Genomic DNA, 57,671 nt, shown 5'->3' with positions numbered 1-57,671 from the left:
TGCGCCAACGCGGTAGCGCTCAAGCATGACATTGGTTTGGAGCTGGGCCGGCGCATGCATGTTTCTTGCTACGGCATCCTCGGGTACGCACTGCTCACCTGTGCCACCTTCGGTGACGCTCTACGCCTGGCGATCCGGTATCCGGCGCTGTTGGGAACACTTTTCGAACTGAGCCTGGAAGACGATGGCGAGCGCGTCTGGTTCGTCGCTGCCGATTATCGCGAGAGCCCGGCGATGGCGGTGTTCAATGCCGAGTTCTGCCTGGTGTCGCTGAAGGTCATTTGCGATGACCTGCTCGGGCATCCACTGCCCTTGCTCGCCACGCGCTTCGAACACGCCGCGCCGGACTATCGCGACAGCTATGCCGAGCACTTCGACAGCCCGTTGCACTTCGCTGCGAAGGACAACGCCTTCGCCTTCGACCGTCACTGGCTCGATCAACCGCTGCCGCTGGCCGATGCCATCACCCATCAAGCCATGGCCGAGCGATGCCGCAAGCAGAACCTTGAGTTCACCGGGCGTCAGGCGTGGCTGGGGCGGATTCGGCAGCTGCTCAGCGCGCAATTGAACGCCGCGCCAGGGCTGGAGGGTTTGGCACAACAGATGAAGTGCTCGCCGCGCACCCTGCGCCGCCATCTCAAGGACATGGGCAGCAGCTATCAGGAACTGCTCGACGAACTGCGCTTCGAGCGAGCCAAGCAGATGTTGTGTGAGGATCAATTGCCGATCTATCGCATTGCCGAAACTCTTGGCTTCAGTGAAACTGCCAGCTTCCGCCATGCGTTTGTACGCTGGAGCGGCGTGGCGCCGAGTCAGTTCCGCCCACATTGACTGCTGACCTGCTCGCGAAAGCGCCAGATCAATCACATCCATGGTGCCTGACACGCCCTCTTCGCGAGCAGGCTCGCTGCCACAGGAGATTTGTCGGTTTATTCCCCGAACACTCGATAAGGGGCGAATTGCGGTCAGTATTTTTGGCCACATCCATCCCCTTTTGGCCTTTCCTGCCGTTTTCCGATTCGTCTTGTCCCGCAACACTGAGAGCAACCGAATCAGCCCTGCGGAGAACAACAAATGCTGACGATCTACTCGGACGATCACCACCTGCACCATGGCCGCTGCGAACTCATCGATGGCCAGCTCAAACCGTGCTTCGAGATGCCGTCGCGCGCCGACCATGTGCTGCAACGCGTGAAAAACCAGAACCTCGGCCCGGTCGAGGCACCGAAGGATTTCGGTCTGCAGCCGATCGCCCGTATCCACAGCCAAGACTATCTCGACTTTTTCAAAGGCGCGTGGGCGCGCTGGACTGAATTCAACACCGACGGCGACTTGCTGCCATACACTTGGCCGGCGCGCACCCTGCGGGCAATCAAACCGACCAGCCTGCACGGCCAGCTCGGCTATTACAGCTTCGACGGCGGTGCACCGATCACCGCCGGCACCTGGCAAGCGGCCTACAGCGCGGCGCAAGTTGCCCTGACCGCACAAGCGCACATCCAGCGTGGCGCGCGCAGTGCCTTCGCCCTGTGCCGTCCGCCGGGACACCACGCCGCCAGCGATTTGATGGGCGGTTATTGCTACCTCAACAATGCCGCCATCGCCGCCCAGGCGTTCCTCGATCAGGGCCACAAGAAGGTCGCGATCCTTGACGTCGACTATCACCACGGCAATGGCACCCAGTCGATTTTCTACGAGCGCAGCGACGTGCTGTTCACCTCGATCCACGGTCATCCGGAAGCGGAGTTCCCGTTCTTTCTCGGCTACGACGACGAGCGTGGCGAAGGCGCCGGTGAAGGTTTCAACTTCAATTATCCGCTGCCCGCCGGTTCCGGTTGGGACGTGTGGAGTGCAGCACTGGATCAGGCCTGCGACGAGATCGATCGCTACGGCGCCGACGTGATTGTCGTGTCGCTCGGCGTCGACACGTTCAAGGACGATCCGATCTCGCAGTTCAAACTCGACAGTCCGGATTATCTGGCGATGGGCAAGCGTATTGCCGCCCTCGGCAAACCGACGCTGTTCGTCATGGAAGGTGGCTACGCCGTGGAAGAAATCGGCATCAATGCGGTGAACGTGCTCGAAGGGTTCGAGCAATAAACCAACTCAATCCGGATCAACAAAACCCGACCCGCTCAGGCGGGTCTTTTTTTGCCTGCAATATTTATCTACCGCACGGGCCCTGCCGGCCGCCTCTACCTTGCCTGAAACCGCCGCCCTTTCCGCGCGCGTCTATCAGAGCAGGAGTTGCCCATGCCCGAAATCCCCTCACCCAGTGCCGTCGATGTCGTGACCCAACTGGTGACCGGCCCCTCGTTGCGAGAAGTCGCCTCGAAAGCGTTGCGACCGGCACTCAAGACGTTGTACCCGGACATCGATATCGATCCACGGCTGGCCATGGTGGTGAGACCGACCTGGGTCATTCAGGATAATGAGGTCGTCCCCGGACGCCACTTGATTGAATCGCTGACTGACACACTGGTGCGCCTGAGCTTCTCCGGCACTGCCGTGACGTACCTCGACGGCGAGCATTACCTGACCTTGCAACCCGATCAGCCCGCCGCCATCCAGTTGGCGGTGAAAATCAGCGCCGTCGGTAAACTGCTCAATGAACTGGCACCTTTGCTGTTCATTGCCTACAAGGAACAGCAAGTCGAGTATTGGGACGAATTCACCTACCCGGGACAACCGCGCTGGCAGCAATTGTCGCAAGCCTTGCGCAACCTCTGGAGCGTCGAGGCCAATCCCGACTGGAATACCAACCAGCGCGCCATGGTCGAGGCGGTTTACCGGCACCCGGACAAACACCAGCGCCTGCCAAACGGCAACTACCAGGTACGCGCCTGCCTGATCGATCTGGACCGCACCAACGGTGACGAACAAGAGCATCTGACGCTCCTCGATACGGCTGTGCTGATCGGTACCGACGGCAAAAGCACCTGGATCATGACGCACTCGGTGATTCAGGGTTTCGAGAGTTTCGAATCACTGGATGAACTCGGCAAAGCCTTGCCCCGTCGCTATTGGAAAGGAGCCTCCGGTGCCGGACTGAAATGGCGACTGTTCGAACCGCAGGGTAACTTCTTCGACTATCAGGCGTGTACCTTGATTGCGCTTGAGGCCGAAGCCCTCGGTGAAATCAGTTTCTTTCAGGATTCGAACGCCAACCCGCTCTACCCGCATGCCGGGACTGTCGGCGACCCTCGAGAACCGACACCACGCCTCAAACCTCATATCGAGCGCTTGCGTCCGATGCTGCCCGCCTGGCTCGACAGTGCCGCGCCTGCCGATCAAACCCGCTACAGCCGGCATCTGCTGGATCTGACCATGATCCAGCATACGAACAAGGGAACATCATTCCAGAGCGAAGTCATCAGCCTGCAAGCCTTTACCTGTGCGGCACTGAAACAACAGATGCTCAAGGATCATCCGAACGCCACCGAGGTGAAGATCGACGACATCGAAATCAGCATCACCAGCCTGGTGGTCTGGGGCACGTTCGTACTGCCGGGCAACACTCAGACCCAAACGCTGTCGCTGATTGAACTTGCCCTGCAGAACCTCGCGGGACGACCAAAGGGCAATAAAACCGTACGCTACAAGGATGACAGCGAGTTGCCTGACTGGATGACCGCGAGCTACCTGGAACAACTGGTGAGCACCGTTGATATCGGCCAGACCTACATCGCACACCTGCAAAACCTGTTGATCGACGACAGCGAGCAAGCGCTGAGGCTACAAGGCCTCTACACCAGCCAGTTGCCCATCGAACTGCCACTGTTGGCGTTGCAACACAAAATACAAGGCAAGGCCGGTATCACTGATCAGGGCTACCGCTATGTGGCTGCCGCACTGGCTGGCAGCGGCGATGAACGTCATGTTGATCGCGAGGAAATCGTCATTCGTCCGTTGGCGTTCATCGCCCATCGCAGCACTTCACGAGCAGACACCGTCAACAACATGTTCGTCATCGGCCCACGCGACGTCGACAAGGGCCCCTGCGTGCTTTACCGGCCGCTGTTCGAAATGGCGCTGATGCAGTTCCCCTCTCACGCCAACCTGCTGTACGAAATCCAGCATTCGCAACATCTGCGCGAGTCGGTACTGGCCTGGTTGCCGGACGATGTGCGCTTCAGCTACAGCCAGTTCGTCTTCACCGCCCGACTGCCTTCGGTCTGGACGATCCCGCAATCGCTGGTGAACCCCTTTACCGCCCTCGACATGTCCGGCCCCGTTACCCTGGCGACTGCGACGATTGAATACGATGTGCTGGCGACGCTGCACAACAGCAACGTCCAGGCGCTGATGACCCAGGCCGATCGCCAGTCGGTCTCCGATGCAGAAGCGCGCTGGGCCACGCTGAAACACGGCGGCTGGATGCTGTTCAACGCGGCATTGCCGTTCCTCGGGGACAGCGTCGGCACAGCGGCGTGGATCTGGCAGATCATGGACGACCTGCAAGAGATCAGCGACGGCGCCAATGAGCAATCCGGCAAGATCGCCTGGACAGCTATCACCGACATTCTTCTGGCATTGGGCATGGTGCTCGCCCATCGCGCAGCGGTCGGTGACAAGCCGCAAAACCAATCGGTCACTCTGGAGGAGCCCACCAAGGCCATCACCACTCCCCCCGTCATCAGCAAAGCATTACGGCTGCCGGATATCTCCGGCAGCGAACTGCCCGGCGCTCATGAAATATCGATCAACCCTTTTGCCGCACTGAAGCGATCGCCCGTCGCGCTGACCACGTTGCTCGACAGTTTTCAGATTGCCAAACCCAGGGGCATCGGCGATGCCGCCAGCGAGGGCACGCACAGACACCTGCATGCTCGCCAGAAACAATGGTTCGCACCCGTCGGCAAACGCTGGTTCGAAGTCACGCTCAATGAACACGTGGATGTTCAGATCATCGACTCACGCCAACCCACGCGGCGTCTCGGCCCCTTGCTGAGCCGTACCGCCAACGGTCAATGGGTGGTCGATCTGCGCTTGCGTTTGCGCGGCGGCGGACTCGATGCAGCGCTTGAGAAATCTCAGGACTTCAGTAAAAAAACCGCGAAACAGCTGAGCATCACCATCAAGGCTTTCGACAAGACGATGAAAGACAAAGGCACTCAGCGTGACGCCGACCACGAGGCGTTCACCAACGCGCCAACGCAAGACCGTGCGCAAGCGCGTCAGCGGTATCTGGAGACCCTCGACTCACAGCTCAAGGAATACGGTACAAGCATCGAACAGATCAAAGCGCTGAATAACAAGCAACCCATTCCCAACTACCGGGAAGCCATGATTGAGCGCCTGGAAATGCAGTTGTTTCTCGGGCAGGAATGGCTCCAACTGCATGCCACGGAGTTCCAGGCGAGCCTGAAGACGATGCAGACAATGCTTGCCGATGAAAGCCGTTTCGCCGTACAGGCGTTTGTTCAGACGTTCGAAACAATGACCGATCAGACCCAGGCCATCATTGAAAAAATAGAGTCGGCGCGGACCCGCTTTGACGAGCTGCTGCTGCTGGGAAGTGATGCGGTCAAGGTGCTTCACACCTATCGCGAGGTGCTGCCCAAATATGATCTGAATGACCTCAAACTGTTACAGATCAGTCTCGGCCAGGAGATCTGCATCAAGGCCGGTGACTCGACCACGAGCGCCAACGCCCATCAGGCCTTGTCCACGCTCATCGAAGACGCTGCGTTGAACATCCAGAGCGCGTTGAATCTGACCGTCGATGAAAGCCTCGACAACCTGCGTGAACGCAGGGATGCCTTGAGCAATGTTGCCGAACAATTTACCTCGATCGATCAACGCTTTGGCGATCTGCTGATCGACTACCCCGATCAGATCAACACCGAACGACTGCTGCATGTGCGCAGTCGGGTCAACGCGTTCAAGGCTCGCACAGATGTAAAACTGGCCGACTTGCTGCGCTACAGACACTTGCTGGAACCGGCAGCGGGTCCCTCCAGGCAAACCTCGGCACGCCAGATCTTCAAAACCAAATCCAGGCGCACGCTGGTCGGCGAGCGCAAACAAAGTCTCGAAGGCCAGGACACCGATCAAGTGGAAGTGCGCACCCCGCTGACGGGCGTCATCGCCACGTTTGAGCAAGAATCACCCGGTGTCTGGGTCGAGCAGCGCAAAGCCACAACGAAGCCGCCCAAGATCAGCCCTGATCTCAACAACAGCACCCTTGAAGGCCAGGCCCTGCTCGACGGTCTGGCCGCGTTCCATCGACGTATCGAAGCCCAACTCAAACGAGGACCACGGATTCCTGTCGAAATCGAGGAGCAATACCACAACCATGCCGCCGCTTTGCGAGAAGCCAACGCGGCAATCGACGAAGCACTGACCGGCAGCAATCTGACTGCTGACCTGAAAAAGCCGACCGAAGCGCTCGGCCACAGGCTTGACGCGGCCGCTCGAACCCTTGAAGAAAAAGGCACCAGCACCCGTATCAGGATGGTCAAGCAACAACTGCCGACCGCCGCCGGGATTCAGTGGTTGAAGGACAAGGGGGAAGTGACAATTTCACAAACCGTGACTCGGCATCGGCTCAAAGGTCAGGCCAGGGATTTTCTCGACGAATATGAAATTCGCGACGCCCACACCCACAAGGCGTTGTGTTACGCCCATTTCCATTACAGCAGCGCACAAGCGCCCGTCGCCCCGTTCCCCATTGGCCACATGAAAACCGTGGCGCAACGGCATATGAGGGGGGCCTATGAGCCGCGTTTTCTGAGTAATCAGGCGCTGATCGAAGTCCATCGCAGCGGTATTTCCGACAAGTCTGCGCGAGCGCTGTTTCTCACACCTGCCACACCTGTCGCAACCGAGTCAGCGCCGCTTTGATTGCCGGTTCAGGGACTGCAGCAAAACCCAGTACCAGCCCGGCACGCTGGTCCAGAAGCGTCGTGGAATCGGGCAGCCAGTAGCTGCTCAAGCCGTTGATCTCCACGTCGACGCGGGCGGCTTGCTCAATGAGTTGCTGCTCGCGCTCGATGCTGTCGACCGCCACGGTCAAGTGCAGTCCGGCCGAGACAGCGGGTAAGTCGCCCACGCCGGCAATGGCGCTCGGCCAGCCGTCGAGCAAGGTATTGCGACGGCTCAGGGCGGCGCGGCGCATGCGTCGGATATGTCGCTGAAAATGCCCGGCGGCCATGAATTCGGCCATTACCGCTTGAGTACTGACCTCGGAATGGCGGACATCGACGGCCCGGCGTTGCGAGAATGCATCGACCAGCGCCGGTGGCAGCACCAGATAACCAAGGCGCAATGCCGGAAACGCGACTTTTCCGAAGGTGCCGACATACAGCACTCGCCCCTGTCGATCGAGGGCCGCCAAAGGCGCCAGCGGCGCACCGGTGTAGCGGTATTCGCCATCGTAATCGTCCTCGACGATCCAGCCTTGGCTACGCTCGGCCCAGGCGAGCAGTTCGAGACGTCGCGCCAGGCTCATCACCACGCCAGTCGGGTACTGATGAGAGGGTGTCACATACGCCACCCGACAATTCTCGGTGGCCGACAACGCCGAGCAATCCATGCCCTCTTCGTCCACGGCAATACCGTGCAAACGAGCACCCGCCACGGCGAACGCATGACCGGCCGCGCGGTAGCCCGGATTTTCGATTGCCACAGCGTCGCCCGGCGCCACCAGCAACTGTGCACAAAGGCTAATGCCTTGCTGCGCGCCGCTGGTGATCACAATTTGCTCAGGTGAACACTGCATGCCGCGCGAACTGCGCAAATAGGCAGCGATCATTGCACGCAGACGCGCATCGCCGGACGGATCGCCGTAACACAGCTGCTCCAGATCCGGTTTACGCCAGAAAGCCGCGTTCAGCTTGGCCCACACCTCGAACGGGAACAGATCAAACGCCGGAACACCCACCCGAAATGCTCGTGGCGGACCACTCGGTGGCCGGGCCAAATGGTTCTTTTCGATGCGCGAAAAACTATCACTGTGGATAACTTTACTGGATGGAATCACAGGTAAATCCAGCCAATTTGTGGATAAGGCTGTGGGTAAGCCTGTTGAAAACCCTGTGGATACTTTTGTGGATAATTTTTTCGCAGGGCTCGCTACCGGCATCAATTGTGCGACGTAGGTGCCATCGCCTACCCGCCCTTCGATAAAGCCTTCGGCATACAGTTGATCGTAGGCGCGCACCACGCTGTTGCGGGAAATCCCCAACGCCGCCGCCAGATCGCGACTGGCCGGCAACCGCGTGCCGCTCGCCAGCCGTCCATCCAATACCCGCAGGCGCAACGCCTGATAGAGCTGACGACTCAAACCCTGGCGACGATCAAGCTCGATACCGGCGGGGTTGAATGGCATGGACATCGTTGGCGAATCGGACATGACAATGGACCTATGAAATTGGTCATCAATGGCTCTTACAACAGACCAATAGCCTGCCTACGATGCAGGCATTCGCCAAGGAAAATCTGTCCATGTACACGCCACGCGCCTTTGCCATCGAAGACCTGTCCCAACTGCACGAACTGATTCTCGCCACCCGCCTCGCCATTCTGGTGACTCACGGCGAAAACGGCCTGCAAGCCAGCCATGTGCCGGTGCTGCTGCATTGCGAACAAGGCGAGTACGGCACGCTCTACGGGCACCTGGCCCGCGCCAACCCGCAATGGAAAGACCTGCGCGACGGCGCGCAAGCCATGCTGATCTTCGCCGGCGCCGATGCCTACGTCAGCCCGGGCTTTTACCCGAGCAAGGCCGAGCACGGCAAAGTCGTGCCGACCTGGAACTACATCGCCGTGCACGCCTATGGCCACGCCGAAACCTTCAGCGATGGTGGGCGTTTGCTCGACATCGTCAGCACCCTCACCGACCGCCATGAAGCCGGCCGCGCACAACCGTGGTCAGTTGCCGATGCGCCGGCCGATTACATCGACGGCATGCTCAAGGCGATTGTCGGTTTCGCCATTCCCATCGACCGTCTCGAAGGCAAGCGCAAACTCAGCCAGAACCGCAGCGCCGAAGACATTGCCGGCGTGCGCGAAGGCCTCGCTGCCAGCCCGGAAATCAATGATCAAACCCTCGCCCGATTGATGCGCTAAGGAAATTCCCATGAGTCAGATCGACATTCGCCAGGTCAGCGCCGACGACCACGCTGTGTGGCTACCGCTGTGGCAGGCTTACTTGCGTTTCTACAACACTGAATTGCCGGAAGCGGTGACGCACAGCACCTGGCAGCGTTTCCTCGACCCGAGCGAACCGACCCACGCGGCATTGGCCTGGGCCGACGGCAAGGCGGTGGGCATGGTGCATTACATCTATCACCGCTCGAACTGGAGCATCGAAAACTCCTGCTACCTGCAGGATCTGCTGGTAGTGCCGGAAACCCGTGGCAGCGGTGTCGGCCGCCAATTGATCGAACACGTTTACGCCACGGCCAAGGCTGACGGTTGCGGCAAAGTGCACTGGCTGACCCACGAAACCAACGCCACCGCGATCCAGCTCTACGAGCGCATCGCCGAGCGCCCGGGCTTCATCCAGTTTCGCAAAGCCATTTAAGGAGACGCGTACATGACCGCATCACTCGCTGACTGGAAAGGCGTCCCCGCCCCCACCGCCACATTGCTTGAAGGCCGTTTCATTCGCCTGGAAAGACTCGACCCGGCGCGCCACGGCGACGAGCTGTTCGCCGCCCTCGAAGGCCCCGGCGCCGACCCGAAACTCTGGGATTACTTGCCCTACGGCCCGTTCCCGGAACGCAGCGTTTTCGACGCTTGGCTGAACAACCATGCGGCCGCCAGCGACCCGTATTTCTTCGCTGTCATAGACCGCGCGACCAATCAGGTGCAAGGCATCCTCAGCCTGATGTCGATTGTCCCGGCCCAGGGTCGCATCGAAATCGGCCACGTCACCTTCGGCGCGCCAATGCAGCGCTCGCCGAGAAGCACCGAAGCGGTGTACCTGCTGGCCAAACACTCCTTCGACCTCGGCTACCGCCGCCTGGAATGGAAATGCAACAACGGCAACGCCCGCTCCAAGTACGCTGCCGAGCGTTTGGGTTTCAGCTTCGAAGGCGTGTTCCGTCAGCACATGGTGGTCAAGGGCCAGAACCGCGACACTGCGTGGTACTCGATTCTGGATGGCGAGTGGCCGGCGATTGCGGCAGGATTCGAGCGGTGGCTGTCGGATGAAAATCAGACGCCCGACGGGCAGGTGAAAGGCTTGGTCGAATGCCGATCGTGATTACCTGAAAAGCAAAAGATCGCAGCCTGCGGCAGCTCCTACACGGGATTGACGTTCATCCTGTAGGAAATGCCGCAGGCTGCGATCTTTTGATCTATTTTCAGCCTAGCTTTTGCGCCAGCACCGCAATGTGTTCCGGTCCGATCCCGCAGCACCCGCCCAAATGGCTCGCACCGCGCTGCTGCCAGTCAATCGCCCAGTGCAAGTAACCCGGCGGATCCAGATCCTCGCGCAACGGGTCGAGCCCGTCATTGGCCGTGGCTTCTTTTGGCTGCGGCGGAAACGCATTGGCGTAAGCACCAATGTTTATCTTCACCCCCAGACGCTCGAAGGTTGCACGCGCCGCATCAATCGCGCCACCGATCACTTCCGGCTGACTGCAATTGAACAGCAACGTCTCGACGCCCAACTCAGCCGCCACCGCAGCCGCTTCGGCGACCGGCTCACCAGAGCGCAGGCGCGGCACTTCATCGGTGTCTTCGTCCTTCAAGGTGAACGACAACCAGAACGGTTTGCCATCCTTCGGCAACCCGGCGTGAATGGCTCGCGCCTCGATGATCGAACTCTGGGTTTCCGCCAGCCACAGATCAACGTGCGGTGCCAGGCCATTGACCAAGGGCGCCAGCAACTCGGTCACTCGGTCGGCGTTGAACAGATCCGGACGATAGGAGCCAAACAGCGGCGGCAATGAGCCAGCCACTCGCACGGATTTCCCGGAGGCCTGCACCGCACGTCGCGCCAGCTCACCGGCCAACGCGGCCAGCGCCTGCCCTTCAGCGGCGAAGCGCTCTTCGCCAATATGGAACGGCACCACGGCATAACTGTTGGTGGTAATCACATTGGCGCCACTGGCGATATAAGCGGCATGCACCCCCTCAACCGCTTGCGGCGCCTCGCTCAACGCCAGCGCCGACCACTCCGGCTGACGAAATGGCGCCCCGGCGCGCTGCAACTCACGGCCCATGCCGCCATCGAGAATAATCGTGCTGCCTGCGCCCATATGCTTTTCACTCATATGCTTATGAAAATAACTCACTATCAGAGTCGTTCTTATAACTATTTAATACGCACCATTCCGTTAAAAACAACCTCTTTTTTACCCAGGGATCGACTGTGAAATTTAAACCGCTACTGGCCCTGGGCCTGACGATTCTGGCCGCTTCCACTCAAGCCTTTGCTGGCGCCACGCTGGATCGTATCGAGCAGAAAAAAGAACTGGTCGGTGTGCTGATGGAAAGCTATCCACCGTTCTCGTTTCTCAATGACCAGAATCAACTTGATGGCTTCGACGTTGATGTCGCCAAAGCCGTGGCTGACAAGTTAGGCGTCAAGCTGCGACTGGAAACGCCGTCGTGGGACGTCATTGCCGCCGGCCGCTGGAGCGGGCGCTACGATATCTGCATCTGCTCGATGACGCCGAGCAAGGCCCGCGCCGAAGTGTTCGATTTCCCGGTGGAGTATTACGCCTCGCCCGCAGTGATCGTAGTCAACGCCAAGGATGAGCGGATTCACGATGCCAAGGATTTGAGTGGTAAAAAAGTCGGCCTCACCAGCGCGTCCAGTTACGAAAGCTATCTGAACAAGAACCTGGTTATCGAAGGTGCCGAAGACAAGCAGTTGCAGTACCCGTTCGAAGACGTGCAGATCGCGCCGTACGATACCGACAACGTCGCCTTCCAGGATTTGGGCCTGGGCGCCGGCGTGCGCTTGGATGCGATCCTCACCAACCTCGTCACCGCGCAGCCACGTCTGAACCAGGACAAACGCTTCAAACTGGCCGGCACGCCGCTGTATGCGGAGCCGAACTCGGTGGCCATCGAGAAGGGTGACGCGCAATGGGACGCCAAGGTGCGTGAAGTCTTCGCGCAACTGAAGCAGGACGGCACCCTGAGCAAGCTGTCGCAAAAATGGATCGGCGCTGATATCAGCCAATGACTTCTTTCCCGACACCGCCACAGCAACCGCAACCGGTGGCTGAATCACGCCTGCAACGGATGTTCGGGTTTCGTACGCGGCTGTACCTGACCTGGGCAACGCTGTTCTGCCTGTTCGCCGGGTTCTTCCTGAGCTTCGACCTGAAGTTCTCGATCATCCTCGACAAACTGCCCAATCTGGTCGGCCTGCACCTGGCGCCCAACGGTTTCTTGCAGGGTGCAGCGCTGACGCTTTTCCTCTGTGTGTGCTCGATTGTCGCCTCGTCCCTGCTGGGCTTCATCACGGCATTGGCACGCCTGTCGAAAAGCGCGGTGGCGTTCGGCATCGCCAGTTTTTACACCTCGTTCTTTCGCGGCACGCCACTGCTTATCCAGATCTTGCTGATCTATTTGGGCTTGCCGCAACTGGGCATCGTGCCCGGCGCCATCGTCGCGGGCATCATTGCCCTTTCACTGAACTACGGCGCCTATCTCAGCGAAATCTTTCGTGCCGGCATCCTCGGTGTCGACCACGGCCAACGCGAAGCATCGCTGGCACTGGGTATGCGCGAGACAGTGATTTTCTGGCGCATCACCCTGCCGCAAGCCATGCGCACGATCATCCCGCCCACCACCAACCAGTTCATCTCGATGCTCAAGGACTCGTCGCTGATCTCGGTGATGGGCGTCTGGGAAGTGATGTTTCTCGCCCAGTCATACGGGCGCTCAAGCTACCGCTACATCGAAATGCTGACGACGGCGGCGATCATTTACTGGCTGATGTCGATTGGCCTGGAGTTGATTCAGGCACGCATGGAGCGGCATTACGGCAAGGCTTACGTGCGGCGCGATCAGTGACTCATCACCTCAAAGACATCATTCTGTAAAAACCCTTCGCTATACAGGACGGCCCGCTTATAACAAGAAGGCCGTCCACTTATGCCGTTCCCGCCCCAGCGTCTGTCCCTCGCCATTGCCCTGTTGATCACCGCCACCACCGCCCACGGCAAAACCGTGCAGATCGACACCGCCACCACGGCAGCACAAACGCTGGGTGGCAGCGACACTTTGACGATTTCCGCACCCGGCAGCATCATCAACAGTGGCAAAACGGTAAGCCTGAAGGACAGCACCAGCGGCGTAGGTGTAGTGATCGATAACGCGGGCAAAATCATTTCCACGGGGGGCCGCGCGATCGACAGCAGCGGCGACCTGAGCAAGGCACGCAACTACACCATCTACAACCGCAGCGGTGGGCAGATTCTCGGCGCCAACGATGCGTTGCGCATCGACAGCAATTTCGTCAGCGGCAGTCTGTTGATCGACAACAGCGGCGTGATTCGCTCCACCACCGGCCAGGGTCTGGACCTCGATGCGCTGCGCAGTGCCGGCGTGAAGACCACCATCATCAACCGCGCTGGCGGGCTGATTCGCGGAGATGCCAGCGACGGCATGAAGACCGGCGCCAACGCGACCATTACCAACTACGGCGAGATTTCCACCGGCGATTCGCACAATGCCGACGAGAAGTTCGACGGCATCGATATCGATTCCGCAAGCGGCGTCAACGTGACCAACTACGGAGTGATTTCCGGCGGCCGGCATGGCATCACCACCGACCTTGGCGCGACGCTGATCAACTACGGGCAGATCACCGGCCGCAATGGTTCCGGCTTCGGTTCCGATGGCGATGGCACCGTGATCAACCACGGCACCATTACTGGCGCTTACTCAGGCTTGCAAGCGAACGGTGACGGCGATGGCGTGGACATCGACAAGATCGCCCACATCGAAAACTACGGGACCATTCAAGGCGTCGGTGCGGGTGGTGTCGACAAGGGCGGTTTCGCTAACGGCAGCGAAGGTATTGCCCTCGGTGGTGGCTACATTCTCAACGCCAGCAACGCTTTGATCAGCGGTGCCGACAGCGCCATTCTGGTCGACGATGGCAGTGGCGGCTCGGGACTGGCGGCGACCACGCTGGAGAACTTCGGCACCATCCAAGGCCTCAATGGTTTTGGTGTGAAATTCGTCGGCGAGTTCGCCGACAGCGTCATCAACGGCGGCACAATCAGTGGCAGCAATGGCCTGGCGCTGGATCTGGGTGGCGGCAACGACAGCCTGACCTTGCGCCACGGCAGTCGCTTTGTCGGCGTGGTGGATGGCGGCAGCGGTTACGACCGAGTGGTGATGGATGACGCGGCCGGTGGCAGCTTCGGCGCCAGTCGCAACTTCGAATGGCTGGAGGTCGAACAAGGTGCGTGGACGCTCACCGGCAGCGGCGATTTCAGCGACGGCGGCGCGGTGCGCAACGGTGCCACACTGGTCAACCAGGGCAGCATCGCCGGCAACCTGACCGTGGATGCCGGCGGTGTGTATGCCGGTGGCGGTTCGGTGGGCAGCCTGACTGTCAACGGCACATTGCGCACCGACACCCGCCTCGGTCGCGCAACCATCGTTCGCGATTTGAACATGGCCAGCACAGCCACCCTCGCTTACGGCGTCAACGCCGACGGCAGCAGCGCGCCGGTACAGATCGGCGGCATCGCCAATCTCAACGGCGCAACCCTCGCGGTGAATCCCGGCAGCGGCACGTATCCATGGCAGAGCCACTACACCGTGCTGCAAGCGGCACAGGTCAACGGCACTTTCGGCAAAGTCACCAGCGACTACGCATTCTTGACGCCGACCCTCGCCTACACGCCTACCCAGGTTGACCTGACCTACACCCGCAATGACGTGGCGTTCAATGAATTCGCCAAGACAGGCAACGGCAGCAACGCCGCCAACAGCCTCGCCTCGATCGGCAAAAACGGCGCGCTGTACAACGCCGTGCTCAATACCAGCCAAAGCAGCGCTGGCGCGGCGATCGAGCAGTTGGCCGGCGCCAGCAACGCCAACCTGACCAGCGCCACCCTCGGCGCCAGCAGTCAGGTCGGCAGCAGCATGCTCTCGGCGATGCAGCAAATGGGCGGCAGCCCGGGGCTGCTGGTCGGTCTCGATCAGCGTGACACCCCCGTGCTGGCGGCCAATCGCGTGCCGTCCGAAGCACGCAATCTGAATGACCCGAATGCGCGCGGCCGCCTCTGGCTGCAAGGCATTGGCGGTTACGGCAAGCTCGATGGCGAACACGGCAGCAGCGGCCTGGAGCAACGCACCAAGGGCAGCGTGTTGGGTGCCGACTGGTCACTTAATTCAGCGTGGCGTCTGGGCGTACTGGGCGGCTATTCGAAAACCGATCTGGATGCGACCGGCGTCGACGGCAACGTCGAGAGCTGGCACGCCGGCGTCTACGCGCTGCATCAAAACGGCCCGATCGCCGTGCGTCTCGGCGCGGCGTACAGCGGTCATCAGGGTGAAAGCAAACGCACCATCGCCTTCGATGGTTTCAGCGACCGCCCGAAAGGCGATTACGACGCCGACAGCCAGCAAGCCTTCGCCGAAGTCGGCTACGCCATGGGCAGTGGCCACCTCAGCGCCGAGCCGTTCGCCAGCCTCGGTTATCAGCGCTACCACCGCGACAGCTACCAGGAAAAAGGTGGCGCCGCCGCGCTGCAAGTCGACAGCCAGACCCAAGACAACTTCAGCAGCACCTTCGGCCTGCGCCTGGCGCACTTGAGCAGCCTGGACAACGGCATGAGCGTGACCCCACGCATGGCTGCTGGCTGGAAACACACTTATGGCGATGTCGGCAGCTCGACGCGTCAGGCGTTTGTGACTGGCGGCACGGCGTTCAGTGTCGATGGCAGCTCGCTGGATCGTGACAGCCTGGTGCTGGAGGCCGGGCTGGATGTGGGGATTTCCGCGCGGCATACCCTGGGTGTGGGATACAGCGGCGAGATCGGCAGCAACAGCCGCAATCACGGCTTGATCGGGCAGTGGCAGATGAGTTTTTGAGGATTGAACAGCCGGCGGGGTCTTGAATGGTTGTAGGAAAAGGGAACGCTGCAACCGAGTAAAAATCCTGGTTGCGGATCTCTCGGACATTTTCTACAAAATGATCCGATGTCGCCTGCAAGCCTACGGGAAGCAGCCGACATCGGATTTTTTGGGGCATCAATAGAGTTGGGTCTCCCGTTAAAAGAGGCTGGACTCAATGCCCGTTCAACACATTTTCAAACCAAAACACTTGGCTTTGGCCATTTCGCTGGCGCTGGCTTGCGTAGAGCTTGCCATCGCTCAGGAACCCTCTGAAGTCGCCGATTCACCAGCAGTAATGAATGCGCCGGAACCGTCCAAAACCAACCCTAAACAAATGGCTTTCGAACGGCTTCAGGGGTTTCTCAATGACCCAGGTACGGTGCCTATCGCTTTTAACACCCCTGAAGAAAGCTTTGCAGGTACCGCTGTAAACGATCTGATCAGGCTCACGGACGGCGCAAGTTTTACCGGCCTGCTGGATGGTGGCGCGGGGGATAACGTCCTGCTCCTGGATGCGGCTGCAGGCGGTGAGCTGAAAGACACACGTAATTTCAACGGCCTGCTCCTCAACCGGGGCGACTGGACGCTGAGCTCCAAGGGAGACTTCAAGGAAGGCGTGCTGGTAAACAGCGGTACCGCTTTGACCAACCTGGGGAGCATCAAGGGCGACGTCTATGTCGAGAGCGGTGGCAGCTTTGCCGGTAAAGGTGTTGTGGGAAGCCTGGAGGTCGCCGGCCTGCTCACCGTCAATGGGGTACTCGGCAGCCCGCGCGTGAAAGGCGACTTGCGCTTGTCCCCGACCGCCGAACTGGCTTATGAGGTCACGCCCAGTGGCAGTCAAACGATCAAGGTCGATGGCACTGCCAGGCTGGAAGGCGCCACCCTGAAAGTCGTTGCGGCTCCGGGAGAATATCCGCAAAGCAGACAGTACAAAATCCTCGAAGCCGCCAAGGTAGAAGGCGAGTTCGGTACGGTCATTAACGACCTCGCCTTCATGACAGCCACACCTCAATACAACAAAAAGTCCGTCGGGCTGACTTACGCCCGTAACGGTGAGCCGCTTTCGAACGCTGCCACGACAGACAACGCTCGTGCCGCTGCCGAGGGCATTGTCGATCCAACAGCACCTGCGCCATCAGCGACACCAACGCCATTGACGGCTTCTGCACCAGCTCCAATTTCTGTTCCTGTTCCTGTTCCTGTTTCGACTTCAGCACCGACTCCCATTTCAGAGTCTGCCCCTTCGCCAATGTCGGACGAACCTCTTACTGCGCAAGTTGACGAGTCCGCCGAACAGCCCGCACCTGCGCCAATAAAACCTGCAAACGCAGCAGTCGCCGCGCTTGTGACCAGCGACAAAACCACCGCTCCGGTCGCCCTCGAACAACTCGCCGCAGGCAGCAATGCCAACCTCGCCAAAGCCACGCTGAGCAGTATCACTCCGGTGAGCGCGAGCATGCTTTCAGCCATGCAGCAACTGAATAGCCGTTACGGTTCGGCCTACGGTTCCGGCAACTCGCCGCGTCAGGCCGCCGGCGGTGCCGATTCCGGGCGGGTGTGGATTCAGGCGCTCGGCCATGGCGGCAAGGTCGACCGCGAGTTCGACAGTACCCTCAAACACGCGACCCAAGGTCTGGTCATGGGCGCCGACTGGCGGCTCGATGAGCAATGGCATATCGGCCTGATCGGCGGTAAATCGCAGACCAGACTGGACGCTCGGCAATACGATGGCGACCTCGACAGTTGGCACCTCGGTGCCTACGCCGTGCGTCAGGACGGACCGTTCTCACTGCGTCTCGGGGCGACCTATGCCAGCCATGACGGCGACAGCAAACGTCGCGTGGCCTTCAACGGCTTCAGCGATCGCCTCAAGGGCAACTATGACGCCAACACTCAGCAAGCCTTTGCCGAACTGGCGGTCAATGTTGGCCGGCACAACGCGACGCTCGAACCGTTCGCCAGCGTCGGTTATCAGCGCTACCAGCGCGACAGCTACAGCGAAAAAGGCGGAGATGCGGCACTGAAAGTCTTTGGGCAAACCCGCGACAACCTCAGCAGCACCTTCGGTCTGCGCACGGCAAAAATCAATCGGCTGGATAACGGCATGACGCTGACGCCGCGCTTCAGTGCCGGCTGGAAACACACCTTTGGCGAGATTGAAAGCGACACCCGCCAGCAACTGGTCAAGGGTGGCAAGCGCTTTGAGGTTGCCGGTGCCGCGCTGGATCGAAACAGTCTGTCGGTGGATGCCGGCCTCGATCTGGGGCTGTCAGCCAATCACTCTGTCGGCGTTGGTCTCACCGGTGAAATGGCCACTGACAGCCGCACTCACGGTGTGATGGGCCAATGGCGCATGGCGTTCTGACGGACTGAACATCGTCACTGTGGGAGCGAGCCTGCTCGCGAATGCGATCTGTCAGTTGAATAAATATCGACTGACACTCCTCTTCGCGAGCAGGCTCCCACATAAGCCTCATGTGATGCAGACAAATTCCGCATAAAAAAAGGGGAGCACATGCCCCCCCGAGGTTTAAAGCGTTGGATCGCGGCCGTTATCTCAGCCTTCGATCTCGATCAGAATTTCACCCGGATTGACCCGATCACCCTTGGCCACATGAATCGCGGTGACCTTGCCGGCAATCGCTGCCTGGACTTCGGTTTCCATCTTCATCGCTTCAGTGATCAGCACAGCCTGGCCGGCCTTGACGGTATCGCCCTCCTTGACCAGCACATCGACGATGTTGCCTGGCATGGTGGTGCTGACGTGACCCGGGGCCGAGGCTTGCTTGCGCTTGCTGCTGCCACCGCCAACGAACTCGTTGAGCGGTTCGAACACCACTTCTTCCGGCATGCCGTCGATGGACAGGTAGAAGTGACGCTTGCCTTCAGCCTTGACGCCGACACCAGTGATGTCGACGCGATAGGTTTCGCCGTGAACGTCGATGACGAACTCAGTCGGCACGCCTTCGCCGCCCGCCTTGGTCACACCGCCCGCTTCCGGAATCGGCAGCAGCACTTCCGGCGTGAGGGTGCCGGCGGCACGCTCTTCGAGGAACTTGCGGCCGATGTCCGGGAACATCGCAAAGGTCAGCACGTCTTCTTCGGACTTGGCCAGTGCGCCGATGTCGGCACGCAGCTTGGTCATTTCCGGCTTGAGCAGATCGGCCGGACGCACATCGATGACTTCTTCGCTGCCGATGGCCTGACGACGCAGTTTTTCGTTGACCACGCCCGGCGCCTTGCCGTAGCCGCCCTGCAGGTAGAGCTTCACTTCGTTGGTGATGGTCTTGTAGCGCTCGCCGGCCAGCACGTTGAAAAACGCCTGGGTGCCGACGATCTGCGAGGTCGGGGTCACCAGCGGCGGAAAGCCGAGGTCTTCACGCACACGCGGGATCTCCGCCAGCACTTCGGCCATACGGTTGAGGGCGCCCTGCTCTTTCAACTGGTTGGCGAGGTTGGAGATCATCCCGCCCGGCACCTGGTTGACTTGCACGCGGGTGTCGACTGCAGTGAATTCGCTTTCGAACTGGTGGTACTTCTTGCGCACGGCGTAGAAGTACAGGCCAATCTCTTGCAGCAGCTCGAGGTTCAGACCGGTGTCGTACTCAGTACCCTTGAGTGCGGCGACCATCGATTCGGTGCCCGGGTGGCTGGTGCCCGAAGCGAAGCTGGAGATCGCGGTGTCGATATGGTCGGCGCCGTTTTCGATGGCCTTGAGCTGGCACATGGTCGCCAGACCCGCCGTGTCGTGCGAGTGGATGAACACCGGCAGCGATTGCTCAGCTTTCAACGCGCGAACCAGTTCGCCAGTGGCGTACGGGGTCAGCAGACCGGCCATGTCCTTGATCGCCACCGAGTCGCAGCCCATGGCTTCCATCTGCTTGGCTTGCGCCACGAACGCATCAATGGTGTGCACCGGGCTGGTGGTGTAAGCGATAGTGCCCTGGGCATGTTTGCCGGCAGCTTTCACCGCTTCGATGGCCACGCGCAGGTTACGCACGTCGTTCATCGCGTCGAAGATACGGAACACGTCGATGCCATTGACCGCAGCCTTGGCAACGAAGGCTTTGACCACGTCGTCGCTGTAGTGACGATAGCCGAGCAGGTTCTGCCCGCGCAGGAGCATTTGCAGGCGGGTGTTAGGCAGCGCCGCGCGCAGTTGGCGCAGACGCTCCCACGGATCTTCTTTCAGAAAGCGAACACAGGCGTCGAACGTCGCGCCGCCCCAGCATTCCAGCGACCAGTAGCCGACTTTGTCGAGCTTGTCGCAGATTGGCAGCATGTCTTCGGTGCGCATGCGGGTGGCGAGCAGCGATTGGTGAGCGTCGCGCAGGATGGTGTCGGTAACGAAGATCTTCTTAGTCATTGGTATCTCCTCATAGCGGCAAGCTTCAAGCTACGAGCTGCAAGAAAAAGCCAATCTGCTTTTACTTGCCGCTTGCAGCTAAAAGCTCGCAGCTGTTTCATTCATAGGCCTGCATGGGCGGCGATGGCGGCAGCGATGGCCAGGGCCAGCTCTTCGGGTTTGCGCTTGATCGAGTAGTTGGTCAGTTCCGGGTGGCTTTCAACGAAGCTGGTATTGAACTGGCCGCTACGGAATTCCGGGTTGCGCAGGATTTCCTGGTAGTACGCGGCGGTGGTCTTCACACCTTGCAGACGCATGTCGTCGAGGGCGCGCAGGCCACGGTCCATCGCCTCTTCCCAGGTCAGTGCCCAGACCACCAGTTTCAGGCACATCGAGTCGTAGAATGGCGGAATGGTGTAACCGGTGTAGATCGCCGTGTCGGTGCGTACGCCCGGACCACCGGGGGCGTAATAGCGGGTGATCTTGCCGAAGCTCGGCAGGAAGTTGTTCTTCGGGTCTTCGGCGTTGATGCGGAACTGCAACGCGAAACCACGGTGCTGAATGTCTTCCTGCTTCACCGACAGCGGCAGGCCGGAGGCGATGCGAATCTGCTCGCGGACGATGTCGATCCCGGTGATTTCTTCGGTGATGGTGTGCTCCACCTGCACCCGGGTGTTCATCTCCATGAAGTACACCTCGCCCTCGGCGAGCAGGAACTCCACGGTGCCGGCGTTCTCGTAACCCACTGCCTTGGCCGCACGCACCGACAGGTCGCCGATGTAGGCGCGCTGTTCCGGAGTCAGTTGCGGGCTCGGGGCGATTTCGATGAGTTTCTGGTTGCGGCGCTGGATCGAGCAGTCACGCTCGAACAGGTGCACGACATTGCCAAAGCTGTCGCCAAGGATCTGCGCTTCAATGTGCTTGGGATTGACGATGCATTTTTCCAGAAACACTTCGGCAGAACCGAAGGCCTTGGTCGCTTCGGAGATGACGCGAGGGAAATTCTGTTCGAGTTCTTCGCGGCTGTTGCAGCGACGGATGCCACGACCGCCACCACCGGAGGTGGCTTTGAGCATCACCGGGTAACCGATACGGTCGCCCTCGGCCAAGGCCTCTTCGATGTCAGCAACGTTGCCTTCGGTGCCCGGCGTCACCGGTACGCCAGCCTTGATCATGCTGCGGCGCGCTTCAGTCTTGTCGCCCATGCGGCGGATGACTTCGGCCGACGGACCAATGAATTTGATTCCGCGTTCGGCGCAGATGTCTGCCAGCTCGGCGTTTTCCGAGAGGAAACCATAGCCGGGGTGCAGTGCATCACAGCCGGTTTCAACCGCCAGGTTCACCAGCTTGCGCGGGTTCAGGTAACCGGCCAGTGGCTCGGCACCGATGCTGTGGGCCTCGTCCGCACGCTTCACATGCAGTGCATGGCGGTCGGCGTCGGAAAAAATCGCAACCGAGCGAATGCCCATTTCGGCGCAGGCTCGCACGATTCGTACGGCAATCTCACCACGGTTGGCGATCAGGATCTTTGTTATCACTTGGAGGTTCCCTTGAGCCGGTGGCACCACGACCTGCTAGACCCAGGTCGACGCGTGACCAAATGTTTCAATTTAGTCGCAGGTCCACACTAGCGCTCATGAGGGATTAACAAAAATGAATAAAAATTGGGTCATGCATAAGCAAAGACTTATAGTTGAAACATCCGCCAGCCGTCAGAGCCTGTGAAAAATGCGTAAGTCCTTGATGCGTATGACATTGCGTCAACTGCAGATCTTCAACGAAGTGTGTGATTTACGCTCCTACAGCCGCGCAGCCGAGGAAATGTCGCTCACACAACCGGCCGTCAGCCTACAGATTCGTCAGCTCGAGGAGCTGATCGGCCAGCCATTATTCGATTATGTCGGCAAAAAACTCTACATGACCGAAGCCGCTGAAGCCCTTCAGCGTGCCAGTCGAGACATTTTCGGGCGCCTGGAAAACCTCGATATGCAGCTGTCGGACATGCAGGGTTCGCTGCAAGGTCAGTTGAAACTGGCGGTGGAGTCCAGCGCCAAGTATTTCGTGCCGCACCTGTTCGCCGCGTTCAAGCGTCAGCACCCGGAAGTGAATCTGCAACTGACCGTGGTCAACCGTGGCCAGGTGATCCGCAGGCTTTCGGATAACCGCGATGATCTGGTGATCATGTCGATGGTGCCGCAGGACATGGGCCTGGAATTCCTGCCGTTCCTCAACAACCCGATTGTTGCCGTGGCGCGCCCGGATCATCCATTGGCGCACATGGGCCCGCTGCGTTTGCAGGATCTGGAGCCTTACACGCTGCTGATCCGCGAACCGGGGTCGGGTACGCGACTGGCCTGCGAAGAATACTTCAAAGAGAAACGCGTGCACTTCACCCAGACCCAGGAAGTGGCCTCGGCCGAAGCACAACGTGAATGTGTGCAGGCGGGTCTGGGCCTGGCGCTGTTGACGCGCCACGCCCTGAACCTGGAGCTGGCGACCGGCGGCCTCGTCGAGTTGCCGGTCGATGAATTGCCGCTGTTCCGTAGCTGGTGCCTGGTGCAAGCCAAGGCCAAACGCTTGTCACCGGTGGCGCACGCCTTCTTGGCGTTTATCCGCAGCGAAAGGGTGCAGATCAGCGCGCTGGTTGAGCGTTTCGACGGGAAGCTGCGGGTGCCGCCTGCCAGTGAGTGATCTCGGGAAAATCGCCGATTTCGGCTTGAAGCTGACGAAGTTCGAAGCGATCTTCGATAGCGCGGCGAAATTCCATGCGGCGCTGGTCTTCCTGCTGACGACGGGTTTTCGCGGCGCTGTTGCGTTCTTCGTAGGGCTGAGCCATTTCGAGTCTCCCAAGGCGATGACGGGAGTTTCACGATAGGCGGGAGGGATGACGGTTTGGCTGCGTGTGGATGACAGTGCGATGAAACTTGCTCAGGGTTGTGGTGTTTTTGAGGACGCTATCGCGAGCAGGCTCACTCCCACACTTGATCTCGATATGACACAGAATTTGTGTACCCCGAAGATCCCCTGTGGGAGCGAGCCTGCTCGCGAATGAGGTCGGAACGACCTTGGATGGCTTCAGTCATCCAGCGCTTTGGCGGCTTTTGGCGACAAGCGCAGACTACGCAGACTGCGCTTCACGCTCTTGAGGTGGTTGACCAGGCTCGGCCCGCGCGCCATGGCCACGCCCATCGCCAACACATCGATTACCACCAGGTGCGCAATGCGCGAGGTCAGCGGCGTATAGATTTCGGTGTCTTCATGCACATCGATCGCCAGATTGACCGTCGACAATTCGGCCAGCGGCGTCTGGCTCGGGCATAGGGTAATCAGTGAAGCGCCGCTCTCACGCACCAGATTGGCGGTGATCAGCAGATCCTTGGAACGCCCGGACTGCGAAATGCAGATCGCCACATCGGTCGGTTTCAACGTCACCGCCGACATCGCCTGCATGTGCGGATCGGAATACGCCGCTGCAGTCAGCAGCAAACGGAAGAACTTGTGCTGCGCATCCGCCGCCACCGCGCCCGACGCGCCGAAACCGTAAAACTCGACGCGCTGCGCTTGCGACATCAGTGTCACCGCGCGCTGCAACTCAACCGGATCGAGTTTCTCGCGAACCTCCATCAGCGTGTGCAACGTGGTGTCGAAAATCTTCAGGCTGTAATCGGCGACCGAGTCGTCTTCATGGATCGCAAACTGGCCGAAGCTGGCACCGGCCGCGAGGCTTTGCGCCAGTTTGAGTTTGAGATCCTGAAAACCGGAACAACCGATGGCGCGACAGAAGCGCACGATGGTCGGCTCGCTGATGCCGACGCTGTGGGCCAGGTCGGCCATGGAACTGTGCATCACCGCCGCAGGGTCAAGCAGCACGTGGTCGGCGACCTTGAGCTCCGACTTGCGTAACAGGTGACGTGACTGGGCGATGTGTTGCAGCAGATTCAAGGGGCTGGACTCTTCTTATGGGCAAGGATGTAGCACGCTTGTAGTTATACTACATGAATTGGCTTTTTGCCTGCTCAATGCGTAACTCGATGTCCCCATATCAGGCGCGATGAAGCGCATGTAGCCCTTAAAACGGTTTTTCCTGTTCACGCAAAAGCCCCGCCAGACTGTCAGCCTCCACGGGCCGGCTGATCAGATACCCCTGCACTTCATCGCAACGCTCGGCACGTAAAAACTCCAGCTGATCCTGGCGCTCGACGCCTTCGGCCACGACTTTCAGCGACAGCCCATGGGCCATGGCAATGATCGCCCGAGTGATCGCCGCATCTTCACTGCCCTCACCCAAGCCGCGAATGAATGCCTGATCGATCTTTACGTAATCCACCGGAATACGCTTGAGGTAACTCAGCGACGAATAGCCGGTGCCGAAATCATCGATCGCCAGTTTCACCCCCAGATCGCGCAGTTGCTGGAAGGTCGCGATGATGTGTTCGACGCTGTCGAGCAACTGGCTTTCGGTCAGTTCCAGTTCGAGGTAGTGCGGTGCCAGACCGGTTTCCTCCAGCACCTGGCGCACCAGACTGACCAGCTTGCCCTGACGCAACTGATGCACCGACAGGTTCACCGAAACGCGGATCGGCTCAAGCCCCTGACGCTGCCACTCGCAGGCCTGCCAGCATGCCTGACGCAAGACGAATTCGCCGATTGGCCCGATCAGGCCGGTTTCCTCGGCCAGCCCGATGAAATCCCCCGGCGGCACTCGCCCCATGGTCGGGTGATCCCAGCGCACCAGCGCTTCCGCCGCATTCAGCCGTCCAGTTTGCAGGCACAGCTTCGGCTGATAAAACACCTTCAGCTGCTTTTCCTCGATGGCTTTGCGCAACTGATTTTCCAGCTGCAAGCGCTCAAGGGTGCTGGCCTGAAGGCTGTCGGTGTAGAACTGGAAATTGTTACCGCCCAGGTGCTTGGCGTGTTGCATGGCCATGTTCGACTGGCTGACCAGCGCAGAAATCTCCCGGGCGTTGTCCGGCAGCATGCTGATGCCCATCGAGGCGCTGACCACCAGCTCATGACCATCAACCGTCAACGGCAAGCGCAGCTTGGTCGACAATCGCGTGGCGACCCGAGCCAGGCTCGACAGGTTGCCATAGGCGTCGAACAGCACCGCAAACTCATCACCAGACAATCGGGCGATGGTGTCGGCTTCCGGCAAGGCGTTGACCAGCCGGCGCGCCATTTTCTGCAACAGCTGGTCGGCAATCTCATGGCCAAGGCTGTCGTTGAGCAGTTTGAAGCGATCCAGATTGATGTGCAGCAACGCCAGACTGCGTCGGCCCTGACGCGAGCGCTGATGCGCTTCGTGCAAGCGCTCGCGGAACAGCGAGCGGTTGGCCAGACCGGTGAGTTCGTCGTAATGGGTCAGGTAACGCATGCGCTCTTCGGATTCGCGTCGCGCCGACAGATCGGCGAAGAAACCGACGATATGGCTGACATTTCCCCGACCATCACGCACTGCATTCAGCTGCAGCCACTGCGGATACAGTTCGCCGTTCTTGCGCGTTTCCACCAGTTCGCCCTGCCAACTGCCGTGTTGCTCCAATGCATGACGGATCGCCACGTAATGACGGCGGGCGTCGCGGCTGCATGGCAGCTCGACGACGTTGCGCCCGAGCATGTCCTCGATGTCGTAACCGGTGACCCGGCTGAACGCCTGATTGATTGCGATCAGCGCGTAGTTCGGATCGAGAATGACGATGCCCTCACTGGCCGCCTCAAACACCGTCGCCGCCAGGCGTTGCTGTTCTTCGAGGCTTTTGCTGGCACTGATGTCGCGGCGGGTGCCGACCATGCGGATGACTCGCCCGCTGTCGCTGCGTTCTACTGCGCGGCCACGGTCTTCGATCCAGACCCAATGGCCATCGCTGTGACGCACGCGGTATTCGATCTGATAGTCCTCGGTGCGCCCCTTCAAATGCTCGATCAACGCGTATTTCAGCGTCGGCACATCGTCGGGATGCAGGCGCGGTTTGAGGTCGCGCAACAGCGCCGTGACGTATTCCGGAGCGAGGCCGAACAGTTCCTGAATCTGCGTGTGGTGGACTTCGTCGGTTTGCAAGTTCCAGTCCCACAGGCCCAACTCACTGGCCTTCAACGCCAGCGCCAGGCGTGCTTCGCTTTTGCTCAAAGCCTGATTGGCGGCGTCGAGTTCTCGGCTGCGCTGGGCAACGCGGTCTTCGAGTTCGACCTGGGCTTCGCGTAGCTTGCCCTCGGCGCAGCGGCGATGATCGATTTCCCTGGCCAGTTCCTGATTGAGCTGTTCGCTGCGCGACTGCGTCTGCTGCAGGTGTTCGATCAAGTGCTGATTCTGGAAGCGCCGCAGCAAGCCGCGATCGATCAGGCGATTGACCTGCCACGCGACCACACTCAGCGAGCCGAGCAAGATCAACCCGAGCCAGCCCCAACCTCGCGCCTGCTCATCGCCGCCCCAGAACAGATAACCGATCGCCGGCAATAGGCAGGGCAAGGTAAACGACAGAAATGCCGGCAGGCTCACCGCGTAGGCGACGCTCGCCGACAGAGTCGCGGCGCCAATCAGGCCGAACACCCAGGCTTGTTGCATGAAGTTGTCGGCGGGCACCAGGGCGATGCCGGCGCCGGCCAGGGTCAACCCGGTCATGGTCGAGCCGAGCAGAAACATCCGCCGCCAGATCGGTTGCGCCTGACGATCAGGGATTGCCGAGTCGAACGCTGCAACCTGAATCACCCGCAACGCCACCAGCGACAGCAACCACACCAGCCAGACGCTGACCACGAAATAGCGCTGCGGGCTCCAGAGCAAAGCGGCGCAGACCAGACCATTGATCAACATGAACAGGGTGGGCAATAACGAGCCCTGATACAGCAGGCGCGTGCGCTCGACCGCCATTTCGACGGCATAGTGCTTGCGGATAACCCGGGGTTCCACGGAGGGGCCCGACAGTTCGGCGCTGAGGGTCATGGGCAACGTTCTTGTTCTTATAAGGAGGGCGTGCGCCCGAAACGTGGACGGAGCATACACAAGCCGATCCCGTTGCCAAACTGCCCCAGATCATAATTTCAGCGAAACTTTTCCGTCCTTTGCCACCCGCGAAACCCTTGGAGCGCGGCGGGCCGATGCCTGTAGCCAGTGACCGACCGGTCGTCTTCGACTGGAGTTTCATCGGCTAATGCAAAGCTCGGTTTGCCCGGGCCTGCGGCGCACCCTAGAATGCCCCGATGCGCGATGATCTCTCCCTTCTGCTGAACTCCCTCAACGATGCCCAACGCCAGGCCGTAGCAGCCCCCGTTGGCCGTCAGTTGGTCCTGGCCGGTGCTGGCTCCGGTAAAACCCGAGTGCTGGTGCACCGTATCGCCTGGTTGATCCAGGTCGAAAACGCCTCGCCCCACTCCATCCTGTCGGTGACCTTCACCAACAAGGCTGCTGCCGAGATGCGTCATCGCATCGAGCAGTTGCTGGGGATCAACCCGGCGGGCATGTGGGTCGGCACCTTCCACGGCCTGGCGCACCGCTTGCTGCGGGCGCACTGGCAGGAAGCGGGCCTGAGCCAGACTTTCCAGATTCTCGACAGCGACGACCAGCAACGGCTGGTCAAGCGGGTGATCCGCGAGCTCGGTCTCGACGAGCAGCGCTGGCCAGCCCGTCAGGCGCAGTGGTTCATCAACGGCCAGAAAGACGAAGGCCTGCGCCCGCAGCACATTCAGGCCAGCGGTGATTTGTACCTGGCGACCATGCGCGGCATCTACGAGGCCTACGAGGCGGCGTGCCAGCGTGCCGGCGTCATCGATTTCTCCGAACTGCTGCTGCGTGCCCTCGACCTGTGGCGCGATCACCCGGGCCTGCTGGCGCACTACCAGAAGCGCTTCCGCCATATTCTGGTGGACGAATTCCAGGACACCAACGCCGTGCAGTACGCCTGGTTGCGCCTGCTCGGCAAGGGTGGCGACAGCCTGATGGTGGTCGGCGACGACGACCAGTCGATTTACGGCTGGCGTGGCGCGAAGATCGAAAACATTCATCAGTACTCCTCCGACTTCGCGGATTCGGTAACCATTCGTCTGGAGCAGAACTACCGCTCCACCGCCGGCATCCTCAAGGCTGCCAACGCCCTGATCGCCAACAACACCGGGCGTCTGGGCAAAGAGCTATGGACCGACGGCGGTGACGGCGAAGCAATCAATCTGTACGCCGCGTTCAACGAACACGACGAAGCACGCTACGTTGTCGAAACCATCGAAAGCGCGCTGAAAACCGGCCTGGCCCGTAGCGATATCGCGATTCTCTATCGCTCCAACGCTCAATCACGCGTTTTGGAAGAAGCTTTGCTGCGTGAGCGCATTCCGTACCGCATCTATGGTGGTCAGCGCTTCTTCGAGCGTGCGGAAATCAAGAACGCCATGGCCTACCTGCGTTTGCTCGAAGGTCGCGGCAACGATGCGGCGCTGGAACGCGTAATCAACGTGCCGGCCCGTGGCATCGGCGAGAAAACCGTCGAGGCCATCCGCGATCACGCGCGCCACAGCGATGTATCGATGTGGGAAGCGATGCGCCAACTGGTCGCCAATAAAGGCCTGACCGGTCGCGCGGCCGGTGCGCTGGGTGCATTTATCGAGCTGATCGAGAATCTCGCTGCCAAGTGCATGGAAATGCCGCTGCACTTGATGACGCAAACCGTCATCGAGCAGTCCGGGCTGATCGCTTATCACGAAGCGGAAAAAGGCGAGAAAGGCCAGGCTCGGGTAGAAAACCTTGAGGAACTGGTCAGCGCCGCGCGCAACTTCGAAAACACCGAAGAAGACGAAGAGTTGACGCCCCTGGCGGCATTCCTCGGCCACGCTTCGCTGGAAGCCGGCGACACTCAGGCCGACGAACACGAAGACAGCATTCAGTTGATGACCCTGCACAGCGCCAAAGGCCTGGAATTCCCTTACGTGTTCCTCGTGGGCATGGAAGAAGGCCTGTTCCCGCACAAGATGAGCCTGGAAGAACCGGGGCGTCTTGAGGAAGAGCGGCGTCTGGCCTATGTCGGTATCACCCGGGCGATGCAGAATCTGGTGATGACCTATGCTGAAACCCGACGCCTGTACGGCAGCGAGACCTACAACAAGGTCTCGCGTTTCGTACGTGAAGTGCCGAAAGGTCTGATCCAGGAAGTGCGTCTGTCGAATAGCGTCAGCCGACCATTTGGCGGCAACCAGTCGATGAGCGGCAGCAACCTGTTCAGCGGTAGCGAAATTCCGGAAACGGGTTTCAGCCTCGGTCAGGCGGTACGCCATTCGATCTTTGGTGACGGCGTGATCCTCAACTTCGAGGGTGCCGGCGCGCAGGCAAGGGTGCAGGTGAACTTCAGCGAAGGCAGCAAGTGGCTGATGCTCGGCTACGCCAAGCTGGAAGCGATCTGACCCCGATTTTGCTGTTTTTGTGGGAGCGAGCCTGCTCGCGAATGAAATCACCGCGGTTGATCTGATAGACCGCGGTGCGGCGTTCGCGAGCAGGCTCGCTCCCACAGGGTTTGGCGGTGGATAATCGAACAAGGACATTTCCATGGGCTCAGGCTTCTTCTCTTCCTGGACATTCTGGGCCCTGCTCTCGGCCACTTTCGCCGCATTGACGGCGATCTTCGCCAAAGTCGGCATCGAAAACGTCAATTCCGACTTCGCCACTCTATTGCGCACGATCGTGGTACTGGTCAGCCTGGCCTTGATTTTGTACGCAACGGGCCAATATCAGTCATTAGGATCAATATCCGCCAAGAGCTACCTGTTCCTGCTGTTGTCCGGCCTGGGCACCGGCGCGTCGTGGCTGTGCTACTTCCGCGCGTTGAAAGTCGGCCCGGCCTCGCTGGTCGCACCGGTGGACAAACTCAGCGTAGTGCTGGTGGCGGTGCTTGGCGTGATCCTGCTGGGTGAGAAACTTGACCTGCGCCAATGGGGAGGTATCGGCCTGATCACGGCCGGTGTGGTGATGCTGGCGTTTCGTCGCTAAGCACGTTTTCCCACTGAACCTGTCCCCGTTTCCTACAGCCAAAAGTACATGGCCTTATTGCCCCGACCGAGCTGAACGTAACCTGTCAGGCAAAAGCCCGAAACACTCTCTCGCTAGCCAGTAACACTTCAGCTGTGCAACATGGCGCGCGTGTCTCCACAAACGGGAATTCCCTTTATGAAACGTTTTCTTAGCATCGCCATGGCGTTGTGCATCGGCCTGACGATGAGCCTCGACGCCAACGCCAAGCGCTTTGGTGGTGGCAAAAGCGCCGGCGCTGCGCCGACGCACCAGACCAGCCAGATGGCTCCTTCTTCTCCAGGTGTCGGCGGCGCTGCTGCGACCGCAGGTGCTGCCGGTGCCGCTGGCGCTGCGGCCAAGGCCGGCGGTGCTTCGAAATGGCTCGGCCCTCTGGCCGGTATCGCCGCCGGTGGCCTGCTCGCTTCCATGTTCATGGGCGGCGGCTTCCAGGGCATGCAGATCTTCGACATCCTGATCATGGCCGTCATCGCGTTCGTGATCTTCCGCTTCATCGCCGCGCGTCGACGCAAGCAGCAGGAGCAGTTCGCTCCGGCCGGCGCACCGATGCAGCGTGAAGTGTTCGAGCAGAAGCCTGCTGCCATGGGTTCGATCTTCGGTGGTTCGGCTGCACCTGCTGCCGCCCGTCCGGTGATCAACGCGCCGGCCTGGTTCAACGAGCAGAGCTTCCTTGAAGCTGCACGCAGCCACTTCCAGTCGCTGCAGCAGCACTGGGATGCCAACGAAATGGACAAGATCGCCGAGTTCGTGACCCCGCAAATGCTCGAGTTTCTCAAGCGTGAGCGTGCGGATCTGGGCGACGCGTTCCAGTCGACCTACATCGACAACCTCCAGGTGCAACTGGATGGTGTGGATGATCGTGCCGACAAGACCATCGCCACCCTGACCTTCAGCGGTGTGTCGAAGTCCTCGCGCTTCGACCAGGGCGAAGTGTTCAGCGAAAGCTGGAACATGGAACGTCCGCAGGGCGAGAACCAGCCTTGGCTGGTTGCCGGTATCCGCCAGAACGGCTGATCCCTCCCCATGCTTCACTTGCGGTAATAAAAACCCCCAGCCTCGGCTGGGGTTTTCTATTTCACGGTTGCATCTATAGCGAGCTACTGTATAAACCGGCCCATATAAACCGCGCCATTCAAGCAAGAGGATCCCGGACGTGGAAGAAATCATCGAACAACTGCGTGAAGCCAACGAACCCGTGCCGGTTCCTTTGGAGTTGCCTGACGAAGATCTGCTGGTCGAAATCGAAGAACAGCTGTTCATCGACATTCCGTTTGTCTTCAGAGAGTTTTTGCTGACCGTCAGCGATGTGGTGTACGGCAGCCTTGAGCCGGTGACCGTCACCGACCCACAATCCCACACCTACTTGCCGGATGTTGCCGCCAACGCTTGGGATGTCGGTGTAGATCGCGGGCTGATCCCGATCTGCCAGGACGGCGACGACTACTACTGTGTCGAAGAAGACGGAACTGTGGTGCTGTGGCAGGCCGAAGAAGAGTTGATTGCCGAGGAAACCTGGGAATCGGTGTGGCACTGGGCGCGGGACGTCTGGCTGGAAAGCTGATCGGCCAGCCGCCCCGCCAGGTCAATGCCCCGACGACTCTTTGTGGTTGTCGAGGGTTTCCAGCAGCGCCACCTGCATCCGCGTGTGCACGCGGATGAACCAGCGCCAGAGCAGCGCCGCCACGGCGGCCGCGACCACGGCGATCAGTACCAGCAACTTGTTGGTCGGCAAGATACTGGCCGACAAGGCTGCCAACAGTAGGAAAATCACCAGCAGCGAGAGGATCGGGATCACTTCGGAGATCACCCGACGCACTCGCTGCGTGTGACGCCCGGCCATCTCTGGCTTGACGCCCATCTCCGCCAGCAGCATCGACAACGCCTTGAGCTTGCGATACGCCGCAATCAAAAACGGCAGCGAGACCAGCAACGCCCCGCCCCAGATCAGCGCCTTCTGCCAGCTCGGATCGCTGATCCAGTCCTGCAGCCAGGCCGAGAGGCGTTCAGCGAAGAATGCCCCGCTAAAGAAGATCGCAATCACCAACGCCAGATTGACCCCGACCTGGAGCAAGATCTTGCGGATGATCGACGCCAGCATCGCGCTCTCGCCTTGCGGCTGGATACTGCGCAGCCATTCACCGTACATGCCCAACACACGCCCCAGAGGCTTGGGCACAGCGCCAGACAGTTTGATCGACAGCGGATCCGCCGCACGAATCAGATAAGGCGTCAGCAGCGTGGTAATCACCGACACCGCCACAGCAACCGGGTAAAGGAAGTTGCTGGTGACCTGCAAGGTCATCCCCAGCGCGGCGATGATGAAGGAAAATTCGCCAATCTGTGACAGCCCCATCCCGACGCGCAGTGAGGTACGTCCGTCATTGCCGGCGATAAACGCCCCGAGGCCGCAGGACAACATTTTGCCGAGCACAACGGCTACGGTGATCACCGCAATCGGCCACGCGTATTCGAGCAGAATCAGCGGGTCGAGCATCAGGCCGATGGCGACAAAGAAAATCGCACTGAACAGGTCGCGAACCGGCTCGATCAGCCGCTCGATCTTCAGCAATTGCCGCGACTCGGCCATGATCGCGCCGATCAGGAAGGCGCCGAGCACCATGCTGTACTCAAGCTTGACCACCAGCAGACAGAAGCCGAAACACAGGCCCAGCACGGTGATCAGGAGCATTTCGTTGCTTTCGAATTTGGCCACATAAGCCAGCAGGCGCGGCACCAACAGAATGCCAATGACCAGCGCGACGATCATGAACAGCGACAGCTTGCCGACCGTGGAAAACACTTCGCCGGAGCTGACCGTACCGCTGACGGCGATACTGGATAGCAGTGCAATGATGCCGATGCCGAGGATGTCTTCGACGATCAGCACGCCGAAGATCAACTGCGCAAAGCGCTCGTTCTTCATCTTCAGGTCATTGAGCGCCTTGACGATGATGGTGGTCGAGGAGATCGCCAGAATCGCGCCGAGGAACAGCGAGTCCATGGTGTTCCATTCGAACCAGCGGCCGATTTCGTAGCCGATCCAGATCATCAGGACGATTTCGAGGAACGCCGCAATAAACGCCGTGGCGCCGACCTTGAACAGCTTGCGCAGGCTGAACTCGAGGCCGAGGCAGAACATCAGGAAAATTACCCCGAGTTCGGCGAGGGTCTTGATGGTTTCTTCGTCGTGGATCAGGCCGAACGGCGGCGTGTGCGGGCCAATGATGAAGCCGGCGACGATATAGCCGAGCACAACCGGTTGCTTGAAACGGTGGAACAACACGGTCACCACGCCTGCGACCAACATGATCACTGCCAGGTCCTGAATAAAACTGATGGCATGCATGGCGTGGGCTCCTTGAATGACAAGGCTCGCGGGCAGACGTCAGAAAAGTCTGGGCGAGCTAGGTAAAAATCCGCTTTGGGTGTGGGAATTGCCCTTGAGGCGGGCTTTTGCAGGGTAACACCGCGACTTCCGCCTGGAAGGCGGTGCAATATATGGAAACAGATCGATTCCGGCGTGACGGCGGCCAGTCGCCCGGCGTCCCGATAACGGTACTTTTGAAAAGCGACCAGGCACCCGCAGAGGTGCTTCCAGCAACCAGCCTTGATCCGTGAGAACGTTATGGAACCCGGAAACGCCCAGCTGTCGATGACGGTACTGATGACCCCCGACATGGCCAACTTCTCTGGCAATGTCCACGGCGGCACCCTGCTCAAATACCTCGACGAAGTGGCTTATGCCTGCGCGAGCCGCTATGCCGGCCGCTACGTGGTGACCCTGTCGGTAGATCAGGTGATTTTCCGCGAGCCGATTCATGTCGGCGAACTAGTGACCTTCCTCGCCTCGGTCAACTACACCGGCAACACCTCGATGGAAGTCGGCATCAAAGTCGTCACCGAGAACATCCGCGAACGCTCGGTGCGCCACACCAACAGCTGCTTCTTCACCATGGTCGCGGTGGATGATCAGCGCAAACCGGCCGCCGTGCCGCCGCTGCAACCGCAGAACAGTGAAGACAAGCGTCGTTATATGCAGGCGCAGCAGCGTCGGCAGATTCGCCAGGAGCTGGAGAAGCGCTATCAGGAGATCAAGGGCGACGCCTGAGATTTTTAGCGTTAAGAAATCGCTATCGCGAGCAGGCTCACTCCTACATTGGAACGCGTTTCCCTGTAGGAGCGAGCCTGCTCGCGAATGGGGGCAGCGCGGTCTTAAAGACTGATTGCAGTAGCCTCGAACTTCACCCGCGGATGCGCAATCCGATCCTGCGCTCGCACCAGTTGCAGCTCATAACTGGCACAGGCCTGAGTCTCCAGCAGCACCTCATGCACCGCCGCTGCGGTGAATTCGAACGCGGCTACCAGGCTGTCACCCAACAGCACCCGCGCCAGGAACAGGCCGGATGTCAGATCGCCCACACCCACCGGCTGACGGGGAAACGCCAGCAGTGGACGACGCAGATGCCAGCTACCTTCGGCCGTCACCAGCAACATCTCGAAGCCATCCGCCGGTTTGCCCGGATAATCCAGATGCTTGACCAGCACCGCTTTCGGCCCGCGCGTCAGCAGCGCACGCGCCATCGCCAGGCAATCGAACAACGACTGCGGCTTGCGCCCGGAAAAGCTGTCCAGCTCCAACTGGTTCGGGCACATGATGTCCGCCACGGCGGCCGCCTCCTCCAGGAGGAAATCGCTGACTTCGGTCGGCACGCTGCAGCCCTTCTCCGGATGGCCCATCACCGGGTCACACAGATACAGCGCCTTCGGATTGACCGACTTGATGCGTTCGACACCGCTGAGAATCGCCCGGCCCTGCGCCGCGCTGCCGAGGTATCCGGACAGCACCGCATCGCAGTTGCCCAGCTCGCCAATCGCGGCGATGCCTTCGACCAGCTCGGGAATCTGCTGCGGCGCCAGCACTTCGCCGGCCCATTGGCCGTACTGGGTGTGGTTGGAAAACTGCACGGTGTTGAGCGGCCAGACATTGACCCCGACCCGCTGCATCGGAAAAACCGCGGCGCTGTTGCCGGCGTGGCCGAACACCACGTGGGACTGAATGGCGAGCAGATGAGGCGTACGTTTCATTCGGGTCATTCCGTAAAACGATTGAAATTCAAGCCGCGCAGTATGCGACGAAACGCAGCCTGTACGACAGGCCGACGACGCAGTTAAGCTGACGCTATCTTTTGGAGTTCGATGTTGATGCTGACCCTGGAAAACATCTTCGTGCTGATACTGTTCGCCGCTGCCGGCGCCTGGCTATGGCACAACCACGGCTTGCGCGAACGCGCTCTGGAGCGGGTCAAACAGCATTGTCTGAACGTGCGGGTCGAGTTGCTCGACGGCAACGTTGCCCTGAAGAAGATCGGGTTCATCAAGGACGCCAACGGTCGCCGACGACTGGCGCGGGTGTACAACTTCGAGTTCACCGTGACCGGCGAAACCCGCCATAACGGCACCATCACCCAGTTTGGCGCGCACAGTGCGCAGATCGAACTGGCGCCCTACCCGGCACCGTTCGACGACACGCCACCGGTGGTTGAGGTGCACAAGCCGCGCGCCGAAGTCATCGAGTTGAGCCAGTGGCGCCAGGAACACACCAAGTGGAAGCCTTAAAGATCAAAAGATCGCAGCCTTCGGCAACTCCTACAGGGAATCGCATGTAGGAGCTGCCGAAGGCTGCGATCTTTTGATCTAACTTTCCCGACACCCCGACAAACCCTGCTGCAGCTTTTCAATGTTTTGCGGATCGACGAAGATCAGCTCAATCCGCGAATCCTTTCGCCACTCACTGACCTGCCAAATCAACTCGGCATTATCCAAAGCATTCGCAGACACCCAACCCTCCGAGCTGTGGATAACCAGTTTCGCCCGCTGCCAATTGAGGCGGGCGAGCCAGTCAGCGATGCGCCGCTTGTCGAACGTCTGCCCCGGATGCCAACGCCAGCCAATGCTCCAGCCTCCCTCCTGCGCCTGACTCAGGCAAATCGGCAGCGTCGGATCAGTCCAGACGGCCGGCATTTGTCCTGATCCGTTGGGTACGGCCAGATTATCCACACCATTGAGCGCTTTCGCGGCCAGGCCCGGCAGTTCGCTCAAGCTCAATTGCGCCTCTCGAGTCCAGATCAACGGCACTGCCGGCAACTGCCTGGCGATTTTTTCCCTGGCCCTGTCATCAAGGTTTTCAGCCTTGTTCAACAACAGCAGGCCAGCGGTTGCCAAGGCTTCCTGTTGCGCTGCCGGCAAGGCTCTCCCCCCTTCAAGCGCCTGAGCATCCAGCACCAGCACACACGGCTGCACCGCCAGTACACCCAACCACGGCGCCTCATTCAATTGTTTGAGCAACTGTGCTGGATGCCCCAGCCCGGACGGTTCGATGAACAGCCGATCCGGCTTCGCCTTGCGCAACAAACGCCCGAGGCCAATCTGAAACGGCGCGCCATTGACACAGCACAGGCAGCCACCGGCCACTTCGCCCAGTGCGATACCATCGGCGTCACTCGTCAGCAATGCGGCATCAAGGCCGATCTGGCCGAACTCGTTGATCAGCACCGCCCAGCGCTCGCCTTCGGGACGCTGGGCCATGAGCTGGCGAATCAGGCTGGTCTTGCCGGCGCCCAAAGGGCCAGCAATGACATGGGTAGGAATGTTCTGCAACATGGCCGGAAGCTTTCTTGGGAGATTCAAAGATGCGTTGGATGGGATGGTCGTTGCTGTTGACGCTGCTGTCGAGTGAAGCGTGGGCTCAGGCCTGCGTGGTGCACAGTCAGGGCGAGCGGCTCGACGTCAAAGTCTGTCAGCAGAACCGCAACATTCCGGAAAAACTGTTCAATGACGGTTTCTGCCAGCCAACCCTGGCCGGACAGAACGTCGAAGTGCAATACGTCGATCAATGCCCAAGCGGCGCGTTTGGCGTGTGCAGCAACGCACAAGTCGCCAATATGCCTTATCGCCAGGATATCCACTATTACGGCGTCGCCACCGATGCCGCGTATCTGAAGCCGTACTGCGAAAGCCAAAGCCAGGGTTCTTGGTTCAAGCCCTGAGGCGTCAACCGAGCCAGTCGAGGGTCAGTATCAGACGACGCTCGCCTGCGGCCGGTTGCGGCGAGCGATGGATCAAGCCGAAGCCTTCATTGCCGTGCCATTTCTCGCCTTTCAGTAAGGCGACGTCGCCGCTCTTGAGTTGCTGTATTTGCGCTTGGGGTTCGGCGTTGGCCTGCCCCAATTGACTGCGATCCATCGCGCCTTCCTTGAGCCATTGACTGCCGACGCCGGCGTACGTGGTGATCAGTCGCACCGGCACGTGATCGACATGGAAACGCGGGCACATGGCTTTATCCAGCACCCGCAGGCGCAGGCCGATGCGCCGCGCACCGAGCAAGCAGGCGAAGGCGCTGACTAACCATTTCAGGTCGGCGATAAAGCCTTCGTAACCCTCCAGATCGCGGAAACCCAGAGCAAGACCGGCAAGATCAGGTTCCGCGTCCTCATCCGGCAACTCCAGACACAACGACTCCGCCAAAGGCTCGTTGAGCGACAGAAGTAACTGGGCAAAATCGCTGATGTGCAAAGGCAGTTGGCGCTGCCAGACAGCGAGGTTGGTGTCGTCCTCCAGAATCCGCGCCAGTGCTTTCGGCGTCGGACCTTGATGTTGATGGCGGGTACGGTTTTGCAGCAGTTTGAGTGCAAGCATCAGGCGGCCTCTTCGTGCCAAGGGCCGAACGGATCCGCCAGCAATCGCCAGCCCTCTACGCCATGGGCCATTTCTTCATCGGTGAGCAGGCAGGCATCGAGTTCGGCAGAAAGCTGCAGGAAATCGATGTTCTGACCAATGAACACCAATTCCTGGCGACAGTCGCCAACGCTTGGCGTCCAGTTTTCCATGATGGCTGCGGTGCTTTCCTGATCTTGTGGCCACTGATCCTTCGGCACGAAGCGCCACCAGCGCCCGGCAAAACCGTGACGCATCAAACCGCCGGCCTGCGACCAGCTACCGGCATCGGTGGGTTTGCTCGCGAGCCAGAAGAAGCCTTTGGAGCGCAGCAACTTGCCGTTCAACCACGGACGATCAATGAAGTTGAAGAAGCGTTGCGGATGAAACGGGCGGCGCGCGCGGTAGGCAGTTGAAGCGATGCCGTACTCGTCGGTTTCCGGCACGTGTTCACCGCGCAGCTCTTGCAGCCAACCCGGCGCTTGCGCGGCTCTGTCGAAATCGAAATGACCGGTATTGAGGATCTTCTCCAGCGGCACTTCGCCCATCACCATTGGAATGATTTCAGCCTGGGCGTTGAGGCGTTTGAGGATGGCAATCAACTCTTCGCGCTCGTGCTGGCTGATCAGGTCGATCTTGCTGATCAACAGCACGTCGGCGAATTCGATTTGCTCAATCAACAGATCGGTGATCGAGCGTTCGTCTTCTTCGCCGAGAATCTCGCCACGGGAGGCGAGGCTTTCTGCCGCCTGGTAGTCCGGCAGGAAATTCACACCGTCGACTACAGTGACCATGGTGTCGAGACGGGCGATGTCCGAGAGGCTTTGGCCGTGTTCATCGCGGAAAGTGAAGGTTTCTGCGACCGGCAGCGGTTCGGAGATGCCGGTGGATTCGATCAGCAAATAATCGAAGCGCCCTTCCCGGGCGAGCTTGCTGACTTCTTCAAGCAAGTCTTCGCGTAACGTACAGCAGATACAGCCGTTGCTCATTTCGACGATTTTTTCTTCTGCACGGTTAAGGCTGACATCACGCTGGACTTCGCTGCCATCGATATTGATCTCGCTCATATCATTGACGATGACGGCTACCCGCAAACCCTTTCGATTACGTAGTACGTAATTCAAAAGTGTACTTTTTCCAGCGCCAAGAAATCCTGAAAGTACGGTAACGGGCAACTCGTCTGACATTGGATAATCCTCTTTAAATGGCAGCCGATTAGCGCTTTGCTGGCGCTTGGCGTTTTTGTGCTTCATGCGAAGGGCTTCGCTGAACGTAAACGCTTGAAATCGGCCTGCCCAGGCTCGGTTAACTTTTATGTTATAGTATAACAACACAAATAAACCAGCCCTGCTCTTGTCTTGAGCGATAAACCGCAGGAAGCTGAGCCAATAGCACTCCGGAATTCGTAATGAAAACTGCGCTGAAATGCTCGTTGTTGAGCCTTGGATTGTTGATGATTGGCAATTCATCGGCTCAGGTGGCGGCGCTTGCGACCTGCACACGCAGCGCAAATCTGTTGGCCTGCGTCGATGCCGACGGCAACGCCTATAGCGTCAACACCGTCGGCAACACGCTTTATCTGCGTGGGTTTGAAAAGGCCGGCCAGCGTTATTGGGCGCAAACCAATAGTCGTTTCGGCCAACTGACGTTCTTCACCGGCATCGCTTCTGACGGCGAAGCCTGGGTGGGCTACACACGACGTGTCGGCTGGACGACGATCAATCGGTTCTCCAGCTCGGGTGGTAGCAGCGCGAAATTCACCTGCAGCCGGATTACCGGCTGTTAAACCTGAGCCTCTCGCTGCGCCTGCTGCCAGGCCAGGTAACTGTCGACGGGGGGATTCTTTTCAAAGTAGCGCTGCAATCCTTTGAACAAACCGTCTGCCACGGCTTGCTGATGTCGAGCGGTGACCAATCGCTGGCTGTCCCGCGCATTGGAAATAAAGCCGGTTTCCACCAGGATTGAAGGCACGTCCGGCGATTTCAGCACTGCGAATCCAGCCTGTTCCACGCGCTTCTGGTGCAGAGTCGTAATGTCGGCAAGGCTGCCCAGCACCGTACTGCCAAGCTGCAAACTGGCGGCAATCGTTGCATTCATCGACATGTCGACAATCACCCCAGCGAGCATCGGATCCTTATCTTTCAAGTTGAGCAGACTCGTTGCGCCGAGCAGGTCGGCGCTGTTCTCCCGCTGCGCCATGAAGCGCGCAGTCGCCGACGTTGCGCCACCCTCAGAAAGGCAATACACCGATGCGCCAGAAGCCGTCAGACGCGGCGCTGCATCGGCATGCACTGAGATAAAAATGTCAGCTTTGTGCTGACGGGCGATCGCCACGCGCTTGCGCAATGGAACGAAAAAGTCGTCATTGCGTACCAGTTTTACGTCGAAGCCTTTCTCTTTTTTCAGACGCTTAGCCAGCATCTGCGCGATGGAAAGCACTACATCTTTTTCCCGTTCGCCCTTGGCGCCGACCGCGCCGGGATCCTTTCCGCCATGTCCTGGATCGACGACTACGATGATGTCGCGCTTCGGATGAGCGCTGATCTGCGGTGTTTCACGTGGAACCTTTGCGGCTATTTGAATCGGTTTTGCGCTGACCAAGTCCAATACCAAGCGATGACTTTGTCCGTCTTGCGGCGCCAAAAGAAAGCTGTTCAGTAATACCGGACTGTTCAGATCCAGAACAATACGTGCATCGCCCTGACCGAATGGCCCGGATCTGATCGCGCGTATCACCGTGTCATTCAGCGCCAACTGGCTGAAATCCCCACCCAAGCTTGCCCCACTCACATCAATGATGAGTCGTTCAGGCGCACTGAGCGTGAAGGTCTTGTAGCTGACCGGCCCACTCAAATCGAACACTAACCGCACTTTGTCCTCAGATCGCCAAAGTCGTGCCTGACGAATTTGCGCAGCAGACACGCTGAAGGGCAAAGCAAAAGCGGCGCTGGCCAAAATCAGATTGAGCACTTGACGTCTGTGCATATGAAAACCTGTTCATGAAAAAGACATCGTGATTTGAATTGTTATAATGTAACATCAAATTGAATCATCATGATGGTCCCGAACATGAATTCGCTTTCACTCCCGGATATCGCCGCGCAGACCGCTCGCCAAGCTTTGCCACTCGAATGGGTGGGCATGCAGGGCATCGCATTACCCGTTTTGTTGGAAGGCCAACGCCTGAATGCCAAGGCTGACGCTGGAGTGAGCCTTGATGATGGCGAGGCGCGCGGCATTCATATGTCGCGGCTGTATTTGGCCCTGGAGATACTCGAACAGGAACGCCTGACACCCGCCCTCCTGCACGAGGTACTCAAGCGCTTTCTAGAAAGCCACCAAGGGTTATCCAACTGTGCGTACGTGAATATTCACTGCGACTTACTGCTGAAACGCCCCGCGCTGATCAGCCCATTGGCCGGCTGGAAATCCTATCCGACGACTATTTCGGCAAGCCTGAAAAATCAAATGTTCCACGTGGAACTCAAAATTGACCTGCCCTACTCTTCGACCTGCCCTTGCTCAGCGGCATTGGCGCGGCAGTTGATCCAGCAACAATTTATCGACGACTTCGCCAACAAAGGCCTGCAGCACGCAGACGTTTTGGCATGGTTAGGCTCGACCCAAGGCATCGTCGCCACACCTCACAGCCAACGCAGCACTGCGCAATTGCATCTGCACCTCGACGAATTCATCGATGAATTGCCGCTGAGTGTGATCATCAATGACGCCGAGGCGGCCCTCGGCACCGCTGTACAAACCGCAGTAAAGCGCGCGGACGAACAAGCCTTCGCCCTCGCCAACGGCCAGAACCTGATGTTCTGTGAAGATGCCGCGCGCCGTCTGAATCTGGCATTGCGTCGCACCCCAGGAGTCAGCGCATTTAACCTGCGGGTCATTCACGCCGAAAGCCTGCACGCCCACGACGCCGTCGCCGAAAGCCACTGGCAGCGTGAACAAGCATGATCCGCTGCCAATCGCTGAGTTGGGGCGCACCCGGTCAACCACTGACGAGTCCGCTGAGTCTTGAGTTCGACAGCGGCAGCCTGACCGCGATCATCGGTGCCAATGGCTGTGGCAAGAGCAGCCTGCTGAAAGTCATCGCCGGATTGCAGAAACCTTTGGCAGGTAACGTTGCCCTCAGTGTTCCACGCCAAAGCGGGTTGTCATTCCTGCCCCAGCAACAGCATCTCGACCGACAATTCCCCATCAGCCTGGAAGAGCTGATCTGCGCCGGTTTCTGGGGCCGACGGCTTTCAACACGATTGCGCGCACAACGTCTGAAAGACGCACTGGAAAACTGGCACCTCAGCGGACTCGGGGAGCGTCCACTCATGGCCCTGTCCGGTGGAGAACTGCAACGTGCCCTCCTCGCCCGACTGAGTCTGACCGACGCTCCAGTGTTGTTGCTCGACGAACCCCACGCCGCACTCGATGAGCTCGGCCAACAACTGCTCTGGCAGCACATCCATACCTGGCATCGCGAAGGTCGAACACTGGTCGTCGTGTGCCACGACCTCGCCGCCGTACGCCAGCACATCCCGCAAACCTTGCTGATCAAAAACCGCGAATGCGTGTTCGGAGCCAGTAACGAATTGATCCGGCAAACCCCTCACACGCAGGTGGCCTGATGCTCGCCGTCGCCCATTTCTGGCAGCCGTTCAACGAATTTGTATTCATGCGCCGCGCCCTGCTCGGCGGCTTGGTATTAGCGTGCAGCACTGCGCCGCTCGGCGTGTTTTTGATTCTGCGACGGATGAGCCTGATCGGTGACGCTGTTGCCCACGGCATCCTTCCTGGCGCCGCATTAGGATTCTGGTTTGCCGGACTGAGTCTGCCTGCACTCACACTCGGCGGCCTCGGCGCGGGTCTGAGCATGGCCGGACTCGCGGCGTGGATCACCCGCCGAACGGGTCTACGCGAAGACGCCAGCCTCGCCGCGATCTATCCCATTTCCCTCGCCAGCGGCGTACTGATTCTCGGCATCGCCGGCAAACGCCTCGATCTGTTGCACCTGCTGTTCGGCTCAGCACTGGCCGTCGACGGGCCGACCCTCAACGGCATGTTATGGGTCTCGGGCTTCAGCCTGATCGCTATGGCGCTGATCTACAAACCGCTGTTGCTCGACACCCTCGACCCACTGTTCCTGAGAACCGTCAGCCGCCTCGGTCCACTCGCTCACGGCGTCTTTCTGACGCTGGTGGTGCTCAATCTGGTGATCGGTTTCCAGGCCATCGGCGCACTGATGGTGGTTGGACTGATGATGCTTCCCGCCGCCGCTTCGCGATTCTGGAGCCGCCGTCTGCCGATCCTGATGGCCATCGCGGCGGTCATCGGTTGCCTCTCGGTGTGGTTCGGCTTGCTGCTGTCGTTCTACTACTCGCTGCCCAGCGGCCCGGCCATCGTGTTGGTCGCCGGTGTCGGCTATCTGCTGTCCGTGGTGTTCGGGCCGGTTCACGGTTTGTTGCGCCGCCCGCCTTTGCTCACATCCCAATGAGGTGTTTCCCGATGCGCGCTCTACTCGTGTTGCTCAGCCTGATGCTGTCGATGTCCTTGTCAGCGGCGGAAAAACTACCGGTGGTCACCAGCTTCAGCATCCTCGCCGACATGGTGCATCAGGTCGGCGGCGAGCATATCCAGATCACCAACATGGTCGGCCCGGACGCCGATGCACACACTTACGAACCGACACCGGACGATGCCAAAGCATTGCTTGGCGCAAAATTGATCATCAAAAACGGCCTCGGTTTCGAGCCGTGGCTGGATCGTCTGGTCACCAGCACCGAGACCAAAGCCACGGTCATCAGTGCCAGCCACGGCGTGATTCCGCGCTCACTGGATGAGGACGGCGAAACTGTTCCCGACCCGCACGCTTGGCATAATCTGGCGAACGCCGAGTTGTATATCGCCAATATCACCAAGGCACTGGTCGCTGCGGATCCTGCAAACAAAGCCGACTACGAACGCAACAGCAAAACCTACCTGAAGCAGATCTACGCCCTGCTCGCCGAGGCCAAAGCCAAACTCGGGGCACTGCCTCCGGGCAACCGCAAAATCGTTACCAGCCACGATGCCTTCGGTTACCTCGGCCAGGCGTACGGCATCGACTTCATGGCACCGCAAGGCCTCTCCACCGAACGCGAACCCTCGGCCGCCGAAGTCGCTGCGCTGATTACCCAGATTCGCCAAGCCCACGTCAAAGCGGTGTTCATGGAAAACATCAAAGACGCGCGCCTGCTCAAACAGATCGCCGACGAAAGCGGCGCGCACATTGGTGGCACGCTCTACTCCGACGCGCTCGCCGCCAGCGGGCCCGCCAGCACCTTCACCGGGCTGTTCGAATACAACCTCAATACCCTCTACAACGCGCTGAGCCAACCATGATCCGCAAGAATCCTTCAGGTGATTTGCCACAGATTGCCGAGTCGGCCTATGTCGATAAAACCGCGATCATCTGCGGCAAGGTGGTCATCGGCGAGAACGTTTTCGTCGGCCCTTATGCGGTCATCCGTGCCGATGAAGTGGACGCGTCTGGAGAGATGGAGCCAATCACCATCGGCGCCAATTCGAATATCCAGGACGGCGTGGTCATCCATTCCAAATCCGGCGCAGCAGTGACCATCGGCGAGCTCACGTCCATCGCCCACCGCTCGATCGTTCACGGCCCCTGCGTCGTTGGCGACCGCGTGTTCATCGGTTTCAACAGCGTGTTGTTCAACTGCGTCGTCGGCAATGGCTGCGTGGTGCGGCACAACTCGGTGGTCGACGGCCGCGATTTACCGGACGCGTTCTATGTACCCTCCACGACTCGCATCGGCCCGAATACCGACCTCTCGCAATTTCCACCGGTGAGTGTCAGCGCTTCGGAGTTTTCCGAAGATGTGGCGCGCACCAATGTCGATCTGGTGCGCGGCTACAAAGCCTTGCAGAACGAGTTCTGAACCATGAGCAGCGTGCTGATTCGCAACGCAAGGCTGGTCAATGAAGGACGCGAGTTCGACGGCGATCTGTTGGTCAGCAACGGGCGCATCGTCAAGATTGCCCGCAGCATCGAAGGCGAAAACGCCAAGGTGGAAATCGACGCGAATGGCCAATGGCTGTTGCCGGGAATGATCGATGACCAGGTGCATTTTCGTGAACCGGGGGCGCCGGCCAAGGGCAGCTTTTCCACCGAGTCGCGAGCGGCGGTCGCGGGTGGCATCACCAGTTTCATGGACATGCCCAACACAAATCCGGCCACCCTCACCCTCGAAGCACTGACGGATAAAAAACGGCGGGCGGCGATCAACTCGGTGGCCAATTACGGCTTTCACTTTGGCGTGAGCCGCGACAACCTCGATACGGTCGCCGCGCTCAATCCCTGCGAAGTGGCTGGGGTGAAAGTGTTCATGGGCGCGTCCACCGGCAACATGCTGGTGGATGATCCGCAAATTCTTGAGCGACTGTTCGCCGAGGTGCCAACGATCCTGTTGGCCCACTGCGAACACACGCCGAGCATCGACGCCAACGCGGCCAATCTGCGTGAGCTGTTCGGTGAGCGAATACCACCCGCTGCTCACCCGCTAATCCGCAATGCCGAGGCATGTTATCGATCCTCTTCACTGGCGGTGGAGCTGGCGCAACGTCACGGCACGCGCCTGCACGTTTTGCACCTGACTACGGCGCGTGAACTGGCGTTGTTTGAAGACAAACCGCAGGCGCAGAAACGCATCACCGCTGAAGTCTGTCTGCATCATTTGCTGTTCGATGATCGCGACTACCCAAGCCTTGGGAACTTGATCAAGTGCAACCCGGCGATCAAGACCCAGGCCGATCGCGATGCGTTGCGCGCGGCCCTGAACAGCAATCTACTGGACGTGATCGGCAGTGACCACGCGCCGCATACCTGGGAAGAAAAGCAACGGCCTTACACGCAGGCGCCTTCTGGATTACCGCTGGTACAACATGCGTTGCCAGCGTTAATGGAGCTGGTTGCGGATGGAATTTTGTCGATCACGACCTTGGTGGCGAAGACCAGCCATCGCGTCGCGGATCTGTTTGCGATTCCGGATCGGGGGTATTTACGTGAAGGGTATTGGGCGGATCTGGTGCTGGTTGAACGGCAAACGCTGGAGGTCGATCGGCAACCGATTCTGTCGCAGTGCGGATGGACACCGTTTGCCGGGCGCAGCTTTCGGCATCGGGTGAATGCGACGATTGTCTCGGGGCAGATTGCCTGGCGGGAGGGTCGAGTGAACGAGGGATGTCGCGGGTTGGCGCTGAGGTTTATGCGCTGAATCCAAAGAAGCTTTCGCGAGCAGGTCGAATCGTCGCACCGTCGCTCCCACATCAGACTGCATCACAAAGTGGGAGCGAGCCTGCTCGCGAAGCTTTTAGGCTCTTGGTTTCACAGCGCCACAGTCCTGGCCCAGCCAAACCGCGCGGGTCTCGAGACTGCCCTTCTGATTGATCCCGATCGCGTTGAACGTGCCGTTGGCCACGGTGGTGAACTCACGATCACTGAGGAACGTCGCCACCCCGGTGCCCTGCGCTTTCGGGCAACTGAAACGGAATTTCCACTGGTTGCCCGTGCGATCGGTAATCTGCTGTTTGCAACCCGATTGCGGGTCGGCCAACGGAATATCGTTGGTCGCCACTTGCTGCGGCGTCAGACACGCGCGAATACCCTTGCCGCCGATATTGATCCCGTTCTTTTCCAGCGCCGCGCGTTGTTGCGGGGTCATCTGACCTTGCAGCTGGCCGAGGATCGATTGCACATCCATCGGCTGGTCATCGACCTTGACGTTGCTCGATGTCATTTCCCACAGCCCCGGCTGCAGCATCTGCGCCTGCGCAACCACCGGCAATGCCAAACCCAGGCCCAGCGCCAAACCCAGCAGACGAACGTTCATCGAAAAACTCCTGATCAGTAGTGGCCGTTAGACGTCGGCCGATTGCTTCGGTTCATGCCCCAATTAAATAGCGACATTCGCGCCAGAACATGGTCTGTTAAGCATTGAATCTTCCGGAGCAAGGCTGCCCCATGGATTATTTTGGACCGCACATTTTCGGTTATCTGATTGCCCTGATACACACCCTCGGCTTGATCGCTGCCATTCACGCGGTGCTCACCGTACGCACGGCTCAAGGCTCGATCGCCTGGGCATTGTCGCTGATCTTCATTCCCTACCTCACGCTTATTCCGTACCTGGTGTTCGGCCGCAGCACCTTTGATGGATACATCAAGGCGCGGCGCCAGGCGAATGAACAGATGCGTCAGGCCATCTCCGAATTGAACTGGCGTCCGTGGGTGGAAGAGGCACTGACTGCGCGCGCCTCGAATGCCTACGCCTCGTTACGCGCCATGCCCAAACTCGGTCGCATGCCGTGCCTGGCGAACAATCAAGTGCAACTGTTGATAAACGGTGCGGCCACTTTCGACGCGATCTTCCAGGCTATCGATCAAGCTAAAGAAGCGGTGCTGATTCAGTTTTTCATCATTCACGATGATCGGCTCGGCCAGCGCCTGCGCGATCTGTTACTGAGGAAAGCCGCCGGAGGCGTGTCTATTCACCTGCTCTACGACGGCATCGGCAGCCACGCCCTGCCCCACAGTTATGTGCAGGCATTGCGCGATGGCGGCGTTGAGGTCAAAGCCTTCGCCACACGCAGCGGCTGGCTCAATCGCTTTCAGGTCAACTTCCGTAACCACCGCAAGATCGTCGTGGTCGATGGCGTGGTCGGCTTTGTCGGCGGGCACAACGTTGGCGATGAATACATGGGTGAAAAACCACCGCTGGCACCCTGGCGCGATACCCATGTGAAGGTACGTGGCCCGGTCGTCGCGTGTATGCAGGAATCCTTTGCCGAAGACTGGTTCTGGGCCGCGCGAGCCTTGCCGCCGCTGATCCTGCCCGACGAATACCCGGATGACGGCGTGCTCTGCCAATTGCTCGCCAGCGGCCCGGCGGACGCCTACGAAACCTGCTCGCTGTTCTTCGTCGAAGCGATACACGCGGCGACCGAAAGAGTGTGGATCACCAGCCCGTACTTCATCCCCGATGAAGCGGTATTCGCAGCGTTAAGATTGGCGGTGTTGCGCGGTGTCGATGTGCGATTGCTGCTGCCGTCGCGTCCCGATCACCGCATCGTCTACGCCGCTTCCAGCCTCTACGCCTTTGAAGCCGTGCGCGCCGGCGTGCGGGTGTTCCGTTACGAACCCGGTTTCCTGCATCAGAAAGTGGTGTTGATCGACAGCGAAATCAGCGCCATTGGCAGTGCCAATCTGGACAATCGTTCGTTCCGGCTGAATTTCGAAGTCATGCTGCTGACCGTCGACAGCGACTTCGCCGCCCGTGTGGAAAGCATGCTTATCGCCGATTTCGAACAAGCCTACGAGATTGCCAAAGAAGAAAGCCGGGAGATCCACCGCCTGCAACAGGTCGGCATGCGGATCGCCCGGCTGATTTCGCCGATTCTCTAAAAACCCTTCACCCTGACCATCGGCCAAGGGAGAGAGGATTATTCAGTGTTAAGGGTTATAGATGTCGTCGCGAGTCCACGGCAGTTCATGGCTGCCATCCGGGTGGGCCTTCACCGCGAGGATCTGGTGCAGATTGATCCAGCCACGCGCGAACGCATAGGCGCAACCGGCGAGGTACAAACGCCAGATGCGCAGCGCCTGATCCGGTACCAATTTGCCAGCGGCTTCGAGATTGTCCTCCAGCCGTTCGCTCCAGTGATCCAGCGTACGCGCGTAGTGCAGGCGCAGACTTTCAACGTCAACAACCTCCAGGCCGGCTTCGCTGATCTCGGCCGAGATCATCGCCAGGTGCGGTAACTCGCCGTTGGGGAATACGTACTTCTCGATGAAATCCCCGGCACCGCGTCCCACCGGTCGGCCATCGGTGTGTTTGGCGGTGATGCCATGGTTCATCACCAGACCGCCCTCCTTCACCGCGCCGAACAGGGTTTTGCAGTACTCGGCGAGATTGGCGTGACCGACGTGTTCGAACATGCCGACGCTGACGACCTTGTCGAAACGCCCGTCCTGGGGCAGATCGCGATAGTCGAGCAACTGCAGTTCGATCTGGTCTTCGAGGCCTTCGGCTTTGACCCGCTCGCGTGCCAGTTCCAGCTGTTCCTTGCTCAGAGTGATGCCGAAGACCTTCGCGCCGAACTCTCGAGCGGCATACCGCGCCAGCCCACCCCAGCCGCAACCGACATCCAGCAAGTAGTCGCCTGGCTGCAAGCGCAGCTTGCGGCACAGATGACGGAATTTGGCTTGCTGGGCTTGCTCAAGCGTTTCGCTGCCGGTTTCGAAATACGCGCAGGAATACGCCATGTCGCTGTCCAGCCAAAGCTGGTAGAACGCATTGGACAGGTCGTAGTGGTAGGAGATGGCTTTGGCGTCGGTTTCCTTGTCGTGCACCGAACGCACGGGGTTACTGTCGTCATCTTCACCGAGCAAGGCATTGCTCAATTCGTCGCAGACCCGGATGACTTCGCTGATCGAACCCTCCAGTTCAAGTTTGCCTTCAACGAATGCCGCGCCGAGCGCATCAAGGCTTGGATGGGTGAACTGGCTGACCATCTGCGGGTCCTTGACCACGATGGTGACGCTGGGCGCTGGCCCAAGATTGAACTCATGGCCGTCCCAGAGCCGCAGTCGAAGCGGTAGCTGCAGATTCTGTAAGGCCGGTGGAAGTTGCGCGAGCATGGAAAATCCCCCCTTGTTTCAGACGTCTGATCTGAGGGTAGCCCATCCTTGAAAAATAGCAGGCTATCGATTTGATAGCCGCCGACTATAAACCTGGAAGGCTGCTTGATCCGTTTTCAACGCGCCTGATCTGAGGACAAACAACCCGGTGCGCAGTTCAAAAAATGATCAATTCTGCTCTTTCATCTTTAGCAGAGGCTCTTGGAAACGCAACAAACGACCGGCGTTACCCAGTACCAGCAATGTGCTGAGGTTGTGCAGCAGCGCGGCAATCATTGCCCCGGCAGCGCCAAGCCAACCGAAGGCGGCGAACACGACGATGGCCAGCGTCCAGCCCAGCCCGATGATCACGTTGACCTGCAACGTCCTGCGGCACTGACGACTGAGTCGTACGCAGGTGCCGAGCCGACGCAGATCGCTGCCAATCAAGACGATGTCCGCCGAGGCCAGCGCGATATCCGCTCCGCCCGCGCCCATCGCCACACCGACCACGCCCGCCTTGAGCGCGAGCGAATCGTTGATGCCGTCGCCCACCACCATTGGCCGGAAGCCGTTGTCGATTTCCTTGAGCACGCGATTGAGTTTGTCTTCGGGCAAGGCTTGCGCCTGGACTTCGTGCAATCCGACATCGCGCGCCAGGGACTGGGCCACGCTCTGGCGATCCCCGGTCAGCAACAGTTGCCGACCAAGGCCCAGTTCACGCAATTCGCCGAGGGCAAAGCGGGCTTCCGGCTTAACCGTGTCGGCCAGCAACAACCAGGCGAGGAATTCACCATTCAGAGCCAGTCCGGCGATCGGTCCATCATGCTCAGGGACCGCGGTGGTGGCGATCGCCAACTGCGCGAACAATTCCGGTCGACCGAGTGCCGCTTCGCCCTGCTCCGTCATGGCCACCACGCCGAGTCCTTGGCGTTCATGAATATCGCTCAGCGGTAAACATTCTTCCTGACCGACCAACCCCGCAAGCGCACGACTGACCGGGTGACTGCTTGCCGCGCCGAGACTGGCGGCGAGCGCGATGACCGTGGAAGACTCTGTGCGCGGGCTGATGATCGACTGCAAGCGGAGGGTGCCGTATGTCAGGGTTCCGGTCTTGTCGACGACCAGTGAAGTGAGGTCGGCCAGTTCTTCAAGAAACGCCGAACTGCGGATCAGAATGCCGTGGCGTGCCGCTACCGCGACACCGGCAATCGCCGTGGCCGGTGCCGACAGCACCAACGCGCAGGGACAGGCTGCGACCAACACGGCGAGCATCGCTTGGGCATCATGGGTGATAAACCAGGTCACCGCCGCCAGCAGCAACACCAACACCATGTAGCTGCCGGCGTAACGTTCGAGCAAACGAGTGATTGGCGGTTTCGAGCGCTCTGCGTTCTGCATCAATGCGATGACTTTGCCCAGCGTCGACTCATCGCCAGTGCGCGTCACTTCGATACGCAGCAGACCGTCGAGGTTGATCGCACCACCAAACACCGTCATGCCGACACCCGCCTCGACCGGTACTGATTCACCGGTAATCGAAGCCGTATCGAGACTCGCCTGCCCGGACAACACTCGACCATCGGCGGGAACCCGATCACCGGCGCGCACTTCAACGGTGTCGCCTGCCTTCAACGTGGCGTTGTCCACTTCGATGATCGAGCCATCTGCTTGAACCTTGCGCGCATGGCTGCGGGTCAGTTGACCGAGGGCGTGGATCGCTTCCTGCGAACCAATGACACTGCGCTCTTCCAACACATGACCAAAGATCATGATGATCGGCAGCAACGCCGCCGTCAGCAGATCACCGGTCGCCCAGGCGCCGAGCATCGCCAGGGCGATCAATTGATCGGTGATGCCGTGCAGGCTCGGATAGCGCAGGCTGAACCACGCCGAACGCATCACGGGCACGCCCACCAATAACGATGCAAACCCAAGCAGCAACTGACTGACACCGGTTTGCTCGGGCATCTGCCAACGCCAGATCAGACCCAGACCCAACAGGCCCAGCGCAAGCATGGCCAAGGTGAGTTGCCGTGCAGCGCGGCGTTGTTCGGCCGAAGACAACAAGCTCGGTGCGGCAGTCGTTGCAGTCATTTACTGGCTCCCTGAATGATCAGGCGGGAATCGTCTTTCGAGTCGACCGTGGTCACCGAACCGGCCTGACCGAGAATCTTCGGCATGCGTTCGCGGTAAAGGCGCAGGAGAAGTTGCGGGTCGGTGCTGCTGGCCAGACTCGACACCGTGGCCGTGTCCGCAGACGCCTTGGCCAAGCGCTCACCGGCCTGCGCGTGAGCGACTTGTAGCGTGCGATCGGCTTGTTCGTTGGCGCTCTGGGTGAGTTTCTCGGCGTCAGTGCGTGCATTGGCCACGGCTTTGTCGGCCTGCTGACTGGCCGTCAATACTGCGTTAAAAGCACTGACCGCCGGATCGGGCAGACTCGATTGCACATCGACCCGCGCCACTTCAATGCCGATGCCCTGCCCGCTCGCTTTCAACTCGGCCAAGCGCTTGTTGATACCTTGCACCAGATCACCGCGAAGTCTTTCGCGGCGTTCGGCCGCTTGGTTGTCAGCGCCGATCAACTCCGGGCGAGCGACGAGAATCGTGTCCAGATCCCGCGCGGCAGTCAGCGCCACGGCGCTGCGGGTGACCAATCGATCCAGCGCTGGCAACACATGATCGGCCTGCAACACGAAGTCGTAAGGGTCGCTGACTTTGTAAAACACCCGCACATCGAGTTGCACTACGCCGGCATCACCGGTCAATAAATAACCAGAGCCCGCCAGCGCATCGCTTAACGGTACGGCGAAAGAAGCGACGCGATCAGCCTTCACTGCTTCATCGCTGCGCAACAGGTTTTCCACTCGACGTTCAATGACCCGATCCGCTGCCGGCAGCAAAATCACCTGTTCGAACGGCTGTGGCCAGGCCAATAACAGACCGGCATTCTGGATGCGATCGAGTGCGCCGAAATGCAAAACCACCGCACGACTCTGGGGGTCAATTTGCCGCACATTGGAAAATCCCCAAGCCAATGCGGCCAATACCGTCACTGCATACAAGGCGAAAAACGCCAAACGCCCAGCCTGAATCCACGGACTGTTAAGCGAATGTGTTCCACGTGGAACTTGTTCACTCATGGCTGCGATCCGGATTTGCTGTCGAGTGTCGGCGGGCCATCGACCAGCACGCGGAATGGCGCGGCGTCGGTGCGCAGAATCAATTTGGTGTCCGGCGTAACCATGGTGCCGAGGGTGTCGAGCGAGCGCAGCAAGTTGTAGAGCTGTGGCGAACTGGCGTACGCGCGGCCATAAATCTGCGCTGCTTCGACGCGAGACTGCGCTTCGATTTCTGCTGCTTTTACCGTCGCATCCGCTTGAACAATCCGTGCATCGCGTTCGGCAGCAGAGCGGATTTGTGCGGCTTCACGTTTACCGATCGCCGTTCTTTCAGTGGCGATGGTTTCACGCTCAGCGCGCATGCGATCGACGGTGGCAGTGAGCGTCACCGACGGCAAGGTCAAACGCTCGATGCCGACTTGCACCACCCGCACGCCATACGTCGCGAGCAATTGCTGATCGATCTGCTCGCGCAGCTGCGTCTCGAAATCGGCGATACGTACCTGACTGGCATCGGTGTTCACCAGACTCGCCAGATCGAAACTGCTGGCGGTGGTTTCCAATGCCGAGCCGACAAAGGTGCGAATCTGCCGCGCCGCTTCATCCGGTTGGTTCTGCACCGCCCGCATAAAGCGCTGCACGTTATCCGGATCACCTTGTACCTGCCACGCGACGTAGGCTTGCACAATGATGCGCAAACCGTCGCGCGTGCCGACATCCTGCAAGCCGCTGGAGGTGGTGCGCAAACGCAAATCCACCGGGATCGCCGCCTCGAACGGTGCCGGCCAGCGCCAGCTCAAACCGGGGTCAAGCAGCACCCGCGATGGATTACCGAAACGGGTAATGACCGTGGCTTCGCCGGAGCGCACTTGCACCAGGCTCGCCGCCGCAATGGCAAACGCCACCAACAAGGCTGCCCAGCCCATCCGTCGCCACGGAAAAGGCCCGGCCTCTTCCGGCGCACCGTGGTGGTGATGGCCATGATGATGGTGATGCCCGCCGTGACCGTGATCGTGGCCGCTGTGGTCATGATGATCGTGTGTGTGCGACTGACTCAATGGGCGACTCCTGGTTGAGCGGTGGTGCGCGCGGGCGTCGGGTCGGCCGGCAGCGTGAACGTACGCAGGTCGATGGTCGGGGCATTGCTGCTGCCACCCAGACGATGATCGAGTATCAGCAATCTGGCTTTGCTCAGGCCTTGGCTGAGCTGGCCGAGGTATTGCTCAAGTACGAAGGCCTGACCGGCGCTGGCGAAGGCTTTTTGCTCGGCACTGAATCGCAGGTCCGCCGCCTGCGCCGTAGCGCTGGTTTCCCGCGCATTGGCACTGGCCTGATCGCGAGCCAGGCTGGCCTGCAACTGCGCCTGATTGCTCGCTTCAGCCGCCGCGCCACGCTCACGAGAGATCAAAGCCTGCGCACCAATCTGCGCCGCTTGCACGCTGTGATAGGCATTGGCGGCACCGGCCGGCGGATGAATGGCTTCGACGACCGTGGCGAGAATTTCCACGCCGCTGTCGAGTTTTTGCAGATCGCTTTGCACCGCGCGACCGATCTCCTCGCCCAGCCCTACACGGTCTTGACCGAGCAAACCGTCGAGCGTACGAGAGGCAAAGTCGTGCACCAGAATCCGGCTCGCAGTGCTGCGGATCAGCGTTGGCACATCGGCACTGTTGTAAGTGGCGGCCAGCGCAGCCTGATCAGTCAGGCCAATGCGATAGACGAAGCGCACGTCCATGTTGACGACCTGGAAGCTCTGTTGCTCGCCACGGCTGCTGGCGATGACTTGCGACTTGTCATTGACATGACTGGCGTCCCACAAACGGTTGGCGGTTATGGGCGCCGGCCCTTCCGCTGGATCGGCTTGCAGCGGTGCAGGGTTCTCGCCGACGCTGGTGGCCAACTCATGGACCACGCCGTTTTCAACGATCAACACCCGCCCCAGCGGCCACGGTAGACCCGTGTGCAATCCCGGGCCGAACACCTGCAGCGGTTTGCCGAAACGTTCATAAATACCACGACCCTGTAACGGGATTTCATGGACGCCGGTGAGTAACCAACCCACTGCTGCAACCAATGCCAGCACCGGCAGAAACGCCCGGCGCATGTAGCTGAATGCCCAGATCTGACGCAGATCGATGCCAAAGCGATTGTGCAATTCATGCTGCAAGGCAAGTAACGGCTGCGGAGGCCAACGCAGCATGTCGGCGACAAAACTGCGCGCCAACAACGTCGGTTCAAGCCGCTCACGGCGAGGGCTGAATATTGAGAGAACGGCGCGCACTAGCAGCTCGATCGCGACAAGTCCCGGCAAGATGCCGATCAACACGGCAACGCGCGCCGGCCACACGGCATTCTCGCCGGCAAACAACAAACACAACGCGCCCAGCACCAGACTGATGATCGCCACGCGCGTCAGTTGTGCCAATGCCCCTGCTTCGGGCCATTGCGCTGGATGTTCCTGGGCCAGTTGCCGCTCCAGTACCAGCAAGCCGAACGCCAGCAACAGCGCCAACGCCGCCCCCACCGTGGCAGATAACCCCACGGCAGCAGCCGGCAACGCGAGGCTCCACACTGAATCGATGCTCAGCACCACCAGCAGCGCCCAGCCCGCCTGCCACAGCGTCGCCGCACCAATCTGGTTGAGCAGATGCAGACTGCCTTGGCTCAAGCGCTCCAACAGCCGCTCGTACCAGCCCTGCGGCGCGGATTGTTGCTCATCAGCAAGCGGCGCCGGCACAACAGCAGGATTGATCACCTGCGCGCGCCAGTGCGTCACCCACCACGCCGATTGCAGTCCTGCGACCAGCACCAGCAGCGCCGCACTCTGGCTGACCAGCAGCGGCGGCCACAAAGACTGCGGGGCAAACAGCCCGACAAAAAATGCCAGCACCCACCCTGCCCCGGCCAATCCGCCGAGGCTGACCGCCCAGCGTCGCAGGCGTCGGCTTTGCACCGCTGCCTGCTGAAAGCGCGGCAGTCCGGTCACTTGCGGGCCTTCCACGTCCAGATCGACTTGCATATCACCCCAAACTCATTGGCTCACACCTGTATATCGTTACGATATAACGAATTAGGTGAAATATTCGTACACAATTACGCTTATTCAAAGACGCCCAACCTGTCGCTTGCCTGAAGCCTTGACCGAAATGCCTGGAAACGCACATATTACGTTCGTAATTTTTATCCAGTACTACTTTTAGCGATCCGCGTCCATCAAACAGGAGCAAGCGCATGAGCAACTATGACGTAGTGATTCTGGGCGGCGGCCCCGGTGGCTATAACGCGGCAATCCGCGCCGGCCAGCTGGGTCTCAAGGCCGCTTGCGTGGAGGGCCGGGCAACGCTCGGCGGCACCTGCCTGAACGTCGGTTGCATGCCGTCAAAAGCGCTGTTGCATGCCTCGGAGCTGTACGACGCGGCGATGGGTGCGGAATTCGCCAATCTCGGCATTGAGGTCAAACCGACGTTGAATCTCGCGCAGATGATGAAACAGAAAGACGAGAGCGTGGCCGGCCTGACCAAAGGCATCGAATTTCTCTTTCGCAAAAACAAGGTCGAGTGGATCAAGGGCTGGGGCCACATCGATGGCCCCGGCAAGGTCACAGTGACCAACGATCAGGGCAGCAAAATCGAACTGACCGCCAAGGACATCATTATCGCCACCGGTTCCGAGCCCACTCCCCTGCCCGGCGTCGAGATCGACAACCAGCGCATTCTTGATTCAACGGGCGCGCTGTCGTTGAGCGAAGTGCCCAAGCATCTGGTGGTGATCGGTGCCGGAGTGATTGGCCTGGAACTGGGCTCGGTATGGCGGCGTCTGGGCGCGCAGGTCACCGTGGTCGAATATCTTGATCGCATCTGTCCGGGCGTCGATAGCGAGGCTGGAAAGACCCTGCAACGCTCGCTGAGCAAACAAGGCATCGCCTTCAAGCTGAGTTCGAAAGTCACCAGCGCCACGTCTTCCGCCAACGGCGTGCGGCTCAGCGTTGAGCCTGCCGCGGGCGGCACTGCCGAGTTGCTTGAAGCCGATTACGTGCTGGTCGCTATCGGTCGTCGCCCGTACACCCAAGGGCTCGGTCTGGAAAACGTCGGCCTGAGCACTGACAAGCGCGGCATGCTCGCCAACAAACAGCATCGCACCGAAGCCGCCGGGGTTTGGGTGATTGGCGACGTGACCTCCGGGCCGATGCTCGCGCACAAGGCTGAAGACGAAGCCATGGCCTGCGTCGAGCAGATCCACGGCAAGGCTGGCGAGGTCAATTACGACCTGATCCCCAATGTGATCTACACCAGACCGGAACTGGCCAGCGTCGGCAAGACCGAAGAGCAGCTAAAGGCCGAGGGCCGTGCCTACAAGGTCGGCAAATTCCCCTTCACCGCCAACAGCCGAGCGAAGATCAACCACGAGACCGAGGGGTTCGCCAAAGTCCTCGCTGATGAGCGCACCGATGAAGTACTCGGCGTGCATCTGGTCGGCCCGAGTGTGAGTGAAATGATTGGCGAGTTTTGTGTGGCGATGGAGTTCAGTGCTTCGGCTGAGGACATTGCTTTGACTTGCCATCCGCATCCAACGCGGTCAGAGGCGTTGCGCCAGGCGGCGATGAATGTCGAGGGGATGGCGACGCAGATGTAGGCTTCTGAAATCTAGGTGGTTGAAACACCGCTTTCGCGAGCAGGCTCACTCCTACAGTTGACCGAGTTCTTCAGAAACACCGCGATCAATGTAGGAGTGAGCCTGCTCGCGAATGGGGGCCACCCGGTCTCA

General features: G+C 59.8%; 47 protein-coding genes (2 of these 47 running past the window's edge). 27 read left to right on the top strand and 20 right to left on the bottom strand.

Features of this window, described 5'->3' with window-relative positions; translation table 11 throughout:
* The 3 genes from KBP52_RS18895 to KBP52_RS18885 form a co-directional block, all read left to right on the top strand.
* Positions 1-831 carry the 3' portion of an AraC family transcriptional regulator gene (locus KBP52_RS18895; RefSeq protein ID WP_212620757.1) on the top strand. The gene continues 165 nt to the left of window position 1, outside the view, so the window shows 831 of its 996 coding nt (coding positions 166-996); its start codon lies beyond the left edge, outside the window; its stop codon occupies positions 829-831.
* Positions 832-1,074: 243 nt separating this feature from the next.
* On the top strand, positions 1,075-2,100 hold the full coding sequence (locus KBP52_RS18890; RefSeq protein WP_212620756.1) for a histone deacetylase family protein: 1,026 nt from the start codon (positions 1,075-1,077) through the stop codon (positions 2,098-2,100).
* Between the two features lie 153 nt (positions 2,101-2,253).
* Positions 2,254-6,846 (top strand): DUF6543 domain-containing protein, encoded by a 4,593-nt coding sequence (locus KBP52_RS18885; RefSeq protein ID WP_212620755.1) that lies wholly within the window; start codon positions 2,254-2,256, stop codon positions 6,844-6,846.
* On the opposite strand, the gene KBP52_RS18880 is transcribed toward KBP52_RS18885, so the two are convergent.
* Positions 6,803-8,356 (bottom strand): PLP-dependent aminotransferase family protein, encoded by a 1,554-nt coding sequence (locus KBP52_RS18880; protein WP_212620754.1) that lies wholly within the window; start codon positions 8,354-8,356, stop codon positions 6,803-6,805. The genes KBP52_RS18885 and KBP52_RS18880 overlap by 44 nt on opposite strands.
* A 92-nt stretch (positions 8,357-8,448) precedes the next feature.
* On the opposite strand from KBP52_RS18880, the gene KBP52_RS18875 reads away from it, so the two are divergent.
* Genes KBP52_RS18875 through KBP52_RS18865 form a run of 3 tightly spaced genes read left to right on the top strand, consistent with a single transcriptional unit; the run spans position 8,449 to position 10,213 of the window.
* A complete protein-coding gene (locus tag KBP52_RS18875; RefSeq protein WP_212620753.1) occupies positions 8,449-9,072 on the top strand; it encodes an FMN-binding negative transcriptional regulator in 624 nt (207 codons plus the stop codon).
* A gap of 10 nt (positions 9,073-9,082) precedes the next feature.
* A complete protein-coding gene (locus tag KBP52_RS18870) occupies positions 9,083-9,529 on the top strand; it encodes a GNAT family N-acetyltransferase (RefSeq protein ID WP_116028564.1) in 447 nt (148 codons plus the stop codon).
* 12 nt (positions 9,530-9,541) lie between these two features.
* The gene (locus KBP52_RS18865) at positions 9,542-10,213 is read left to right on the top strand and encodes a GNAT family protein (protein ID WP_077575103.1); all 672 of its coding nucleotides are present in this window, start codon (positions 9,542-9,544) and stop codon (positions 10,211-10,213) included.
* 100 nt (positions 10,214-10,313) lie between these two features.
* On the opposite strand, the gene KBP52_RS18860 is transcribed toward KBP52_RS18865, so the two are convergent.
* Positions 10,314-11,213, bottom strand: a complete 900-nt coding sequence (locus KBP52_RS18860) for a homocysteine S-methyltransferase family protein (protein WP_212620752.1) — start codon at positions 11,211-11,213, stop codon at positions 10,314-10,316.
* A gap of 113 nt (positions 11,214-11,326) precedes the next feature.
* Between KBP52_RS18860 and KBP52_RS18855 the strand changes: the two genes are divergently transcribed.
* From KBP52_RS18855 to KBP52_RS18840, 4 genes are all read left to right on the top strand, one after another.
* Positions 11,327-12,148, top strand: a complete 822-nt coding sequence (locus KBP52_RS18855; RefSeq protein ID WP_212620751.1) for an ABC transporter substrate-binding protein — start codon at positions 11,327-11,329, stop codon at positions 12,146-12,148.
* Positions 12,145-12,984: an amino acid ABC transporter permease gene (locus KBP52_RS18850; RefSeq protein WP_212620750.1), complete on the top strand. Its 840-nt coding sequence runs from the start codon at positions 12,145-12,147 to the stop codon at positions 12,982-12,984. The genes KBP52_RS18855 and KBP52_RS18850 overlap by 4 nt, the downstream gene beginning before the upstream one ends.
* A gap of 81 nt (positions 12,985-13,065) precedes the next feature.
* A complete protein-coding gene (locus tag KBP52_RS18845) occupies positions 13,066-16,023 on the top strand; it encodes an autotransporter outer membrane beta-barrel domain-containing protein (RefSeq protein WP_212620749.1) in 2,958 nt (985 codons plus the stop codon).
* 199 nt (positions 16,024-16,222) lie between these two features.
* Positions 16,223-18,412, top strand: a complete 2,190-nt coding sequence (locus KBP52_RS18840; protein ID WP_212620748.1) for an autotransporter outer membrane beta-barrel domain-containing protein — start codon at positions 16,223-16,225, stop codon at positions 18,410-18,412.
* A 192-nt stretch (positions 18,413-18,604) separates the two neighbouring features.
* Here the strand turns inward: KBP52_RS18840 and oadA are convergent, their stop codons facing one another.
* Entirely contained in the window at positions 18,605-20,413 is a 1,809-nt protein-coding gene (gene oadA, locus KBP52_RS18835; RefSeq protein ID WP_077575109.1) for a sodium-extruding oxaloacetate decarboxylase subunit alpha, read from the bottom strand.
* Positions 20,414-20,514: 101 nt separating this feature from the next.
* Positions 20,515-21,930, bottom strand: a complete 1,416-nt coding sequence (locus tag KBP52_RS18830; protein WP_025112637.1) for an acetyl-CoA carboxylase biotin carboxylase subunit — start codon at positions 21,928-21,930, stop codon at positions 20,515-20,517.
* A 190-nt stretch (positions 21,931-22,120) separates the two neighbouring features.
* Between KBP52_RS18830 and KBP52_RS18825 the strand changes: the two genes are divergently transcribed.
* Positions 22,121-23,083 carry a LysR family transcriptional regulator gene (locus KBP52_RS18825; protein ID WP_077575110.1) on the top strand — a complete coding sequence of 321 codons (963 nt, stop codon included), beginning with the start codon at positions 22,121-22,123 and terminating at the stop codon, positions 23,081-23,083.
* On the opposite strand, the gene KBP52_RS18820 is transcribed toward KBP52_RS18825, so the two are convergent.
* The 3 genes from KBP52_RS18820 to KBP52_RS18810 form a co-directional block, all read right to left on the bottom strand.
* The gene (locus KBP52_RS18820) at positions 23,025-23,228 is read right to left on the bottom strand and encodes a hypothetical protein (RefSeq protein WP_116028569.1); all 204 of its coding nucleotides are present in this window, start codon (positions 23,226-23,228) and stop codon (positions 23,025-23,027) included. The two genes, KBP52_RS18825 and KBP52_RS18820, sit on opposite strands and share 59 nt — an antisense overlap.
* Positions 23,229-23,467: 239 nt before the next feature.
* The gene (gene hexR, locus KBP52_RS18815; protein ID WP_007912071.1) at positions 23,468-24,334 is read right to left on the bottom strand and encodes a transcriptional regulator HexR; all 867 of its coding nucleotides are present in this window, start codon (positions 24,332-24,334) and stop codon (positions 23,468-23,470) included.
* Positions 24,335-24,461: 127 nt separating this feature from the next.
* Positions 24,462-27,332, bottom strand: a complete 2,871-nt coding sequence (locus KBP52_RS18810; RefSeq protein WP_116028570.1) for a GGDEF domain-containing phosphodiesterase — start codon at positions 27,330-27,332, stop codon at positions 24,462-24,464.
* A gap of 257 nt (positions 27,333-27,589) precedes the next feature.
* On the opposite strand from KBP52_RS18810, the gene uvrD reads away from it, so the two are divergent.
* The 4 genes from uvrD (at position 27,590) to KBP52_RS18790 (ending at position 31,956) form a co-directional block, all read left to right on the top strand.
* Positions 27,590-29,773, top strand: coding sequence for a DNA helicase II (gene uvrD, locus KBP52_RS18805; protein WP_007912069.1), 2,184 nt, complete (start codon positions 27,590-27,592; stop codon positions 29,771-29,773).
* A 142-nt stretch (positions 29,774-29,915) separates the two neighbouring features.
* The gene (locus tag KBP52_RS18800) at positions 29,916-30,356 is read left to right on the top strand and encodes an EamA family transporter (protein ID WP_016984014.1); all 441 of its coding nucleotides are present in this window, start codon (positions 29,916-29,918) and stop codon (positions 30,354-30,356) included.
* A gap of 177 nt (positions 30,357-30,533) precedes the next feature.
* The gene (locus tag KBP52_RS18795; protein ID WP_212620747.1) at positions 30,534-31,409 is read left to right on the top strand and encodes a Tim44 domain-containing protein; all 876 of its coding nucleotides are present in this window, start codon (positions 30,534-30,536) and stop codon (positions 31,407-31,409) included.
* A 139-nt stretch (positions 31,410-31,548) separates the two neighbouring features.
* Complete coding sequence (locus KBP52_RS18790) at positions 31,549-31,956, top strand: SMI1/KNR4 family protein (RefSeq protein ID WP_212620746.1); 408 nt, start codon at positions 31,549-31,551, stop codon at positions 31,954-31,956.
* Between the two features lie 21 nt (positions 31,957-31,977).
* Here KBP52_RS18790 and KBP52_RS18785 read toward each other — a convergent pair whose 3' ends face one another.
* Positions 31,978-33,741 (bottom strand): cation:proton antiporter, encoded by a 1,764-nt coding sequence (locus tag KBP52_RS18785; RefSeq protein ID WP_212620745.1) that lies wholly within the window; start codon positions 33,739-33,741, stop codon positions 31,978-31,980.
* A gap of 279 nt (positions 33,742-34,020) precedes the next feature.
* Between KBP52_RS18785 and KBP52_RS18780 the strand changes: the two genes are divergently transcribed.
* Positions 34,021-34,503: an acyl-CoA thioesterase gene (locus KBP52_RS18780; protein ID WP_003229693.1), complete on the top strand. Its 483-nt coding sequence runs from the start codon at positions 34,021-34,023 to the stop codon at positions 34,501-34,503.
* Between the two features lie 104 nt (positions 34,504-34,607).
* Here the strand turns inward: KBP52_RS18780 and pdxY are convergent, their stop codons facing one another.
* Positions 34,608-35,480: a pyridoxal kinase PdxY gene (pdxY, locus tag KBP52_RS18775; protein WP_116028573.1), complete on the bottom strand. Its 873-nt coding sequence runs from the start codon at positions 35,478-35,480 to the stop codon at positions 34,608-34,610.
* Between the two features lie 117 nt (positions 35,481-35,597).
* Here pdxY and KBP52_RS18770 point away from each other — a divergent pair, with 117 nt between their 5' ends.
* Complete coding sequence (locus KBP52_RS18770) at positions 35,598-36,011, top strand: DUF3301 domain-containing protein (RefSeq protein WP_026000521.1); 414 nt, start codon at positions 35,598-35,600, stop codon at positions 36,009-36,011.
* 78 nt (positions 36,012-36,089) lie between these two features.
* On the opposite strand, the gene KBP52_RS18765 is transcribed toward KBP52_RS18770, so the two are convergent.
* Positions 36,090-37,055 (bottom strand): CobW-like GTP-binding protein, encoded by a 966-nt coding sequence (locus tag KBP52_RS18765; protein WP_116028574.1) that lies wholly within the window; start codon positions 37,053-37,055, stop codon positions 36,090-36,092.
* A 29-nt stretch (positions 37,056-37,084) separates the two neighbouring features.
* Here KBP52_RS18765 and KBP52_RS18760 point away from each other — a divergent pair, with 29 nt between their 5' ends.
* A complete protein-coding gene (locus KBP52_RS18760) occupies positions 37,085-37,441 on the top strand; it encodes an NADH:ubiquinone oxidoreductase (RefSeq protein WP_116028575.1) in 357 nt (118 codons plus the stop codon).
* A 4-nt stretch (positions 37,442-37,445) separates the two neighbouring features.
* Here KBP52_RS18760 and KBP52_RS18755 read toward each other — a convergent pair whose 3' ends face one another.
* Together KBP52_RS18755 and zigA are read right to left on the bottom strand one after the other, a co-directional pair.
* Positions 37,446-38,090 carry a DUF1826 domain-containing protein gene (locus KBP52_RS18755; protein WP_077575118.1) on the bottom strand — a complete coding sequence of 215 codons (645 nt, stop codon included), beginning with the start codon at positions 38,088-38,090 and terminating at the stop codon, positions 37,446-37,448.
* The gene (zigA, locus tag KBP52_RS18750; protein WP_212620744.1) at positions 38,090-39,295 is read right to left on the bottom strand and encodes a zinc metallochaperone GTPase ZigA; all 1,206 of its coding nucleotides are present in this window, start codon (positions 39,293-39,295) and stop codon (positions 38,090-38,092) included. The genes KBP52_RS18755 and zigA overlap by 1 nt, the downstream gene beginning before the upstream one ends.
* A 221-nt stretch (positions 39,296-39,516) precedes the next feature.
* On the opposite strand from zigA, the gene KBP52_RS18745 reads away from it, so the two are divergent.
* The gene (locus KBP52_RS18745; protein ID WP_123593473.1) at positions 39,517-39,894 is read left to right on the top strand and encodes a glutamine synthetase; all 378 of its coding nucleotides are present in this window, start codon (positions 39,517-39,519) and stop codon (positions 39,892-39,894) included.
* Here the strand turns inward: KBP52_RS18745 and KBP52_RS18740 are convergent.
* Positions 39,891-41,093: an N-acetylmuramoyl-L-alanine amidase gene (locus tag KBP52_RS18740; protein WP_212620743.1), complete on the bottom strand. Its 1,203-nt coding sequence runs from the start codon at positions 41,091-41,093 to the stop codon at positions 39,891-39,893. The two genes, KBP52_RS18745 and KBP52_RS18740, sit on opposite strands and share 4 nt — an antisense overlap.
* Before the next feature lie 84 nt (positions 41,094-41,177).
* Between KBP52_RS18740 and folE2 the strand changes: the two genes are divergently transcribed.
* Genes folE2 through KBP52_RS18710 form a run of 6 tightly spaced genes read left to right on the top strand, consistent with a single transcriptional unit; the run spans position 41,178 to position 46,384 of the window.
* Entirely contained in the window at positions 41,178-42,074 is an 897-nt protein-coding gene (gene folE2, locus KBP52_RS18735; RefSeq protein WP_212620742.1) for a GTP cyclohydrolase FolE2, read from the top strand.
* Positions 42,071-42,739, top strand: a complete 669-nt coding sequence (locus tag KBP52_RS18730; protein WP_212620741.1) for an ATP-binding cassette domain-containing protein — start codon at positions 42,071-42,073, stop codon at positions 42,737-42,739. Before folE2 ends, KBP52_RS18730 begins: the two co-directional genes overlap by 4 nt.
* Complete coding sequence (locus tag KBP52_RS18725; RefSeq protein ID WP_212620740.1) at positions 42,739-43,605, top strand: metal ABC transporter permease; 867 nt, start codon at positions 42,739-42,741, stop codon at positions 43,603-43,605. The genes KBP52_RS18730 and KBP52_RS18725 overlap by 1 nt, the downstream gene beginning before the upstream one ends.
* Before the next feature lie 11 nt (positions 43,606-43,616).
* Positions 43,617-44,492, top strand: a complete 876-nt coding sequence (locus KBP52_RS18720) for a metal ABC transporter substrate-binding protein (RefSeq protein ID WP_212620739.1) — start codon at positions 43,617-43,619, stop codon at positions 44,490-44,492.
* Positions 44,489-45,049, top strand: a complete 561-nt coding sequence (locus KBP52_RS18715) for a carbonate dehydratase (RefSeq protein ID WP_212620738.1) — start codon at positions 44,489-44,491, stop codon at positions 45,047-45,049. Before KBP52_RS18720 ends, KBP52_RS18715 begins: the two co-directional genes overlap by 4 nt.
* Positions 45,050-45,052: 3 nt before the next feature.
* On the top strand, positions 45,053-46,384 hold the full coding sequence (locus KBP52_RS18710) for a dihydroorotase (RefSeq protein ID WP_212620737.1): 1,332 nt from the start codon (positions 45,053-45,055) through the stop codon (positions 46,382-46,384).
* Between the two features lie 96 nt (positions 46,385-46,480).
* On the opposite strand, the gene KBP52_RS18705 is transcribed toward KBP52_RS18710, so the two are convergent.
* Entirely contained in the window at positions 46,481-46,999 is a 519-nt protein-coding gene (locus KBP52_RS18705; protein WP_038359480.1) for a DUF3617 domain-containing protein, read from the bottom strand.
* Positions 47,000-47,130: 131 nt separating this feature from the next.
* Here KBP52_RS18705 and cls point away from each other — a divergent pair, with 131 nt between their 5' ends.
* Entirely contained in the window at positions 47,131-48,570 is a 1,440-nt protein-coding gene (gene cls / locus KBP52_RS18700; protein WP_212620736.1) for a cardiolipin synthase, read from the top strand.
* Positions 48,571-48,618: 48 nt separating this feature from the next.
* Here the strand turns inward: cls and cfaB are convergent, their stop codons facing one another.
* From cfaB to KBP52_RS18675, 5 genes are all read right to left on the bottom strand, one after another.
* Positions 48,619-49,806 carry a C17 cyclopropane fatty acid synthase CfaB gene (gene cfaB, locus KBP52_RS18695; RefSeq protein ID WP_212620735.1) on the bottom strand — a complete coding sequence of 396 codons (1,188 nt, stop codon included), beginning with the start codon at positions 49,804-49,806 and terminating at the stop codon, positions 48,619-48,621.
* Between the two features lie 168 nt (positions 49,807-49,974).
* Complete coding sequence (locus KBP52_RS18690) at positions 49,975-51,882, bottom strand: cation-translocating P-type ATPase (RefSeq protein ID WP_212620734.1); 1,908 nt, start codon at positions 51,880-51,882, stop codon at positions 49,975-49,977.
* The gene (locus KBP52_RS18685) at positions 51,879-52,928 is read right to left on the bottom strand and encodes a protease modulator HflK (RefSeq protein WP_212620733.1); all 1,050 of its coding nucleotides are present in this window, start codon (positions 52,926-52,928) and stop codon (positions 51,879-51,881) included. The genes KBP52_RS18690 and KBP52_RS18685 overlap by 4 nt, the downstream gene beginning before the upstream one ends.
* Positions 52,925-53,965, bottom strand: coding sequence for a protease modulator HflC (locus KBP52_RS18680; RefSeq protein ID WP_212620732.1), 1,041 nt, complete (start codon positions 53,963-53,965; stop codon positions 52,925-52,927). The genes KBP52_RS18685 and KBP52_RS18680 overlap by 4 nt, the downstream gene beginning before the upstream one ends.
* On the bottom strand, positions 53,962-55,926 hold the full coding sequence (locus KBP52_RS18675; protein WP_212620731.1) for a protease modulator HflK: 1,965 nt from the start codon (positions 55,924-55,926) through the stop codon (positions 53,962-53,964). Before KBP52_RS18675 ends, KBP52_RS18680 begins: the two co-directional genes overlap by 4 nt.
* 212 nt (positions 55,927-56,138) lie before the next feature.
* Here KBP52_RS18675 and lpdA point away from each other — a divergent pair, with 212 nt between their 5' ends.
* Positions 56,139-57,539 (top strand): dihydrolipoyl dehydrogenase, encoded by a 1,401-nt coding sequence (gene lpdA / locus KBP52_RS18670; RefSeq protein WP_212620730.1) that lies wholly within the window; start codon positions 56,139-56,141, stop codon positions 57,537-57,539.
* Positions 57,540-57,668: 129 nt separating this feature from the next.
* Here lpdA and KBP52_RS18665 read toward each other — a convergent pair whose 3' ends face one another.
* On the bottom strand, positions 57,669-57,671 hold the 3' end of the coding sequence (locus KBP52_RS18665) for an Lrp/AsnC family transcriptional regulator (protein WP_095119717.1). The gene runs 471 nt beyond the window's last position; only the last 3 of its 474 coding nucleotides appear in the window; its start codon lies off the right edge, out of view; the stop codon is at positions 57,669-57,671.

It is taken from the genome of Pseudomonas sp. SCA2728.1_7 (assembly GCF_018138145.1).
Lineage (GTDB): Bacteria > Pseudomonadota > Gammaproteobacteria > Pseudomonadales > Pseudomonadaceae > Aquipseudomonas > Aquipseudomonas koreensis_A.
The sequence above is the reverse complement of the archived record's forward strand: the minus strand, read 5'-3'. Positions and strand labels throughout refer to the sequence as shown.

Bases quoted from the DNA above. Each gene is read 5' to 3' on its own strand.
- oadA (WP_077575109.1), bottom strand. From the start codon at position 20,413: ATGACTAAGAAGATCTTCGTTACCGACACCATCCTGCGCGACGCTCAC.
- KBP52_RS18825 (WP_077575110.1), top strand. From the start codon at position 22,121: ATGCGTAAGTCCTTGATGCGTATGACATTGCGTCAACTGCAGATCTTC.
- KBP52_RS18760 (WP_116028575.1), top strand. From the start codon at position 37,085: ATGCGTTGGATGGGATGGTCGTTGCTGTTGACGCTGCTGTCGAGTGAA.
- KBP52_RS18865 (WP_077575103.1), top strand. From the start codon at position 9,542: ATGACCGCATCACTCGCTGACTGGAAAGGCGTCCCCGCCCCCACCGCC.
- KBP52_RS18875 (WP_212620753.1), top strand. From the start codon at position 8,449: ATGTACACGCCACGCGCCTTTGCCATCGAAGACCTGTCCCAACTGCAC.
- KBP52_RS18675 (WP_212620731.1), bottom strand. From the start codon at position 55,926: ATGCAAGTCGATCTGGACGTGGAAGGCCCGCAAGTGACCGGACTGCCG.
- KBP52_RS18745 (WP_123593473.1), top strand. From the start codon at position 39,517: ATGAAAACTGCGCTGAAATGCTCGTTGTTGAGCCTTGGATTGTTGATG.
- KBP52_RS18860 (WP_212620752.1), bottom strand. From the start codon at position 11,213: ATGGGCGCAGGCAGCACGATTATTCTCGATGGCGGCATGGGCCGTGAG.
- KBP52_RS18705 (WP_038359480.1), bottom strand. From the start codon at position 46,999: ATGAACGTTCGTCTGCTGGGTTTGGCGCTGGGCCTGGGTTTGGCATTG.
- folE2 (WP_212620742.1), top strand. From the start codon at position 41,178: ATGAATTCGCTTTCACTCCCGGATATCGCCGCGCAGACCGCTCGCCAA.
- KBP52_RS18845 (WP_212620749.1), top strand. From the start codon at position 13,066: ATGCCGTTCCCGCCCCAGCGTCTGTCCCTCGCCATTGCCCTGTTGATC.
- KBP52_RS18795 (WP_212620747.1), top strand. From the start codon at position 30,534: ATGAAACGTTTTCTTAGCATCGCCATGGCGTTGTGCATCGGCCTGACG.
- KBP52_RS18850 (WP_212620750.1), top strand. From the start codon at position 12,145: ATGACTTCTTTCCCGACACCGCCACAGCAACCGCAACCGGTGGCTGAA.
- KBP52_RS18785 (WP_212620745.1), bottom strand. From the start codon at position 33,741: ATGCATGCCATCAGTTTTATTCAGGACCTGGCAGTGATCATGTTGGTC.
- KBP52_RS18720 (WP_212620739.1), top strand. From the start codon at position 43,617: ATGCGCGCTCTACTCGTGTTGCTCAGCCTGATGCTGTCGATGTCCTTG.
- KBP52_RS18840 (WP_212620748.1), top strand. From the start codon at position 16,223: ATGCCCGTTCAACACATTTTCAAACCAAAACACTTGGCTTTGGCCATT.
- KBP52_RS18870 (WP_116028564.1), top strand. From the start codon at position 9,083: ATGAGTCAGATCGACATTCGCCAGGTCAGCGCCGACGACCACGCTGTG.
- KBP52_RS18715 (WP_212620738.1), top strand. From the start codon at position 44,489: ATGATCCGCAAGAATCCTTCAGGTGATTTGCCACAGATTGCCGAGTCG.
- KBP52_RS18770 (WP_026000521.1), top strand. From the start codon at position 35,598: ATGCTGACCCTGGAAAACATCTTCGTGCTGATACTGTTCGCCGCTGCC.
- KBP52_RS18820 (WP_116028569.1), bottom strand. From the start codon at position 23,228: ATGGCTCAGCCCTACGAAGAACGCAACAGCGCCGCGAAAACCCGTCGT.
- KBP52_RS18725 (WP_212620740.1), top strand. From the start codon at position 42,739: ATGCTCGCCGTCGCCCATTTCTGGCAGCCGTTCAACGAATTTGTATTC.
- KBP52_RS18880 (WP_212620754.1), bottom strand. From the start codon at position 8,356: ATGTCCGATTCGCCAACGATGTCCATGCCATTCAACCCCGCCGGTATC.
- pdxY (WP_116028573.1), bottom strand. From the start codon at position 35,480: ATGAAACGTACGCCTCATCTGCTCGCCATTCAGTCCCACGTGGTGTTC.
- cls (WP_212620736.1), top strand. From the start codon at position 47,131: ATGGATTATTTTGGACCGCACATTTTCGGTTATCTGATTGCCCTGATA.
- KBP52_RS18890 (WP_212620756.1), top strand. From the start codon at position 1,075: ATGCTGACGATCTACTCGGACGATCACCACCTGCACCATGGCCGCTGC.
- KBP52_RS18765 (WP_116028574.1), bottom strand. From the start codon at position 37,055: ATGTTGCAGAACATTCCTACCCATGTCATTGCTGGCCCTTTGGGCGCC.
- uvrD (WP_007912069.1), top strand. From the start codon at position 27,590: ATGCGCGATGATCTCTCCCTTCTGCTGAACTCCCTCAACGATGCCCAA.
- KBP52_RS18810 (WP_116028570.1), bottom strand. From the start codon at position 27,332: ATGACCCTCAGCGCCGAACTGTCGGGCCCCTCCGTGGAACCCCGGGTT.
- KBP52_RS18885 (WP_212620755.1), top strand. From the start codon at position 2,254: ATGCCCGAAATCCCCTCACCCAGTGCCGTCGATGTCGTGACCCAACTG.
- KBP52_RS18740 (WP_212620743.1), bottom strand. From the start codon at position 41,093: ATGCACAGACGTCAAGTGCTCAATCTGATTTTGGCCAGCGCCGCTTTT.
- cfaB (WP_212620735.1), bottom strand. From the start codon at position 49,806: ATGCTCGCGCAACTTCCACCGGCCTTACAGAATCTGCAGCTACCGCTT.
- KBP52_RS18685 (WP_212620733.1), bottom strand. From the start codon at position 52,928: ATGAGTGAACAAGTTCCACGTGGAACACATTCGCTTAACAGTCCGTGG.
- KBP52_RS18690 (WP_212620734.1), bottom strand. From the start codon at position 51,882: ATGACTGCAACGACTGCCGCACCGAGCTTGTTGTCTTCGGCCGAACAA.
- KBP52_RS18780 (WP_003229693.1), top strand. From the start codon at position 34,021: ATGGAACCCGGAAACGCCCAGCTGTCGATGACGGTACTGATGACCCCC.
- lpdA (WP_212620730.1), top strand. From the start codon at position 56,139: ATGAGCAACTATGACGTAGTGATTCTGGGCGGCGGCCCCGGTGGCTAT.
- KBP52_RS18800 (WP_016984014.1), top strand. From the start codon at position 29,916: ATGGGCTCAGGCTTCTTCTCTTCCTGGACATTCTGGGCCCTGCTCTCG.
- KBP52_RS18755 (WP_077575118.1), bottom strand. From the start codon at position 38,090: ATGCTTGCACTCAAACTGCTGCAAAACCGTACCCGCCATCAACATCAA.
- zigA (WP_212620744.1), bottom strand. From the start codon at position 39,295: ATGTCAGACGAGTTGCCCGTTACCGTACTTTCAGGATTTCTTGGCGCT.
- KBP52_RS18710 (WP_212620737.1), top strand. From the start codon at position 45,053: ATGAGCAGCGTGCTGATTCGCAACGCAAGGCTGGTCAATGAAGGACGC.
- KBP52_RS18730 (WP_212620741.1), top strand. From the start codon at position 42,071: ATGATCCGCTGCCAATCGCTGAGTTGGGGCGCACCCGGTCAACCACTG.